The sequence below is a fragment of the Streptomyces kurssanovii genome, from assembly GCF_040677245.1.
Taxonomy (GTDB): Bacteria; Actinomycetota; Actinomycetes; order Streptomycetales; family Streptomycetaceae; genus Streptomyces; species Streptomyces kurssanovii.
Map to the genome: position 1 here is coordinate 1 of NZ_JBFAQK010000004.1, position 55,788 is coordinate 55,788.

The 55,788-nt window shown below is 71.6% G+C and carries 51 protein-coding genes and 1 tRNA gene (1 of these 52 only partly in view); 22 read left to right on the forward strand and 30 right to left on the reverse strand.

All coding sequences use genetic code 11. The features are described from left to right. Positions 1 to 266: 266 nt before the first annotated feature. On the reverse strand, positions 267 to 1,685 hold the full coding sequence (locus tag AB0K36_RS04990; protein WP_364588432.1) for an NsdA family TPR-like regulatory protein: 1,419 nt from the start codon (positions 1,683 to 1,685) through the stop codon (positions 267 to 269). Positions 1,686 to 1,925: 240 nt separating this feature from the next. Here AB0K36_RS04990 and AB0K36_RS04995 point away from each other — a divergent pair, with 240 nt between their 5' ends. Together AB0K36_RS04995 and AB0K36_RS05000 are read left to right on the forward strand one after the other, a co-directional pair. Then, positions 1,926 to 2,375 (forward strand): hypothetical protein, encoded by a 450-nt coding sequence (locus AB0K36_RS04995; RefSeq protein ID WP_364588434.1) that lies wholly within the window; start codon positions 1,926 to 1,928, stop codon positions 2,373 to 2,375. Between the two features lie 67 nt (positions 2,376 to 2,442). Then, positions 2,443 to 3,306 (forward strand): spermidine synthase, encoded by an 864-nt coding sequence (locus AB0K36_RS05000; RefSeq protein WP_189467602.1) that lies wholly within the window; start codon positions 2,443 to 2,445, stop codon positions 3,304 to 3,306. Between the two features lie 22 nt (positions 3,307 to 3,328). On the opposite strand, the gene AB0K36_RS05005 is transcribed toward AB0K36_RS05000, so the two are convergent. Further along, complete coding sequence (locus AB0K36_RS05005; RefSeq protein ID WP_364588438.1) at positions 3,329 to 3,862, reverse strand: hypothetical protein; 534 nt, start codon at positions 3,860 to 3,862, stop codon at positions 3,329 to 3,331. A gap of 69 nt (positions 3,863 to 3,931) precedes the next feature. On the opposite strand from AB0K36_RS05005, the gene AB0K36_RS05010 reads away from it, so the two are divergent. The 3 genes from AB0K36_RS05010 (at position 3,932) to AB0K36_RS05020 (ending at position 7,673) form a co-directional block, all read left to right on the forward strand. After that, positions 3,932 to 4,630, forward strand: coding sequence for a response regulator transcription factor (locus tag AB0K36_RS05010; RefSeq protein ID WP_189467606.1), 699 nt, complete (start codon positions 3,932 to 3,934; stop codon positions 4,628 to 4,630). Next, positions 4,627 to 6,024 carry a sensor histidine kinase gene (locus AB0K36_RS05015; RefSeq protein WP_364588441.1) on the forward strand — a complete coding sequence of 466 codons (1,398 nt, stop codon included), beginning with the start codon at positions 4,627 to 4,629 and terminating at the stop codon, positions 6,022 to 6,024. The genes AB0K36_RS05010 and AB0K36_RS05015 overlap by 4 nt, the downstream gene beginning before the upstream one ends. A gap of 164 nt (positions 6,025 to 6,188) precedes the next feature. Then, positions 6,189 to 7,673, forward strand: coding sequence for a glycoside hydrolase family 18 protein (locus tag AB0K36_RS05020; protein WP_364588444.1), 1,485 nt, complete (start codon positions 6,189 to 6,191; stop codon positions 7,671 to 7,673). A gap of 398 nt (positions 7,674 to 8,071) precedes the next feature. Here the strand turns inward: AB0K36_RS05020 and AB0K36_RS05025 are convergent, their stop codons facing one another. From AB0K36_RS05025 to AB0K36_RS05035, 3 genes are read right to left on the reverse strand one after another with little or no spacing between them, the layout of a single operon-like run. Continuing rightward, complete coding sequence (locus AB0K36_RS05025; RefSeq protein WP_364588447.1) at positions 8,072 to 8,920, reverse strand: carbohydrate ABC transporter permease; 849 nt, start codon at positions 8,918 to 8,920, stop codon at positions 8,072 to 8,074. Between the two features lie 18 nt (positions 8,921 to 8,938). Beyond that, positions 8,939 to 9,970 (reverse strand): carbohydrate ABC transporter permease, encoded by a 1,032-nt coding sequence (locus tag AB0K36_RS05030; protein WP_435877779.1) that lies wholly within the window; start codon positions 9,968 to 9,970, stop codon positions 8,939 to 8,941. After that, positions 9,967 to 11,277, reverse strand: a complete 1,311-nt coding sequence (locus tag AB0K36_RS05035; protein WP_364588450.1) for an ABC transporter substrate-binding protein — start codon at positions 11,275 to 11,277, stop codon at positions 9,967 to 9,969. Before AB0K36_RS05035 ends, AB0K36_RS05030 begins: the two co-directional genes overlap by 4 nt. 261 nt (positions 11,278 to 11,538) lie before the next feature. On the opposite strand from AB0K36_RS05035, the gene AB0K36_RS05040 reads away from it, so the two are divergent. Continuing rightward, the gene (locus AB0K36_RS05040) at positions 11,539 to 12,585 is read left to right on the forward strand and encodes a LacI family DNA-binding transcriptional regulator (RefSeq protein ID WP_364588453.1); all 1,047 of its coding nucleotides are present in this window, start codon (positions 11,539 to 11,541) and stop codon (positions 12,583 to 12,585) included. 160 nt (positions 12,586 to 12,745) lie between these two features. Here AB0K36_RS05040 and AB0K36_RS05045 read toward each other — a convergent pair whose 3' ends face one another. After that, positions 12,746 to 13,729 carry a TioE family transcriptional regulator gene (locus AB0K36_RS05045; protein ID WP_364588456.1) on the reverse strand — a complete coding sequence of 328 codons (984 nt, stop codon included), beginning with the start codon at positions 13,727 to 13,729 and terminating at the stop codon, positions 12,746 to 12,748. Positions 13,730 to 13,787: 58 nt separating this feature from the next. Here AB0K36_RS05045 and AB0K36_RS05050 point away from each other — a divergent pair, with 58 nt between their 5' ends. Both AB0K36_RS05050 and AB0K36_RS05055 read left to right on the forward strand, forming a co-directional pair. Beyond that, entirely contained in the window at positions 13,788 to 15,005 is a 1,218-nt protein-coding gene (locus AB0K36_RS05050; RefSeq protein WP_364588458.1) for an erythromycin esterase family protein, read from the forward strand. Between the two features lie 110 nt (positions 15,006 to 15,115). After that, on the forward strand, positions 15,116 to 16,018 hold the full coding sequence (locus tag AB0K36_RS05055; protein ID WP_364588461.1) for a DUF3626 domain-containing protein: 903 nt from the start codon (positions 15,116 to 15,118) through the stop codon (positions 16,016 to 16,018). Positions 16,019 to 16,080: 62 nt separating this feature from the next. Here AB0K36_RS05055 and AB0K36_RS05060 read toward each other — a convergent pair. From AB0K36_RS05060 to AB0K36_RS05075, 4 genes are all read right to left on the reverse strand, one after another. After that, positions 16,081 to 16,153 (reverse strand) — tRNA-His (locus AB0K36_RS05060). A 117-nt stretch (positions 16,154 to 16,270) separates the two neighbouring features. After that, positions 16,271 to 16,873 carry an oligoribonuclease gene (gene orn, locus AB0K36_RS05065; RefSeq protein ID WP_189467625.1) on the reverse strand — a complete coding sequence of 201 codons (603 nt, stop codon included), beginning with the start codon at positions 16,871 to 16,873 and terminating at the stop codon, positions 16,271 to 16,273. A gap of 172 nt (positions 16,874 to 17,045) precedes the next feature. Next, positions 17,046 to 18,257, reverse strand: coding sequence for a helix-turn-helix domain-containing protein (locus tag AB0K36_RS05070; RefSeq protein ID WP_364588464.1), 1,212 nt, complete (start codon positions 18,255 to 18,257; stop codon positions 17,046 to 17,048). 387 nt (positions 18,258 to 18,644) lie between these two features. After that, positions 18,645 to 19,058, reverse strand: a complete 414-nt coding sequence (locus AB0K36_RS05075) for a hypothetical protein (RefSeq protein ID WP_364588467.1) — start codon at positions 19,056 to 19,058, stop codon at positions 18,645 to 18,647. A gap of 302 nt (positions 19,059 to 19,360) precedes the next feature. Between AB0K36_RS05075 and AB0K36_RS05080 the strand changes: the two genes are divergently transcribed. Continuing rightward, entirely contained in the window at positions 19,361 to 19,882 is a 522-nt protein-coding gene (locus tag AB0K36_RS05080) for a universal stress protein (protein ID WP_005317245.1), read from the forward strand. Positions 19,883 to 20,187: 305 nt separating this feature from the next. Then, complete coding sequence (locus tag AB0K36_RS05085) at positions 20,188 to 20,757, forward strand: acetate uptake transporter (protein ID WP_037774602.1); 570 nt, start codon at positions 20,188 to 20,190, stop codon at positions 20,755 to 20,757. Positions 20,758 to 20,891: 134 nt separating this feature from the next. On the opposite strand, the gene glmS is transcribed toward AB0K36_RS05085, so the two are convergent. Together glmS and AB0K36_RS05095 are read right to left on the reverse strand one after the other, a co-directional pair. Further along, positions 20,892 to 22,709, reverse strand: coding sequence for a glutamine--fructose-6-phosphate transaminase (isomerizing) (gene glmS, locus AB0K36_RS05090; protein WP_364588470.1), 1,818 nt, complete (start codon positions 22,707 to 22,709; stop codon positions 20,892 to 20,894). A gap of 53 nt (positions 22,710 to 22,762) precedes the next feature. Beyond that, complete coding sequence (locus tag AB0K36_RS05095; protein WP_005317253.1) at positions 22,763 to 23,029, reverse strand: hypothetical protein; 267 nt, start codon at positions 23,027 to 23,029, stop codon at positions 22,763 to 22,765. A 334-nt stretch (positions 23,030 to 23,363) separates the two neighbouring features. On the opposite strand from AB0K36_RS05095, the gene AB0K36_RS05100 reads away from it, so the two are divergent. Next, positions 23,364 to 24,980 (forward strand): beta-N-acetylhexosaminidase, encoded by a 1,617-nt coding sequence (locus AB0K36_RS05100; RefSeq protein ID WP_364588472.1) that lies wholly within the window; start codon positions 23,364 to 23,366, stop codon positions 24,978 to 24,980. A 116-nt stretch (positions 24,981 to 25,096) separates the two neighbouring features. On the opposite strand, the gene AB0K36_RS05105 is transcribed toward AB0K36_RS05100, so the two are convergent. The 10 genes from AB0K36_RS05105 to AB0K36_RS05150 form a co-directional block, all read right to left on the reverse strand. Next, positions 25,097 to 26,869, reverse strand: a complete 1,773-nt coding sequence (locus AB0K36_RS05105; protein ID WP_364588474.1) for an IucA/IucC family protein — start codon at positions 26,867 to 26,869, stop codon at positions 25,097 to 25,099. Then, complete coding sequence (locus AB0K36_RS05110; protein ID WP_364588477.1) at positions 26,866 to 27,417, reverse strand: GNAT family N-acetyltransferase; 552 nt, start codon at positions 27,415 to 27,417, stop codon at positions 26,866 to 26,868. The genes AB0K36_RS05105 and AB0K36_RS05110 overlap by 4 nt, the downstream gene beginning before the upstream one ends. Continuing rightward, positions 27,414 to 28,673: a lysine N(6)-hydroxylase/L-ornithine N(5)-oxygenase family protein gene (locus AB0K36_RS05115; protein WP_364588480.1), complete on the reverse strand. Its 1,260-nt coding sequence runs from the start codon at positions 28,671 to 28,673 to the stop codon at positions 27,414 to 27,416. The genes AB0K36_RS05110 and AB0K36_RS05115 overlap by 4 nt, the downstream gene beginning before the upstream one ends. After that, positions 28,657 to 30,132, reverse strand: coding sequence for a pyridoxal phosphate-dependent decarboxylase family protein (locus AB0K36_RS05120; RefSeq protein WP_364588483.1), 1,476 nt, complete (start codon positions 30,130 to 30,132; stop codon positions 28,657 to 28,659). Before AB0K36_RS05120 ends, AB0K36_RS05115 begins: the two co-directional genes overlap by 17 nt. 193 nt (positions 30,133 to 30,325) lie before the next feature. Beyond that, a complete protein-coding gene (locus tag AB0K36_RS05125; RefSeq protein ID WP_364588485.1) occupies positions 30,326 to 31,177 on the reverse strand; it encodes a siderophore-interacting protein in 852 nt (283 codons plus the stop codon). Positions 31,178 to 31,179: 2 nt separating this feature from the next. Continuing rightward, positions 31,180 to 32,211, reverse strand: a complete 1,032-nt coding sequence (locus tag AB0K36_RS05130; protein WP_364588488.1) for an ABC transporter substrate-binding protein — start codon at positions 32,209 to 32,211, stop codon at positions 31,180 to 31,182. Positions 32,212 to 32,390: 179 nt separating this feature from the next. Further along, positions 32,391 to 33,551: an acyl-CoA dehydrogenase family protein gene (locus AB0K36_RS05135; protein ID WP_364588491.1), complete on the reverse strand. Its 1,161-nt coding sequence runs from the start codon at positions 33,549 to 33,551 to the stop codon at positions 32,391 to 32,393. A gap of 7 nt (positions 33,552 to 33,558) precedes the next feature. Continuing rightward, positions 33,559 to 34,503, reverse strand: coding sequence for a hydroxymethylglutaryl-CoA lyase (locus tag AB0K36_RS05140; protein WP_364588494.1), 945 nt, complete (start codon positions 34,501 to 34,503; stop codon positions 33,559 to 33,561). After that, the gene (locus AB0K36_RS05145) at positions 34,500 to 36,485 is read right to left on the reverse strand and encodes an acetyl-CoA carboxylase biotin carboxylase subunit (protein WP_364588862.1); all 1,986 of its coding nucleotides are present in this window, start codon (positions 36,483 to 36,485) and stop codon (positions 34,500 to 34,502) included. The genes AB0K36_RS05140 and AB0K36_RS05145 overlap by 4 nt, the downstream gene beginning before the upstream one ends. Before the next feature lie 19 nt (positions 36,486 to 36,504). After that, complete coding sequence (locus AB0K36_RS05150) at positions 36,505 to 38,121, reverse strand: carboxyl transferase domain-containing protein (protein ID WP_364588497.1); 1,617 nt, start codon at positions 38,119 to 38,121, stop codon at positions 36,505 to 36,507. Between the two features lie 88 nt (positions 38,122 to 38,209). On the opposite strand from AB0K36_RS05150, the gene AB0K36_RS05155 reads away from it, so the two are divergent. Further along, positions 38,210 to 38,803 carry an SACE_7040 family transcriptional regulator gene (locus tag AB0K36_RS05155; protein WP_037774606.1) on the forward strand — a complete coding sequence of 198 codons (594 nt, stop codon included), beginning with the start codon at positions 38,210 to 38,212 and terminating at the stop codon, positions 38,801 to 38,803. A gap of 169 nt (positions 38,804 to 38,972) precedes the next feature. Further along, entirely contained in the window at positions 38,973 to 39,761 is a 789-nt protein-coding gene (locus AB0K36_RS05160) for a phosphatase (protein ID WP_189467656.1), read from the forward strand. 105 nt (positions 39,762 to 39,866) lie between these two features. Here the strand turns inward: AB0K36_RS05160 and AB0K36_RS05165 are convergent, their stop codons facing one another. After that, positions 39,867 to 40,160 (reverse strand): hypothetical protein, encoded by a 294-nt coding sequence (locus AB0K36_RS05165; RefSeq protein WP_364588501.1) that lies wholly within the window; start codon positions 40,158 to 40,160, stop codon positions 39,867 to 39,869. 154 nt (positions 40,161 to 40,314) lie between these two features. On the opposite strand from AB0K36_RS05165, the gene AB0K36_RS05170 reads away from it, so the two are divergent. From AB0K36_RS05170 to AB0K36_RS05185, 4 genes are all read left to right on the forward strand, one after another. Then, a complete protein-coding gene (locus AB0K36_RS05170) occupies positions 40,315 to 40,995 on the forward strand; it encodes a response regulator (protein ID WP_364588504.1) in 681 nt (226 codons plus the stop codon). Next, a complete protein-coding gene (locus AB0K36_RS05175) occupies positions 40,992 to 42,089 on the forward strand; it encodes a sensor histidine kinase (RefSeq protein WP_364588506.1) in 1,098 nt (365 codons plus the stop codon). Before AB0K36_RS05170 ends, AB0K36_RS05175 begins: the two co-directional genes overlap by 4 nt. An 87-nt stretch (positions 42,090 to 42,176) precedes the next feature. Further along, a complete protein-coding gene (locus AB0K36_RS05180; protein WP_364588509.1) occupies positions 42,177 to 42,563 on the forward strand; it encodes a type II toxin-antitoxin system RelE/ParE family toxin in 387 nt (128 codons plus the stop codon). Next, the gene (locus tag AB0K36_RS05185) at positions 42,560 to 42,901 is read left to right on the forward strand and encodes a helix-turn-helix domain-containing protein (protein WP_364588512.1); all 342 of its coding nucleotides are present in this window, start codon (positions 42,560 to 42,562) and stop codon (positions 42,899 to 42,901) included. The genes AB0K36_RS05180 and AB0K36_RS05185 overlap by 4 nt, the downstream gene beginning before the upstream one ends. Before the next feature lie 29 nt (positions 42,902 to 42,930). Here AB0K36_RS05185 and tesB read toward each other — a convergent pair whose 3' ends face one another. The 3 genes from tesB to AB0K36_RS05200 form a co-directional block, all read right to left on the reverse strand. After that, entirely contained in the window at positions 42,931 to 43,803 is an 873-nt protein-coding gene (gene tesB / locus AB0K36_RS05190) for an acyl-CoA thioesterase II (RefSeq protein ID WP_189467664.1), read from the reverse strand. A gap of 10 nt (positions 43,804 to 43,813) precedes the next feature. Then, positions 43,814 to 44,971 (reverse strand): acyl-CoA dehydrogenase family protein, encoded by a 1,158-nt coding sequence (locus tag AB0K36_RS05195; RefSeq protein WP_364588515.1) that lies wholly within the window; start codon positions 44,969 to 44,971, stop codon positions 43,814 to 43,816. Positions 44,972 to 45,146: 175 nt separating this feature from the next. Then, positions 45,147 to 45,578 (reverse strand): hypothetical protein, encoded by a 432-nt coding sequence (locus tag AB0K36_RS05200; RefSeq protein ID WP_364588518.1) that lies wholly within the window; start codon positions 45,576 to 45,578, stop codon positions 45,147 to 45,149. Between the two features lie 195 nt (positions 45,579 to 45,773). Between AB0K36_RS05200 and AB0K36_RS05205 the strand changes: the two genes are divergently transcribed. Then, entirely contained in the window at positions 45,774 to 46,520 is a 747-nt protein-coding gene (locus AB0K36_RS05205; RefSeq protein ID WP_364588520.1) for a MerR family transcriptional regulator, read from the forward strand. Between the two features lie 70 nt (positions 46,521 to 46,590). Here the strand turns inward: AB0K36_RS05205 and AB0K36_RS05210 are convergent, their stop codons facing one another. Together AB0K36_RS05210 and AB0K36_RS05215 are read right to left on the reverse strand one after the other, a co-directional pair. Then, a complete protein-coding gene (locus AB0K36_RS05210) occupies positions 46,591 to 47,073 on the reverse strand; it encodes a hypothetical protein (RefSeq protein ID WP_364588523.1) in 483 nt (160 codons plus the stop codon). A 103-nt stretch (positions 47,074 to 47,176) separates the two neighbouring features. Beyond that, complete coding sequence (locus tag AB0K36_RS05215; RefSeq protein WP_364588526.1) at positions 47,177 to 48,592, reverse strand: PucR family transcriptional regulator ligand-binding domain-containing protein; 1,416 nt, start codon at positions 48,590 to 48,592, stop codon at positions 47,177 to 47,179. 181 nt (positions 48,593 to 48,773) lie between these two features. On the opposite strand from AB0K36_RS05215, the gene AB0K36_RS05220 reads away from it, so the two are divergent. From AB0K36_RS05220 to AB0K36_RS05230, 3 genes are all read left to right on the forward strand, one after another. Beyond that, positions 48,774 to 50,252 (forward strand): sodium:solute symporter family protein, encoded by a 1,479-nt coding sequence (locus tag AB0K36_RS05220; RefSeq protein ID WP_364588529.1) that lies wholly within the window; start codon positions 48,774 to 48,776, stop codon positions 50,250 to 50,252. Positions 50,253 to 50,315: 63 nt separating this feature from the next. Continuing rightward, complete coding sequence (gene speB, locus AB0K36_RS05225; protein WP_356623035.1) at positions 50,316 to 51,287, forward strand: agmatinase; 972 nt, start codon at positions 50,316 to 50,318, stop codon at positions 51,285 to 51,287. Next, on the forward strand, positions 51,284 to 52,966 hold the full coding sequence (locus AB0K36_RS05230; RefSeq protein ID WP_364588532.1) for a thiamine pyrophosphate-binding protein: 1,683 nt from the start codon (positions 51,284 to 51,286) through the stop codon (positions 52,964 to 52,966). Before speB ends, AB0K36_RS05230 begins: the two co-directional genes overlap by 4 nt. Positions 52,967 to 53,175: 209 nt before the next feature. Here AB0K36_RS05230 and AB0K36_RS05235 read toward each other — a convergent pair whose 3' ends face one another. Continuing rightward, entirely contained in the window at positions 53,176 to 53,826 is a 651-nt protein-coding gene (locus AB0K36_RS05235; protein ID WP_364588535.1) for a response regulator transcription factor, read from the reverse strand. Between the two features lie 4 nt (positions 53,827 to 53,830). After that, positions 53,831 to 55,021, reverse strand: a complete 1,191-nt coding sequence (locus AB0K36_RS05240) for a sensor histidine kinase (protein ID WP_364588538.1) — start codon at positions 55,019 to 55,021, stop codon at positions 53,831 to 53,833. Positions 55,022 to 55,129: 108 nt separating this feature from the next. On the opposite strand from AB0K36_RS05240, the gene AB0K36_RS05245 reads away from it, so the two are divergent. Further along, on the forward strand, positions 55,130 to 55,788 hold the 5' portion of the coding sequence (locus AB0K36_RS05245) for an ATP-binding cassette domain-containing protein (RefSeq protein ID WP_364588541.1). The gene runs 277 nt beyond the window's last position; only the first 659 of its 936 coding nucleotides appear in the window; it begins with the start codon at positions 55,130 to 55,132; the stop codon falls past the right edge of the window.

Genomic DNA, 55,788 nt, shown 5'->3' on the forward strand with positions numbered 1-55,788 from the left:
GGGGGGGGGGGCGGCCGCTGCGCGGAGCCGTTCCCCTACCCGCCCCTTCCCGAAACCGGGGGCTCCGCCCCCGGACCCCCGCGCCTCAATCGCCGGCGAGGCTGATTTCGCGGAGCGAAATCCAGCCCGCCCGGCGATTGAGGGCACCGCGCGAAGCGCGGTACGCCGCCCGCAGGGCGGCACGGGGCCCGGGGCCCGCCCCGGTTCGGGAAGGGGCGGGGTGGGGAACAGGCCCCGCGCAGCGGCCACCCGCCCCCGTGGTGGCGTCAGGCGTGGCCCGTCGCCGTCTCGCGGTGGTGGAGGAACGTGGAGACCGACGGCGTGCGGCGGTGCGGCAGGAGGACCTCCGCCGTGTCCGCCAGCATCGCGTGGATGCGGGACGACCGGACCTCGCCCAGCAGCTCGAGCACCTGCTCGCCCGCCGCGGCGGCTTCCTCCGGCTCGCCCGCCCGGGCCAGGTCCGCGGCCAGTTCGGCGCGGTACAGCGCGAGGTTGCGGGTGAAGCGGCGGTCCTGGAGGGCCGCCGCGCGACGGGCGTGGCGGGCCGCGCGTGCCCATTCGCCGAGGGCCGACCAGCACTGGGCCTGCAGCGCCTCCAGTTCGGGTTCCGCGAAGAAGGACATCCACTCGGGGTCGGCGTCCGAGGCGCCCCGCCCGAAGTGCGCGTGCGCCTTTGCCAGCGACTGCTCGCAGCCGGCGCGGTCGCCGAGGCCCGCCCAGCCGCCCGCCTCCCGCAGCGCGAGCAGCGCCAGCAGCCGTGGGGAGGCGACGAGCCGCGCCGCCTGCTGGCCCGCCTGTGCGGTGCGTACGGCCTCGCGGTGCCGGCCCGCGTCCCTGGCGAGGAACGACGTGTTGCAGAACGCGTGCGCCTCGAGCGCCGGGTCGCCCGCCACGCGCGCGGTCGCCAGGGCCTCCGCGTAGTGCGAGCGGGCGTCCTCGAGACGGCCGGAGTCGTGGGCGAGCCAGCCCACCGAGATGGCGAGTTCGCCGGCCCCGGTGTGCAGCCGCTGCGCCGTCGACCTGCGGGCCGGCGTGCCGGCGTCGAGCAGCGCGTACGCGGCCCTCAGCGGCTGCGCGGCACGGCGGTACAGACCGTCGGCGCCGTGCCGGTCGTCGAGCAGCCGGATGCGGCGCACGGCCTCCTCGACGGCGCCGACCTCGGCCTCGCCGACTCTCCGCGGGTCGGGCAAGGATCCGGGGCCGAGCCCCAGGGAGGCGGCCGCCACGGTGGCGGAGCCGCTCGTCATGAATGCGCGACGCAGCACGTCGCTCTCCTCGTCGCTGTCGCTTTCGCTGCTGCCGAGGGGGAGCCGGCAGCAGGGGTGGTGGTGCGGAAGGTCCGGGTCCGCGGCCCGGTCCGGCGGCGGTGACGCGGGCGCGGCCCGGTTTCCCGCGCCGCGCCCGCGCACCTGTTCCCGGGCGGTGAAGCCCAGGTCCGTCAGCGCCAGGCCGGGGAACATGTGCAGGAACACCCGCTCGTACGCGTAGTTCGGGCAGCGGATCTCCCCGGACTCGACCCGGCCGATGTAGCGCGCGTCGCAGGAGACCTGCTCGCCGATCTCGCGGGCCGCCCGTCGTACGGCCGTCGCGAACTCGCCCGGCGAGCGGTGTCCGCGGAGCCTGCGGAAAGCCAGGTTGGGTACGGGGGCAGGAACCGCCCGTGATGCCTTTGACGATGACGCCATGGCCGAGGCCTCTCTTGGTGCGGCCGTGTTCCGGCGGGGCAAGAACGTACCTGCTGTGACAAGGCCTTCACACAGGGTTTGACAACAAAAGGGACATCTCGCCGGTGTTCTGCCATGAACTGCCATCCTTTGCGGCGGCGTGCCGCCGTAGCCCTTGACGCGTACGGGCGTTGAACCGTACGGAGGCGCGTTACGTGTCTCCACTCGAGCGAGGAGGGGATCTTCTTGTTGGAGGTCGGCATGGAGACCAGCGCGACGCCCTCGACCACGGCGGGACACCGGCCCACCCCGGACGGCAGTGCACCGCCCCTCTGCGACGTGGCGGTGCCCGGCGGGCCGGCAGCGCCGTGTGATCTGGTGACCGTTCCCGCCCGGCAGGGCCTCGAGGCGGTGGACATCCTTCGCCGCGCCGCCGCGCCCGCGGTCGGGCCGGTGCTCCACGACGGGGCCTGCGACACCCTCGGCTTCCTCGTCCCGCCGGGCACGGCCGACGCCTGGGACATGCCGGGCAGCGCGTGTACGCAGACCTCGGGCCGGGGCCTGCGTATCCCGGCGGAATCACCGGTCACCGGGTCCGGCTGGCTGCTGCCGCCCGGTGACGACGCGGACACCGTCACGGACCCGGTGGTCCTGCGCGAGGCGCTGGGGGAGGCGGCGCGTCTGATCGAGGCGGCGGACAACTGCCGCTGAGGCCCGCCCGGCTCCCGGCGGCGAAGGCCCGGACGCGGGGCCTCCGCGGCCGGGCGATAATGGACGCGTGGCGAAGAGCAAGCGGCGTGGGGGCGGTGGACCGGAGTCCGTCGTCGCTGCCGTGGACGGCGGACTCGCGGAGCTGATACCCGACCGGGAACGTCCGCGCGGCTGGACGCTGCTCATCGACGGTGCGCCGCAGTCGCACGTGGATCTCGACGACCCGGCGTATCTGTCCTTCGAGTACCAGCGCCGGCTGGGCCACGCGGTGGACCTCGCCGCACCTCCCGGGCGTCCCCTCCAGGTCGTGCACCTCGGCGGCGGCGCGTTCACCCTCGCCCGGTACGTCGCCGCCACGCGTCCCCGGTCCACCCAGCAGATCGTCGAACTGGACGCGGCCCTGGTCCAACTCGTCCGCGCACATCTCCCGTTGGATTCCGGCGCGCGGATACGGGTCAGGTCGACCGACGCACGGGCAGGACTGGCGAAGGTGCCCGACGGCTGGGCGGACGTGGTCATCGCGGACGTGTTCAGCGGGGCGCGCACCCCAGCGCATCTGACCAGCACGGAGTTCCTCGCTGAGGTCCGCAGAGTGACGAGGCCGGGCGGCAGCTACGTCGCCAACATCGCCGACGGGCCGCCGCTCGCGCATCTGCGGGCCCAGATCGCCACCGCCTCGGCCGTCTTCCCCGAGCTCGCGCTCGCCGCGGACCCGACGGTGCTGCGCGGGCGTCGCTTCGGCAACGCCGTGCTGCTCGCCTCCGACAGGGAACTGCCGGTCGCCGAGTTCACCCGCCGGGTCGCGAGCGACCCGTTCGCCGGGCGGGTCGAACACGGGCGGGCACTCGCCGACTTCACCGGCGGGGCGGCGCCCGTGACGGACGCGAGCGCCAAGCCCTCGCCGGTGCCGCCGCCCGCCGTGTTCCGCTGACCTCCTGAGATGACGGGGGTGCTCAGCGCTCGTCGAACTGCACCATCGGAGGATGGCCGTTCCAGGTGCAGAACACCGACACCTCGTGACCGTCCTGCGTGAACGTGACGCGGATCCACGTCGGCTGCGTCCACACCTGCATCTGCCAGCCCGCCGCCGGAGTCGCCGAGACGAGCTCGGCCGCGCTGTCACCGATGTCGAAGACGACCCTGCCGCCCTTGACGTTGTAGCCCTTCACATTTCCGGCATCCGAAGGGGGTGGCGGTGAAGGAGAGTTCGGCGGTGGGTCCTTCTTCGTGGGGGAGGCGGGCGGCGGCGTCGTCGGCGGGCGCCTGCTCGGCGAGGGGGACGGGCTCGGCGGCCGCGCCGTCGACGACGTCTGCGGCTCCGCGGCCTGCGTCGTCGCGTTCTGCGCGGTGATGGGAAGAGCGCGCGGCCGGTCGTACGCGGTTCCGGCCATGACCGTGTGGACGCCCCACCACGACAGCGTCACCGCCGCTCCGGTGGACAGCGACCACGCCATGGCATGTACGAGTCCTCGATGCATCCGGGCCATAGTGCACCACCCGTCCCCGGGTTGTCCCGAACGGGACCGGCGTACTCCGGATGGCGTACGGTGCCGCCCATGGCAAGTGTGCTCGTGGTCGAGGACGACCAGTTCGTGCGCTCCGCCCTCATCAGGCACTTGACCGAGGCCTCCCACACGGTACGGAGCGTCGGCACGGCCCTGGAGGCGCTGCGCGAGGTGGCCCATTTCCGGTTCGACGTCGTCATTCTCGACCTCGGACTGCCCGATCTGGACGGTGCGGAGGCGCTGAAGATGCTCCGCGGCATCACCGACGTACCCGTGATCATCGCGACCGCGCGGGACGACGAGGCCGAGATCGTACGGCTGCTCAACGACGGTGCCGACGACTATCTGACCAAGCCGTTCTCCGTGGAGCACCTGTCGGCCAGGATGGCGGCCGTACTACGCCGTTCCCGGGCCGCGGGCGAGGCGCCGCCCTCGCGGGTGATCCAGGTCGGCGGACTGTCCATCGACCCGCTGCGCCGCCAGGCCGAACTGGACGGCGACCGCCTCGACCTCACCCGCAGGGAGTTCGACCTGCTGGCCTTCCTCGCCGGCCGGCCCGGGGTCGTCGTCCCACGCAAGGAGCTGCTGGCCGAGGTCTGGCAGCAGAGTTACGGCGACGACCAGACCATCGACGTCCATCTGAGCTGGCTGCGCCGCAAACTCGGCGAGACGGCGGCGCGGCCGCGTTATCTGCACACGCTGCGCGGGGTCGGAGTGAAGCTCGAGCCACCGAACGGACACCGGCCATGAGATGGGCGCTCGTCAAGGTCTCCCTGGCCGTCACCGTGATGGTGGTGCTCGCTTTCGCGCTGCCCCTGGGCATCGTCATCAAGGAGATGGCCCGTGACCGTGCCTTCTCCAACGCCGAACGGCAGGCGGCGACGATCGGGCCCACCCTGACCGTCACCACCGAACGCCGCATGCTGGAGCGGGCCGTCGAGTCGACCCCGGCCGGTGCGGTCGGCCGGATGGCCGTGCACATCCCGGCGTCCGGCGAACCGGGCGGCCTGCCGCTGGAGATAGGCAAGCGCCGGGCGGCGAAGAAGGACCTGGCGACCGTCGAACGGATCGGCCGTGCCTCGATCACCGAGGTGTCCGGCGGCTCCGCGCTGCTGCAGCCGACCGCGATAGGGACCGGTCAGATCGCCGTCGTCGAGATCTTCGTGCCCGAGGGCGAGGTCTCCAACGGTGTGGACACCGCCTGGCTCGTCCTCGCCGGCGTCGGCATCGCGCTGATCGTCGGCTCCGTCGCGGTCGCCGACCGGCTGGGCGTACGGATGGTGCAGCCGGCGCAGCGGCTCGCGGGCGCCGCCCACGACCTGGGCGAGGGCCGGCTCGGGGCCAGGGTCCCGGAGGAGGGGCCGCCGGAACTGCGGTCCGCTGCCGTCGCGTTCAACTCCATGGCCGACCAGGTCGTCCAGCTCCTGGCCAACGAGCGTGAGCTGGCCGCCGATCTCTCGCACCGGCTGCGGACCCCGCTGACCGTGCTCCGGCTGAACGCCGCGTCGCTCGGTGAGAGCGCCGCCGCCGAGCAGACCCGGGCGGCCGTCGCGCAGCTGGAACGCGAGGTCGACACCATCATCCGCACCGCCCGCGAGGCCAAACCGCAGACGGCGGCGGCCGGCCCCGGCGCGGGCTGCGACGTCTCTGAAGTGGTCCGCGAACGGATGGGATTCTGGTCGGCACTCGCCGAGGACGAGGGCCGCAAGGTCCGGCTCGCCGGAGTGGACCGGCCCGTGCGCATCCCGGTCGCCCGCCCCGAACTCGCCGCCGCGCTCGACGCGCTGCTCGGCAACGTCTTCCGCCACACCCCGGAGGGCACGGCCTTCTCCGTCGACGTGCACAACAGTGACGACGCGGTCATCGTGCTGGTCTCCGACGCCGGTCCGGGCATCGCCGACCCGGCGGCCGCCATGGCCCGGGGCAACAGCGGTGCCAGGGACGGCTCGACGGGCCTGGGCCTGGACATCGTGCGCAGGGTCGCGGAGTCCACGGGTGGCGACGTACGGATCGGCAGGTCGGTCCTCGGGGGTACAGAGGTACGGATCTGGATCGGCCTCGACCCCCGCGAAGCGGCCCGCGGCCAGCGCCGCAGCCGGCACCGGGGGCGGGTCCAGCGCCGTCGCAAGCCCGCCGTGCGATAGCCCACCGCCGGCTTCCGCACGGCGCATCATTAATCGCTTCCGATGCCTCCCTTAAGCGCGCCCTAAGAAGACCGACCGCCGTCACCGATCGGGCATTTGTCCGGTTCGGGGCCGCTAGCGTGCAGCGCACCACCCCCCACTCCGCACGCAGAGGCAGGCACTCGATGGGCAGCAGTACGCACCGGCGCAGGGCGAGCGTCAGGACCAAGGCGGTCGGCGCGGTCGTCGTGACCGCTGTGATCGGCGGCGCGGCGGTCGTCCTCACCGGCACCGCCCAGGCCGCGGCGGTCGGCGCCGCCTACACCAGGACCAGTGCCTGGGACGGCGGTTACACCGGCCAGTACGTCATCACCAACGAGACCGGCGAGGCCCGGACGGACTGGACCCTCGAGTTCGAGCTCCCCGCCGGGACGAGGATCAGCTCCCTGTGGAACGGCGAGCACACCGTGGACGGGCAGCAGGTCACGGTGAAGCCCGCGAGCTGGAACAAGAGCCTCGCGCCGGGCGCTTCGGTCACCGTCGGCTTCGTCACCTCCGCGAGCGGTAAGGCCGCCGACCCGACGGCCTGCCTCATCGACGAGATCAAGTGCTCGATCGACGACGGGGCCACGCCGCAGCCGAGCGGCCGGCCCACGGAGCAGCCCACGCCCACGCCGACCGCCACCGCGACCCAGAAGCCGACGCCCACCCCCACCGCCACGGCCACCCCGACGCCGACGCCGACGCCCACGTCGACGGGATCCCCGAAGCCGGGCGACGCGGCGCGCTACGCGCCGTACATCGACACCTCGCTGTACCCGGCCTACGACATGCTCGACACGGCGGCGAAGACGGGCGTCAAGGAGTTCAACCTCGCCTTCATCACCTCCGGCGGCAGCTGCGCCCCGCTGTGGGGCGGTGTCACCGACCTGGCCAACGACAAGGTCGCCGCCCAGATCGGCGACCTGCGGGCCAAGGGCGGCGACGTCCGGGTCTCCTTCGGCGGCGCGGCCGGCCACGAGCTGGCGCTGAACTGCTCCTCCGCCGACGACCTGGCGAAGGCCTACGGCAAGGTCATCGACACCTACAAGCTCACCAAGGTCGACTTCGACATCGAGGGCGCGGCGCTGCCCGACACCGCCGCCAACTCGCGGCGCTCGCAGGCCATCGCGCAGCTCCAGAAGTCGCACCCCGGCCTGAACGTCTCCTTCACGCTGCCCGTCATGCCGGAGGGCCTCACCCAGCCCGGCGTGGACCTGGTCGCCGACGCCAAGAAGAACGGCGTGCGCGTCGACGCGGTCAACATCATGGCGATGGACTACGGCCCGGCGTACAGCGGCGACATGGGCGAGTACGCGATCCAGGCGGCCACCGCCACCCAGGCGCAGATCAAGGGCGTGCTCGGGCTCTCGGACGCGGCCGCGTGGCAGGCCGTCGCGGTCACACCGATGATCGGCGTGAACGACGTGGTGACGGAGATCTTCAAGGTCGACGACGCCACGCAGCTGGTGAAGTTCGCCGAGTCGAAGAACCTGGGCTGGTTGTCGATGTGGTCCTCGACCCGCGACAAGCAGTGCGCAGGCGGGGAGAAGCCGGCGGCGGACGCGACGTGCAGCTCGATCCTGCAGGAGCCGTTGGCCTTCACGAAGGCCTTCTCCGCGTACAAGTAGCCACCCTGTCCCCCCACGGCGACGCCCCGGGCGCCCCACCCGCCCGGGGCCCCGCCACGCCTCCCGCCACCGACCGGTTCGCCCTTCCCGACCGGGCTCGGCCCGGACCCGTACCGCGCTCCGCGCGGTGTTTCGGGGGCTCTGCCCCCGGACCCCCGCGCCTCAATCGCCGGCGGGGCTTGAGTTGCCTCCGCTCGGCGGGCTGGATGCCGCGCGGCGGCATTTCCAGCCCGTCCGGCGTTTGAGGACACCGCCGAAGGCGGTACGGGGTCCAGGGCTTGCCCCGGTTCGGGAAGTGGGGTCCCCACCCCACGGCCGCCAGGCCGTAGGGGGAGGGGAACGGCCCCGCGCAGCGACCCCGTCCCGCCCCGCGCGGCGGCCCCGCCGCCAAGGCTTCGTCAGCCCTTGACCGCGCCCTGCATGATGCCCCCCACGATCTGCTTGCCGAAGACGACGAACGCGATCAGCAACGGCAGCGTCCCCAGCAGCGCCCCCGCCATGATCACCGACTGGTCGGGGATGTAGCCCTGGCCGAGGCCCGCCAGGGCCACCTGCACCGTCGGGTTGCCGCTCTGCGTCAGCGCGAGGATCGGCCAGAAGAAGTCGTTCCAGGCCATCACGAACGTCAGCATCCCGAGGACGGCCATCGCCGGCCGCGCCGCGGGGAAGACGATGTGCCACACCAGGCGCAGGCTGCCCGCGCCGTCGACCCTGGCGGCCTCGATCAGTTCGCCGGGCAGTGCCTCCATCAGGTACTGGCGCATGAAGAACACACCGAAGGCGCTGACCAGCGTGGGCAGGATGACGGACTGGAGCTGGTCGGTCCAGGACAGTTCGGCGATCAGCATGTACAGCGGTACGACGCTGAGCTGCGGCGGCACCATCATCGTGCCGATGACGAGCAGCAGCAGCGCGTTCTTCATCCTGAACCGCAGCTTGGCGAAGGCGAATCCGGCGAACGTGGCGAAGACCACGGTGCCCGTCGCGACCGACCCGGCGACGACCGTCGTGTTGAGCAGGGCGGTGCCCATGTTCGCGTCGGTCCAGGCGATCTCAAGATTGCGGAAGAGCCGGCTGCCGAACCAGAACGGCGGAGGAGTCTGGGCGAGCCGGGTGTTGGTGCGGGAGGCGGCGATCGCCGTCCACACCAGTGGGAAGAGGGAGCCGGCGGTGAACACGATCAGCGCGGCGTAGGCGAACTTCCCGCCGTGCAGCTGCCGCCCCGCCCGCCCCTTGCGCCCTGTCATCGTCGTCTCCGCTCCGCTCTACGCGCTCTTGCCCAGGCGGCGCGCGACCAGCCAGTTCACCGCGCCGACGACCAGCAGGATCAGGAACATCGCCCAGGCGATCGCGGAGGCCCGGCCCAGGTGCAGGTTCACCCACCCCTGCTCGTACAGATAGAGACCGAGCGTCTGGAACTGGTGGTCCGCGCCGCCCGTCGCGCCCGCTCCGCCGCTGAACAGCAGGGGTTCGCCGAACAGCTGGGTCGCGCCGATCGTGGAGACCACACAGGTGAACAGGATCGTGTGGCGCAGGGAGGGCACTGTGACATGGATGAACTGCTGCCACGGCGAGGCCCCGTCGAGCGCGGCCGACTCGTACAGGTCCTTCGGGACGGCCTGCATCGCGGCGAGATAGATCAGCGCGTTGTAACCCGTCCAGCGCCAGATCACGATCGTCGAGACCGCCAGTTGCGAGGTCCACTGCCCGTTCTGCCAGTCGATGTCACCGATGCCGACCAGCCCGAGCGCCCAGTTGACCATCCCGTAGTCGCGGCCGAAGAGCAGCACGAAGACGAGCGTCGCGGCGGCGACGGACGTCGCGTACGGGGTGAGGGCGGCGACCCTGAAGAACATCGAGCCACGAAGCCGGTAGTTGAGCAGATGCGCGATGCCGAGCGCCATGAGCAACTGCGGCACGGTCGACATCAGTCCGATGGTGACCGTGTTCCTGAGCGCGTTCCAGAAGAACTCGTCCTCGAGGAGGCGCGAGAAGTTGCGCAGCCCGACCCACTCCATGTCGGTCGGCGCGGTGAGCTCCACCCGGTGCAGTGAGGCCCAGCCGGTGTAGAGCAGCGGGAAGAGCCCGAAGGCGAGGAAGAAGACGAAGAACGGTGCGACGAAGGCGTACGGGCTCCATCTGACGTCGCGCCGGTAGCGGCGTGAGCGTCTGGCCCGGCGCCGCTGCGTGGCGGCGTCCGTGCCGCCCGGGGCCGTGGCGTCGACGGCGGGCCCCGGGCCCCCGGGGTGCTCGATGTGCGCGGCCGGGCTGCCGTGTGCGGGTTCCGGCACGGTCATTCGTCCAGGGCGTTGTCGATCGCCTTGACCGCCGCAGCCCAGCCCTCTTCCGGGCTGCGGCCCTTCTGGTCCACCTGGAGCATGCCGATGTCGGCCAGATTCTGCGCGATGATCAGGTCCTTGGGCCCCACGATCTGCACCGGGACGTCCTGTGCCGCCCTGGAGAAGATCTTCCCGATGGGCGCGTTCCCGAAGTAGGGGTGCGCGGCGTCGGCGACGGCGGGCAGCGAGTAGGCGGCCCGGGCGCTGGGGAAGCTGCCGCGTTCGGTGAACAGCTTCGCCTGCTGCGCGGGAGCGGTCAGCCAGGCGGCGAGCTTCGCCGCCTCGGCGGTGTTGTCGCCCGTTCTCGGCACGACGAGGAACGAGCCGCCCCAGTTGCTCGGCCGTGGCGCGGCGGCGACGTCCCACTTGCCCTTGCCTGCGGCGCCCGCCTTGTCCTGGATGTGGCCGAGCATCCAGGCGGGGCAGGAGACGGTGGCGAAGGCGCCGTTGGACATGGCCTGGTCCCAGGACGGTGTGAACTGCTGGAGCCTGGCGGTCAGTTTCTCCGTGGCGAACTCGGCGGCGAGGTCCCAGGCCTGCTTCACGGCCGGGCTGGTCTTGTAGACGATCTCGCCGTTCTCGTCGTAGAAGCGTTTCTCGTTGCCGCCGGTGACGGCCGCCATCACGCCCGAGGCGGAGTCGACGAAGGAGGTCCCCTCGGGCGCCCGGGCCTTGTACTTCCTGCCCGTCTCCAGGTACTTGTTCCAGTCGCCGGCCCAGAGCCTGCCGACCTCCTCGCGGTCGGACGGCAGCCCGGCCTTCTCGAAGAGGTCCTTGCGGTAGCAGATGCCCTGGGGGCCGATGTCGGTGCCGAGCCCGACCGTCTTCCCGTCCTTGGTGGTGGCCTGCGCCCACTTCCAGTCGAGGAACGAATCCTTGCTGACGCCCTCGGTCCTGCCCAGGTCGACGAGCCGGTCCGCCTGGGTCGCGGTGACCTCCGCGATGTTGTTGACCTCGACGGCCTGGATGTCCGCGAGACCGCTGCCGGTGCTGAGGTGCGTAAGCAGCTGCGGGTAGTAGTTCTCGTTCCGCTGGATCGAGGTCTGCTTGATCCTGATGTCGGGGTGGAGCTTCATGTACTCCTCGTACAGCCCCGCCTCCTTGAGACCGAAGGCACCGAAGACGCCCACGGTGATGGTGGTTCTCCCCTTGCCGCCACCGCCGTCGTAGGCACTGTCGCCCGGCTCTTCGCTGTCCTTGGCGCAGCCTGCGAGGAGCCCGGCGCCCAGCGCGACGACGACCGCGAGGATTGCGGTCCTGCGCATGACGACCTCCTTCGGGGAGTGCCGCCACCCCCGGGTCCTGACGTGCCGCCCGCGGCCGTACTTGTGTGGGACCCGTACTTTTAGCATGCCGACCGCGACCCTGGCACGGGCGGTGGCCTGCGGCTTTGCCGAGTGGGTGCCGATGGAGACATGGGAGCGCTCCCATGTCTCGTCGGCCGGGTTCGTCGTCCGATGGGGGAGGTCTCAAGGCGCCGCGGCACGTTATGTTCTCCGCCAGGGCAGCCTGGGGAGGCGGACACGATGTCTCGGACCATCGGTACGGGGAACGGGGGGCGGGCCACCGGTCTGCCCACCCTCGAGGAGGTCGCGGCGCGGGCGGGGGTCGGACGCGGGACGGTCTCCCGGGTGATCAACGGTTCGCCGCGTGTGAGCGAGGAGACCCGCGCGCTGGTCGAGGCGGCCGTCGCCGAACTCGGCTACGTGCCCAACCGGGCGGCCCGGGCGCTCGCGGGCAACCGTACGGACGCGATCGCGCTCGTCGTCCCGGAGCCGGAGGACCGTTTCTTCGCGGAGCCGTACTTCTCCGAGATGGTGCGCGGCGTGGGAGCCGCCCTCGCCGACACCGAGATGCAGCTGCTGCTGACGCTCGCCGGCAACGACCGCGAGCGCAAGACGCTCGCCCAGTACCTCGCCGCCCACCGGGTCGACGGCGTGCTGCTGGTCTCGATGCACGCGGGCGACCCGCTGCCGGACCTGCTGGAGCAGCTCTCCATCCCGGTGGTCATCAGCGGCCGCCGCGCGGCGGACGAGACGCTCGCGGCGGTCGACTCCGACAACTTCGAGGGCGCCCGGGCGGCCGTCGCCCACCTGACCGCCCGGGGACGGCGCACCGTCGCGACGATCACCGGCCCCCTGGACGTGTACGGCGCCCAACGCCGCCTGGACGGCTACCGCTCCGGCGTCGCCGGCGCGGGCCTGGACGCCGATCCCCGGCTGACGGCCGTGGCCGACTTCACCGAACAGGGCGGCCGCCTCGCGATGCGCAAGCTGCTCGAGGACCGCCCCGACCTCGACGCGGTCTTCGCCGCCTCCGACGTGATGGCTTCGGGCGCCCGGCACGTGCTGCGCGAGTCGGGCCGCCGCATCCCGGACGACGTGGCCCTCGTCGGCTTCGACGACTCGGCGGTGGCCCGGCACATGGATCCGGCCCTCACCAGCGTGCGCCAGCCGACGGAGGAGATGGGCCGCACGATGGCCCGGGTCCTGCTCGAGGAGATCGCCGGCCCGTCACCCGAGCGACCCCAGATCGTGCTGCCCACGGAACTGGTGGTGCGGGACTCGTCGTGACGGCGGACCCGGTCACCGCTGGGTGTGTCGTCTTCGGCCGCCGACCGCTTCGTCTTGCGACTTCTGCGTGCGGCGGCTTTGCGTCCGGCGGTTATCCGTCCGGCGGCTCTGCGTCCGGCGGTTCTCCGTCCGACGACCTCTTCGACCCGCGACCGAGGTCTCATCCCCGCCGGCGGAGGTACGCCTCCAACTCCGCGGCCCCGGCCAGCATCGCCCGCCCACGGGCGGCCAGCCGGCCGTGCCAGTCGCGCAGCGCGGCCTCCAGCGGCTCCAGCCCGCCGGCCGCCCGCACCTGGGCGATCAGCGGGGCGATCTGCTCCAGCAGGTAGCCGCCCCGCCTGAGCTGGTGGGCCAGCCGGGCGTCACGCACGTCGGCCTCGTCGTACACGCGGTACCCGGTCAGCGGGTCGCGGCGGGGGCGCACCAGCCCGGCACGCTCCCATTTGCGCAGCGTCGCGGGCCGGATGCCGAGCATTGCCGCCAGCGGCCCGATGAAGGTGCCACCGGCCCCGGACGCCGCGGCCGGCCCGAACGCCGCACCAGGCCTGGACACCCCGTCAGGCTCAGCCATCCCGCCGGTCCCGAACCCAGGGCGCGGCCCGGATGCCGCACCAGTTCCGGAGGCCGCACCGGGCTCGGACGCCGCACCAGGCCCCGGCACCCCACCCGTTCCGGAGGCCGCACCGGTTCCGGTCGTCCCACCCGTTCCGGGCACCCCACCGGTTCCGGACGCCGACGCGGGCTCGGCTGTCGCACCGCGTACGCGCCCCGCACCCCGTGCGGATGCCGGGGCGGGCCCCAGGTCGCGGAGCGCGCTCTCCACCGCCTGGAGGGTCCGCCGGTCGTCGAGGAGTTGGGCGTGGCTCTCGTCGATGAGGCGGAACGCCTCCTCGGCCGAGTCCTCGTTCACCGCCCGCATGATCGCCGTCGCCGTCCGGTGGCCGTGGCCCGGCGCCAGGGCGAGGAACGCGCGCAGGGCTCCCGCGTGCAGCGACGTGTAGGTCCGGTAGCCGTGGGGTGTGCGACCGGAGGCCGGGAGGATGCCGGCCTCCTCGTAGTTCCTGATCGCCTGTGTCGACAGACCGTGCCCGCGCGCCAGGTCGACCGGCCTGAGCCGCTCACCGCTTTGAAGGTTTCGCCCCATGGTCCTGCTGCCTTCGCGCAAAAGTCTCAATCGAAGGTTCAACGATAGCGTTGAAGGCATGGCTACTGACCTCCAGGACACCGTCCATGCCGTCGAGGCCGCCGCCGTCATGAGGCTGCTCCCGGTCCGGCCCCGGCTGCTCGCCCTGGGCGAGCCCACCCACGGCGAGGACGCTCTGCTCGACCTGCGCAACGCGCTCTTCCGGCAGCTCGTCGAGCAGGAGGGCTACCGGACGATCGCGATCGAGAGCGACTGCGTGGCGGGTCTGATCGTGGACGACTACGTCACCTCGGGCACCGGCAGCCTCGACGACGCCATGGAGCACGGATTCAGCCACGGCTGGGGCGCCTTCGCGGCCAACCGCGAGCTCGTCCGCTGGATGCGCGCCTACAACGTCCGCCTCGACGACGACGGCCGTCCCGCGTCCGAGCGGCTCCGCTTCGCCGGCTTCGACGGCCCGCTGGAGATCACCCACGCCGCGAGCCCCCGGCAGGCCCTCACCGCACTTCACGGATACCTCGGCGCCCACGTGGACGTGGACCTGCTGCCCTGCACCGCGGAAACGCTCGACCGCCTGCTCGGCTCGGACGGCCGGTGGACCGATCCCGCGGCGATGAGGGACCCGTCCCGGTCCGCGGGGCGGTCGGCCGAGGCCGGGGAGCTGCGGCTGATCGCCGACGATCTGGTGGCGCTGCTCGACGCGCAGAGCCCGCACCTGATCACGGCGACCTCACGGGAGGACCGGTACCGGGCGCACCTGCACGGGCGCACCGCGACCGGCCTGCTGCGCTACCACCACTGGATGGCCGACACCTCACCGGGCCGCCTGACCCGGCTGGTGGGTGTGCGGGACCAGATGATGGCCCACAATCTCCTCGCCGTCGCGTCTCGGGGTCCGGCATTCGTCCACGCGCACAACTCCCATCTCCAGCGGGAGAAGAGCACGATGCGGATGGGCGGGAGGCCGCTGGAGTGGTGGGGCGCCGGCGCGCTGGTGAGCGCCCGGCTCGGCGAGGCGTACGCCTTCGTGGCCACGGCCCTGGGCACCATCCGGCACCAGGGAGTGGACACTCCGCCGCCGGACACCGTCGAAGGACTCCTGTACGCGCTCCCGGAGGACCGCTGCGTCATCGACACCCCGACGCTGGCCACCGCCCTCGCCGACACGCGGCCCGCGCCCCGCGTGTCCCCCTGGTTCGGGTACGCCCCGCTCGACCCGGCCCACCTGTCGGGAAGCGACGGCATCGTGTTCGTCAAGGACGTCCCGCAGAGTTAGTGCCTCCGGTGGGCTGCCCTCGCCTGCCCCTCGCCTGCGACGCTCACGGCCGTGCGCATCGGGCTGTAAACCGGGTGCGCCGGCTGATCGGCTCCCGGCACACTGCCCGGATGAGATCGGACGCTCCGAAGACAGCGCGGGAACGGGCCCTCCGGCATGTGGCGGAACTCTCGTCGGGCCGGCTCCTGGACCCGACGCTGCGGGTGACTCTGAACTTCCACCCGGACCGTACGGCGCAGGGGGAACCCGTCCTGGAAGCGTTGTCGAAGTCCGGCGTGTATCTCTCCCAGTTCGTCACCGGGACGAGCAATGGGGGCCTGACCGCCTTTCCCGGCGGTGACCGGTGGCGGTGGGAGAGCCGGATCTTCGGTGGCGCGTACGACGAGGCGGCCGCTCGGGACCGGCCCGTGTACGGGGCGCTGAACTTCCGCCGTAAGCCGGTGGGCGCGGCGCCGCGGTTCGGCTCCGCCCACTTCCGCCTCGCGGCGCACACACCGGCGCGGACCACGTTCTGCTACCCGGACAGCTTCCTGGAACCGTCGGACTTCGGCGTCGCGGACCGCATGGGGCTCATCGAGCTCGCCCTCGCCGACCGCCAGGACGCTCTGGACGACTACATCGAGGCGCAGGTGCACGGGACGGTCCGGCTGGACCGCGATGTGGAGGCGCTGGTCCTCGACCCCTGCTACCGGGGGACGGACGTCGAGGAGGCCGCCCGGCGCCTGCCGTGCCCGGTGGAGTGGCATCCCGGCTTCCGTCTGTCGGTCGGAGAGCTGCGCCGCCATCCGTCCTACCGGGGCCAGGAGTACGTCGACCTGGGCGCGCGGATCGCGGTGGACGGCCGGCTCGATCCGCGGGTCGTCGGAGACGCCGTACGCACGGGCCGTCACGACCCGCAGGCGATCAAGAAGGTGTGGCACTGCCTCGCCCGCTTCGGGGCGCCCCCGCAGGCCGCCGGTGCGTCCGCGCTTCCGTCGCAGAGCGAGGAAGGCGTGCTCGACGGCCTGCGCTGAGCGGGTCGGCCCCGGGTACGACAAGGGCCCCGGTCCGAAGACCGGGGCCCTTGATCGATCAGGGTGAGTAACGGGACTCGAACCCGCGACATCCTGGACCACAACCAGGTGCTCTACCAGCTGAGCTATACCCACCACGACCGGTCTTTCTCCCGACCGGCCGAGAAAAAGTGTACAGGGTCCGAGCGGGTGCTCGCGCCAGGGTTTCGCGCCGGTCGGGGCGCCCCTCGTTCCGGTGGCGACCGCCCGTCGTTACTGCGCGGGCAGCACGTACTTGGCCGCGATGGTCTTCGCGGTCTCCGAGTCCGGGCCGGGCTGCGGGACGAAGACCGCCTCGCGGTAGTAGCGGAGCTCGGCGATGGACTCGCGGATGTCGGCCAGTGCCCGGTGGTTGCCGCTCTTCTCCGGGCTGTTGAAGTACGCCCGCGGGTACCAGCGGCGGGCCAGCTCCTTGATCGAGGAGACGTCGACGATCCGGTAGTGGAGAAAGGCCTCCAGCGTCGGCATGTCGCGCAGCAGGAAGCCGCGGTCGGTGCCGACCGAGTTGCCGCACAGCGGGGCCTTGCCGGGCTCCTTGACGTGCCGGCGGATGTAGGAGAGGACCTGCTCCTCCGCGTCCGCGAGGGTCTTTCCGTCCGCCAGGACGTCGAGGAGGCCCGAGGCGGTGTGCATCTGGCGCACCACTTCCGGCATCGTCTCGAGCGCCGCGTCCGGCGGGCGGATCACGATGTCCACCCCTTCACCGAGTACGTTCAGTTCCGAGTCGGTGACCAGTGCGGCCACCTCGATGAGTGCGTCGTCCGTCAGCGAGAGCCCGGTCATCTCGCAGTCGATCCACACCATGCGATCGTTCATGCGCCCTACCTTACGGGGGCGGATGCGCTGCGTTACCGGCCTCGGGGAAGCCGGCCGCCCGGCGCGGACCGCCGTCCGGACGGTGCCCGGACGGCGTCCGGCCCGGTCGGGACGGCACCCTGTGGGGCGCCGTCCCGACCGGGCCGGGGTCGCTCTGTCCGCGGACGCCGCTCTATGGCACGCTCCGCTGGCCCGGCAGGCTCGGCCGGCCGTGACCCGCCGCGTACGCCTCCGGAACCGGTTTGCCCAGCTCGGCAGCGGCGGACGCCATGGCGGAGGGCCCGCCGGGTCCCCCCTGGGGGCGTCTGGCTCCCGGCCCCGCCTGGGCGGGGACGACGGCCTCCAGGATCGACGTCCGGTCAGGGTCGCTCTGCGGACGACGGGCCCGGTACGCGGCCCGGTAGGCGGCCGGGGAGGACCCCAGCTGCCGCCGGAAGTGGCCGCGCAGCGCAACCGGGGACCGGAAGCCGCAGCGGCCGGCGACCTCGTCGACCGAGTAGTCGGAGGTCTCGAGCAGCCGCTGGGCCTGCAGCACCCGCTGGGTGATCAGCCACTGGAGCGGGGCGGACCCCGTCAGCGACCGGAACCGGCGGTCGAACGTGCGCCTGCTCATGTAGGCACGCGCGGCCAGCGTCTCCACGTCGAACTGCTCGTGGAGGTGCTCCAGCGCCCAGGACACGACCTCGGCCAGCGGGTCGGAGCCGATTTCCTCCGGTAAAGACCTGTCGAGATAGCGCTCCTGACCGCCACTGCGACGGGGTGGGACGACGAGCCTGCGGGCGAGCGCTCCGGCCGCCTCCGTGCCATGGTCGGTGCGCACTATGTGGAGGCAGAGGTCGATTCCGGCCGCCGTTCCCGCGGACGTGAGCACATCGCCGTCGTCGACGAACAGCTCACGCGGATCCACGTGCACGGACGGGTAGCGCTTCGCCAGGGTCGGCGCGTACATCCAGTGGGTGGTGGCGGGGCGCCCGTCGAGCAGGCCGGCCGCGGCCAGGACGAACGCCCCGGTGCACAGGCCGACGATGCGGGCACCCTCCTCGTGTGCCCGGCGCAGCGCGTCGAGCGCCTCGGGCGGTGGCGGCGAGGTGATCGAGCGCCAGGCCGGCACCACGACGGTGCCCGCTCTGCTGATCGCCTCGAGGCCGTACGGCGTGGTCAGTTCCAGGCCGCCGGTGGTCCTCAGCGGTCCGTCCTCGCCACCGCACACGAGCAGGCGGTAGCGGGGAACTCCGGCGTCCTGACGGTCAATTCCGAACACCGAGAGCGGGATGGAACTTTCGAAAATAGGGCCGCCGCTGAACAGCAGCACGGCGACGACTTCCCGGCGCCGGCGCCCGGACAGCTTCCGTGCCGTCTCCGGCGCGGCGGAGTCCTGACTCATGACGCTAAACCCCCCTCGAAGTACGCGTCTCCCCGTTCGTTTCGGGCCTTTCGCTCCTGCACGTTTCCCCTCGGTTCTGCACGAGTCCCCCGGCCTTCGATACTCATGATCGAATCTACTGCGTCCCGTGGCGCCGGCGTGACAAGTTCGGGATGCCCCGCTATGTCGACATGGCAACTTGGCGCGATGCATTCGATCACGAAGCGTTCCACTCGGGGGGCCCGCAGGGAAGTGCGCATCGCAGGCATGGCCCGTCCCCGTAGGGTGCCAGAAGGGCCTTCAGTCCTTTCTTCCCTGGTGACAAGGGGGTTGGCAGACCATTTCGACAAGGATCGGCCTGCGTAGTGAAGTTGGCTGAAAACATACGGGTGTGGGCGTGCAAAACCGTCAGCCCCCCGGTGCGCCTCTCGATCCGTGCCGCGCGCCGCGCCGCGCCCCAGGGACGGTACCGGAGTGCCGGCCTCCGGCCGGCGCGTCCTCGGTGGCCCGGCCCCGTGCGGCCGTCCGCTCCGAGTGGCGCAGCAGCACCCGGCACGCCGCCGTCACCGCGGCGAGCCCGAGCGCCGCGGCGGCCGCGCCGCCGACGGAGGTGCCGTACACGACGAGCACGACGGGGACCAGCAGGCAACTGAACGCGCCCCAGCGGACGACGTCACCGGCGGAGCTCGCGGAGCTCCCCGGGTCGTCCGGCCGGGAGGGGGTGGCCGGGGCGCTCGGGGCCGGTCCGGACGGAGGACCGGCGGGGCGGCGGCGGGACGGGGGGCCGGGGGAGCGGTGGGGGCCGGGCGGTCGTGCTGGCACAGAGGCTCCTGGGGGCGGCGGGGTGACCCACTGGCCAACGAGGACCGTGGTCGTCCGGTCACCCGGTGGCGCGCAGACGGCTGTAGTGGCCAAGCGGCATTGCGATCCTGGGCGCGCTCGGGCATGCTCCCTGGAACGTCGCGCATGGGGGCAGCAGGCCCTGGGCAGGAGAGGAGTGCCGCCGTACCCTTGGGGGTATGGGGTGGGGAAGATGATTCCCGGACACAGCTCCACCGCCCCTCCAGCCGACGCGCTTTCCTCAATCGATCACTCCGAAGAGGACCTCCTTCGCCGAGACACCGATGGCCGGTCACGAAATCCCCGAACCCGCGGACCGCAAGCAGGTAGCCGATCCTCTGTCGGACCTGCGGGCGGCTGAAGAAGCACGCCATTCATGCGATCCCGCCTTCCGGCACGGAGTCGTCGTCGGTTTCGACGGATCGACATCCAGTGAGCGAGCGCTCGCCTACGCCATCGGCATGGCGAGGCGGACCGGATCCGGTCTGATCATCGTCCATGTCGCCAACCGGCTGCCGACGACGGTCTGGGCCGGCTGCGAGCCGCCCGTCTTCGTCGACGTGCCCGATCACCGCACCGAGGTGCTGGGCCTCGAGCTGGCCTGCGCGGACTACCTCGCCGAGGTCCCGTGGATCCTGGTCGAGCGCGGCGGCGACATCTGTCACGAGCTGGAAGAGGTCGGCCGCGAGTATTCGGCGGACGCGATCGTGGTCGGCTCCACGCACGGCATCGTCGGCCGGCTCTTCGGGTCGGTCGCGGGGCGGCTCGCGAAGCGCGCGCAGCGCCCGGTCGTCGTGATCCCCTGAACCGGATCTCCTGAACCGGCCCTCCTGAACCGGATCCCCTGACCGAACCTGAACCGGATCTCCTGCGCGTCTCCCCGGATCGCCGGCCCGGGACCCGACGTCCCGGCCGTCCCGGTGGTCCGCTTGTTCCCCCTTGTCACCGCCTGTCGGGTGAGGCTCCGTCAACTCCCCGACACACCAGGCATGTACGGAAATCTATCCATGCGTAACAGGTGGATTGTGCACTTGTGAAGGGTAGATATCCGGTCGCTGGGATTGCAGCACATGGCGCAGAACAACTGCACAGGACAGGAAGGGAGCCCGCCGTGGACAACGGAGTCTCTGCGGGAACTGGTTCTACTTCGACTCTCGGCAACCTCGCCCTCGGGCTGACGCTGCTGGCCTTCGGTGTGGGCAACACCGGGGTGATCGACAACGTCTCCGCCGCCGATGCCGCCGCGCTCGCGACATGGGTCGGCGGAGTGGCGCTCTTCGTCGTCGGCCTGCTCGAGTTCCGCGCGGGCAACGGCGGTTCGGGAACCGCCTTCGCCGGTCTCGGCGCCTTCTGGTTCACCTGGGGGACCGCCGTGGGAGGCGAGACCTCGGCCGAGGCGGCGGGCCTGTTCATGCTGCTGTGGGCGCTGCTCGCCCTGACGCTGACCGCCGCCGCCTCCGGCAGCGGCGTTCTCGGCCAAGGGGTGTACGGGCTGCTGACCCTCGCGCTGCTGCTGGGCGGCATAGCCGCCTTCGCGGGCAACGAGGGCCTGGCCAAGGCCGGCGGCTGGGTCGGCGCGGTCGCGGGCCTGGTGGCCTGGTACGGCGCGACGGCGGCGCTCGCCAAGTGGCCGACGTTCACGGGGCGCGCTGCCGGCCGGCGGGTGACGGCCACCGGCTGAGGTCCATGGGCCTCACGGCAGCTCCACGGGCGGCGCTTCGGGTGGCGCCCGCCCGATGAAAAGGGAACGCCCCCTGTGTGCACGGTTGGCACACACAGGGGGCGTTCCTCATGAACCGGTCCTGCGGCCGTCGCCTACTCGACGGTGACGGACTTGGCGAGGTTACGCGGCTTGTCGATGTCCCGGCCCAGCGCCAGCGCGGTGTGGTAGGCGAGGAGCTGGAGCGGGATACCCATCAGGATCGGGTCCAGCTCGTCCTCGTTCTTCGGCACCACGATGGTGTGGTCGGCCTTCTCCTGCTCGCGGTGGGCGACGGCGAGGATGCGGCCGCTGCGCGCCTTGATCTCCTCGAGCGCGGCCCGGTTCTTCTCCAGCAGCTCGTCGTCCGGCACGATCGCCACGGTGGGCAGCGCGGGCTCGATGAGCGCGAGGGGGCCGTGCTTGAGCTCGGAGGCCGGGTAGGCCTCGGCGTGGATGTAGGAGATCTCCTTGAGCTTCAGGGAGGCCTCGAGCGCCACCGGGTAGCCGCGCACCCGGCCGATGAACATCATCGACTTGGCGTCCGCGTACTGCTCGGCCAGCTTCTTGATCTCGTCCTCGGACTCGAGGATCTCGCTGATCTGCGCGGGCAGCTTGCGCAGGCCCTCGATGATCCGCTTGCCCTCGGCGACGGACAGGTCGCGGATGCGGCCCAGGTGCAGGGCGAGCAGGGCGAAGGCGACGACCGTGTTGGTGAAGCACTTCGTGGAGACGACGCACACCTCGGGGCCGGCGTGGACGTACGTGCCGCCGTCGGCCTCACGGGCGATCGCGGAACCGACGACGTTGACCACGCCGAGGACGCGGGCCCCCTTGCGCTTGAGCTCCTGGACGGCCGCGAGCACGTCGTAGGTCTCGCCGGACTGGGAGACGGCGATGTACAGGGTGTCGGGGTCCACGACCGGGTTGCGGTAGCGGAATTCGGAGGCCGGCTCGGCGTCGGCGGGGATACGGGCGAGGGACTCGATGAGTCCGGCGCCGATCAGGCCCGCGTGGTAGGACGTGCCGCAACCGAGGATCTTCACGCGGCGGATGCCGCGGGCCTCACGGGCGTCCAGGTTCAGGCCGCCCAGGTGCACGGTGTTGAACCGGTCGTCGATCCGGCCGCGCAGCACACGGTCGACCGCGTCGGGCTGCTCGGAGATCTCCTTGTGCATGTACGTGTCGTGGCCGCCCATGTCGTAGGAGGCGGCCTCCCACTCGACGGTCTCCGGGGTGGCGGTGGTGGACGCGCCCGAGGTCGTGTACGTACGGAAGTCGTCGGCCTTGAGGGTGGCCATCTCGCCGTCGTCGAGGGTGACGATCTGGCGGGTGTGGGCGACCAGGGCGGCGACGTCGGAGGCGACGAACATCTCCTTCTCGCCGATGCCGAGGACGACGGGGGAGCCGTTGCGGGCGACCACGATGCGCTCGGCGAAGTCGGCGTGCATCACGGCGATGCCGTACGTGCCCTCGATCACCTTGAGGGCCTCGCGGACCTTCTCCTCCAGGGTGGTGGCCTGGGAGCGGGCGATCAGGTGGGTGATGACCTCGGTGTCGGTCTCGGAGGCGAAGACGACACCGTCCGCCTCCAGCTTGAGGCGGAGCTCGGCGGCGTTGTCCACGATGCCGTTGTGGACGACGGCGACGTTGTTCTCCGGGTCCAGGTGCGGGTGGGAGTTGATGTCGCTGGGGGCGCCGTGGGTGGCCCAGCGGGTGTGGGCGATGCCGGTGGTGCCGGCGAAGCGCTTGGGGACGCGGGCCTCGAGCTCGCGGACGCGGCCCTTGGCCTTGACCATCTTCAGCGCGGGGGACTTCGGGCTGCTGATGACCACGCCCGCGGAGTCGTAGCCGCGGTACTCGAGCCGCTGCAGGCCCTCCAGCAGCAGCGGAGCAACGTCACGCTTGCCGATGTATCCGACAATTCCACACATATGGTTTCTGCCCCTCCATAGATCAGAAGTGTGCCCGGCCCCGGTGGGGCTGCTCAGCCGTAGACCATGCGGCGCAGCTGGCGGAGCGAGAGCTCCGGCGGCGCCACGGCGCGGTGCGGCAGTTCGGCCGCGATCCGCTCGAAGATCTCGGTGTTCACCGCGCCGCCGGACTTGAGTTCGCGATGGCGGCGGCGGACGAACTCCTCGGTCGTCTCGTCGAAGTACGCCAGTACATCGAGCACCACCCGGGCGGCTTCACCGCGCTGGAGCGCGGTGCTGCGCACCAGGTGGTCGATGAGGTCGTCGTGCGACAGGCGCACAGACGGGCGAGGTTCGAGCACCCGTAGATATTGGAGGGCGGGCGCTGCTCTTCGCAAGAATCCTGCCCGATTCCGGGCAGGAGATAGCTCACATCTGTCCGGAGGCGGTCTGCTCGGACGTGCCGCCCCCGTCCTCGGTCGGTGGATCCGCGTCCCGCGCCACCGTCATCGGTGCGGGCGGCCCGTCCGGATGATCTCCGCCGACGGGGGATTTTCCCGTCCGTGGAACGACAAGTGGTCTACACCTTGACCGCAGTTGAGGCTCACGGTACGCATGGTGATCGAGCGGTTGCTCTGCGCACAGACGAGAACCCCGTCGAAGGGACCCCAGCCTGTGAGTCAGCCCAGACCGATTCCCCGCCTCCTCGGTTCGCTCCTGCTTGTCACGGCGGCCGCCCTCTCCGGCGCCGTCGCCTCGGACCCGGCCGCGGCCTCCGGCGCCGACAGCGCCGCCACCGTCCGGCCGCTCGGCCAGATCGTCCCCGCACCCGCCTCCGCCGAGCCGGGCGGCGCCCCCTACACCCTGACCGCGGCCACCACGATCCGTACCGATGCCTCACCCGGGGCCCGCGCGGTCGCCGAGCGCCTCGCCGAGGTGCTGCGCCCCTCGACCGGTTACGCCCTCCCGATCACCACCCGGCCCGCGGCCAGGTCGATCAGCCTGCGGCTCAGCGCCGGGGAGAGCGCCCTGGGCGACGAGGGCTACCGCCTGAAGTCCGCTCCGGGCGGGCTCACGATCACCGCGCACCGGCCCGCCGGGCTCTTCCACGGTGTGCAGACGCTGCGTCAGCTGCTGCCCGCCGCGATCGAGGCGGACTCTCCCCGCGGCGGCCCGTGGCAGGTCGCGGGCGGCACGATCACCGACGTCCCGCGCTACGCGCACCGGGGCGCGATGCTCGACGTCTCGCGGCACTTCCTCACGGTCGAGCAGGTCAAGCGCTACATCGACCACCTCGCCCTCTACAAGATCAACACCCTCCATCTCCATCTCTCCGACGACCAGGGCTGGCGCATCGCCGTCGACTCGTGGCCGCGGCTGGCCGCGTACGGCGGCTCCACGCAGGTCGGCGGAGGCCCCGGCGGTCACTACACCAAGGCCCAGTACAAGGAGATCGTCCGGTACGCCTCCTCCCGCTATCTGGAGGTCGTGCCGGAGATCGACATGCCGGGGCACACCAACGCCGCCCTGGCCTCGTACGCCGAGCTCAACTGCGACGGCGTGGCCCCGCCGCTCTACACGGGCACGGCCGTCGGCTTCAGTTCGCTGTGCGTGCGCAAGGAGCTGACGTACGACTTCGTGGACGACGTGATCCGGGAGGTGGCCGCGCTCACGCCCGGCAGGTACATCCACATCGGCGGCGACGAGGCGCACTCCACCAGCCACGAGGACTACGTGGCGTTCATGAACAGGGTGCAGCCGATCGTCGCCAAGTACGGCAAGACCGTCATCGGCTGGCACCAGTTGACCGGCGCGAGCCCGCAGAAGGGCGCCCTGGCGCAGTACTGGGGCCTCGACGGCACGAGTCAGGCCGAGAAGGCGCGGGTCGCTGAGGCCGCGCAGAACGGCACGGGCCTGATCCTCTCGCCGGCCGACCGGGTCTACCTCGACATGAAGTACGACGAGAACACCGAACTGGGCCTCGCCTGGGCCGGATACGTCGAGGTGCGGAGGTCCTACGACTGGGACCCCGGCACCTACCTGCCGGGCGCGCCGGCGAGTGCGGTCCGGGGCGTCGAGGCGCCCCTGTGGACGGAGACCATCTCCAGCGACGCGCACATCGACCGGATGGCGTTCCCGCGTCTGCCCGGGGTCGCGGAGCTGGGCTGGTCACCGGCGTCCACGCACGACTGGGACACCTACAAGGTGCGGCTCGCGGCCCAGGGGCCGCGGCTGTCGGCGCTCGGTATCGACTTCTACCGCTCGCCGCAGGTGCCGTGGCCCGCGCAGTGAGCGTCGGGTGAGGAACCGGCGCCCGGCGGGAGGGACCGTATCCCGCCGGGCGCCGGCCGTTCTCGGGCGCCGGCCCGCCGCCGGGCGTTCCGAGGAACGCCCGGTGCCGTGGGGCGCTAGGAGGAGAACCGTGCGATCGGGTTCGTCAGCGTGCCGACGAACTGGAGCGCGGCCGACGGGTCGGCCAGGTCCACCATCTGCCGGTTGTTGCGCAGCTGGAGCCGGTTCAGGCAGGACAGCGCGAACTCGTCCGCGAACATGTCGTACTGCGCGAACTTGTCCGCCAGCTCCGGCACCGACCGCTGGTACGCGCGGACGCACTCGGCGACCGTGCGCCAGAAGTCGTCCTCGCGGAGCACCTCCTCCTCGGCGAGCGTCGCGCCGAGGAAGCGGAAGAAGCAGTCGAAGACGTCCGTGAAGATCGAGAGGATCTTCGTCTCCTCGGGCACCTCCACCCGGATCCGGTCGACGGACGGAGGCAGTACCGCGTCCGGGTCCATCACCGCGATCTCTTCCGCGATGTCCTTGAAGATCGCCCGCCGGACCGTGCCGTTCTCGCCGAGCGCCAGGATGACGTTCTCGCCGTGCGGCATGAAGACCAGGTCGTAGGCGTAGAAGCTGTGCAGCACCGGCAGCAGGTAGGCGTCCAGGTAGCCGCGCAGCCACTCGGTGGGGGCCAGTCCGGAGCCGGTGATCAGCGCGCCCGCGAACGACCGGCCCTCGTGGTCGACGTGCAGCAGGGACGCCATGGTGGCGAGCCGCTCGCCGTCCTCCAGGGACGCCACCGGGCTCTCGCGCCACAGGGCGGCCAGCATCTTGCGGTAGGGGGAGTACCGGTCGGTCGCGGCCTCGTACTCGAGGTGGCGGTAACCCACGGCCGCACGCTCGCGGATGATCGAGAAGCGGGCGGCCTTCAGCACGTCGTCGCCGTCGATCAGCCCGGCCAGCCAGTCGTTGATGGCCGGCGTCGCTTCCATGTACGCGGCCGAGAGACCGCGCATGAACCCCATGTTGAGGACGGACAGGGCCGTCTTCACGTAGTGCTTCGCCGGGGCGTCGGTGTTGAAGAACGTCCTGATGGACTGCTGCGCCAGGTAGCGGTCGTCGCCCTCGCCCAGGTACACCAGCCGCTGCTGGGCGATCTCGGCGGCGAAGGTCACGGACAGCTTGTTCCACCACTGCCAGGGGTGGGCCGGGATCAGCAGGTAGTCGGCGAGATCGAGGCCCTGGTCCGCGAGGCTCTTGGCGAAGCGGTCCACGGCGTCGTCGCCGAGCTCGGCCCGGATGAAGGTCTCGTAGTCGATGCCCGCGCCGGCGGTGAACGCGGCGCGGTCGCGGCGGGCCGCCAGCCACACCAGCCGGAGGGGGTTCGCGGCCTCCGGGGCGTAGGCGTGGTACTCGTCGATGCCGAAGCCGAGCCGGCCGTTGTTCGCGACGAAGCAGGGGTGGCCCTCCGTCATGCCGGTCTCGACGGCCTGGAAGTCCGCCTCGGCCAGCTCGGCGGCCGTGACCGGCGGTTTCGCCGACTTGTACGCCGTGCCGGAGAGGGTGGAGGAGATCTCCTCCAGATACACGGGCAGGATCTCGTCGCTCAGCCCGAGTGAGCCCCGCATCTCGATGACGAACTCCAGCGCGTCCAGCGGCAGCCGCGCGCCGTCGCGGTGACGGCTGATCGACCCGGCGGCCACCTGCCAGTGGTCGAGGGCGAAGCGGCGGGCGGTGAAGCGGTACTCGGTCGCGCCGTCGTCCGCGACGAGGCGGTAGGCGTCGTCGCCGAGGTGCTCGGGGGTCAGCAGCCGCTCGTGGGCGAACTCGGCGAGGGCCTTGCGGACGAGGAGCCGGTTGGCGTGCGCCCAGCGGTCGGGCGTGAGGTGGGACACGGGATTCATCGGGTCACCGCCGTGGCCGCCTCGAACTGCTCGCGGGTGCAGAAGCTCAGCAGAGCCTCTTTCTCGGGCTTCACTATCTTCTCGGCTGCGACGAAGCCGACGGCCTCGTTGAGCCGGTGCACGGCCGAGTTGCCGACGTCCGGCTCGACCACGACCCGCTTCGTCGCCGGATCGGCGAACAGCTCCCGCATCACGGCGGTGATCACGGCGAGGGTGAAGCCGTGCACGGGCCGGTCGGTCGGCGCGACGAGGAAGTGCATGCCGACGTCGCCGGGCTCCGGTTCGTACAGCCCGACGAGCTCCACGTACCGCGGGTCGTAGCTCTCCATCAGGAAGGCGGGTTCGCCGTCGTGGAGGCCCATGAACGCGTGGTGGTGCTCGTGCGCCGCTATGCGCATGTACTCGCGCTCGACGTCCTGGAGTTTCGCGTCCTGCATCATCCAGAACGCGGCCTTCGGGTGGGTGACCCAGCTGTGCAGCAGCTCGGCGTCCGCCAACGGGTCGAGGGGCCGGACGGTGAGGGGACCGACGGCGGTGGTGGTGCTCATACAGCGAACTCCTGGAACGCGATGGACTTCTCTACGGCGTAGTACTCGCTGCCCAGCAGCTCGCCGATGATGTAGGCGTTTCGGTAGGCGCCCATGCCCAGGTCGGGCGAGGTGATCGAGTGGGTGTGCACGCCCGCGTTCTGCAGGAAGATCTCCCGGCCGGCCGTGTCGATGGAGTAGTTGCGGGCGACGTCGAAGCGGCCGTGGCCGTCGAGCCGGATCCGGTCGGCGACGGGCTCCAGGAAGGCGGGGGTGACGTACCGGTAGCCGGTGGCCAGGATCAGGCCCTCGGTGTGCAGCTCGTAGTCCTTGCCCTGCTCCTCCTGGCGCAGTCCCAGGGTGTAGGTGCCGTCCTCGTACGAGGCGGTCCGCAGCGCCGAGTTCGTCAGCAGCCGGGTGGGGACCGGGCCCTTCAGGTTCTTCTGGTAGAGCAGGTCGAAGATCGCGTCGATCAGCTCCGAGTCGATGCCCTTGAACAGGCCCTTCTGCTGGGACTCGAGTCTGTAGCGGGTCTCCTCCGGCAGCGCGTGGAAGTAGTCGATGTACTCCGGGGAGGTCATCTCCAGCGTCAGCTTGGTGTACTCCAGCGGGAAGAAGCGCGGGGAGCGGGTCACCCAGTTGAGCCGGTAGCCGTGCACGTCGATCTCGGAGAGCAGGTCGTAGTAGATCTCCGCCGCGCTCTGGCCGCTGCCGACGAGGGTGATCGACTCCTTCTTCTGCAGCGCCTCCTTGTGGTCCAGGTAGCGCGAGTTGTGCAGCAGGTCCCCGCCGAGGCCCTGGCAGGCCTCGGGGATGTACGGCGGGGTGCCGGTGCCCAGGACGAGACGGCGGGCCGTGAATGCGTCGTCGGCGGTGCGCACCACGTACACCTCGCCCTCTTCGTCGTACGACACCGAGGTGACGGTGGTGTTGAAGCGGATGCTGCTCAGCCGGGCCGCGGCCCACCGGCAGTAGTCGTTGTACTCGGTCCGCAGCGGGTAGAAGTTCTCCCGGATGTAGAAGGAGTAGAGCCTGCCCTTGTCCTTGAGGTAGTTCAGGAACGAGTAGGGCGAGGTCGGGTCGGCGAGGGTGACCAGGTCCGACATGAACGGCGTCTGGAGATGGGCGCCTTCCAGGAACATCCCGGAGTGCCATTCGAAGTCCGGCTTGGACTCCAGGAACAGGCCGTTCAGCTCGTCGATCGGCTCGGTCAGGCAGGCGAGACCGAGGTTGAACGGACCCAGGCCGATACCGATGAAATCAAGAGGCGTGGACAAGGTTCTCTCCAAGGAACTGCTCGGCGTGGCCGGCGATCAGGTCGAGGACGGCGGCGATGTCTTCGGTCGTCGTCTCGGGATTGAGCAGGGTGAACTTCAGGTACTGACGCCCGCCGACCTTGGTGCCGGCGACCACGGCCTCGCCCGACGCGAACAGCGCCTTGCGGGCGTGCAGGTTGGCCCGGTCGATCAGGGCGGGGTCCGTGACGGACCGCGGGATGTAGCGGTAGACCAGGGTGGACAGCTGCGGCCGCACGACCACGTCGTAGCGCGGGTCGGCGGCGAGCAGCTCCCAGCCGGCGGCTGCGAGGTCGCACACCTCGTCGAAGAGCTGCCCCACCCCGTCGGCGCCCATCACCCGCAGCGTCATCCACAGCTTGAGCGCGTCGAAGCGACGGGTGGTCTGCAGGGACTTGTCGACCTGATTCGGTATCCTCCCCCGCAGTCCTCCGGACGCGGGAGGTGCCCCCACATCCACAGTGGGCCGCGGGTTGAGGTAGTCGGCGTGGTAGGTGGCGTGGCGGAGCGTGGCCGCGTCCCGCACCAGCACCGCCGAGGAACTCACCGGCTGGAAGAAGGACTTGTGGTAGTCGACGGTGACCGAGTCGGCGTGCTCGATGCCGTCGAGGAGGTGGCGGCGGGTGGGCGAGGCCAGCAGCCCGCAGCCGTAGGCGGCGTCGACGTGCATCCAGGTCTCGTACAGCCCCGCGAGCTCGGCGATCTCCGGCAGCGGGTCGATGGAGCCGAAGTCCGTGGTGCCCGCGGTCGCGACGACGGCCATGGGGACGAGGCCCTCGGCGCGGCAGCGCTCCAGCTCCGCGGCGAGCGCCACGGTCTGCATCCGCTTGTCGCGGTCCACGGGGATCGAGACGACGGCCTCGGGGCCGAGCCCGAGGAGGGTGGCGGACTTCTGGACGCTGAAGTGGCTGCACTCGGAGCTGAAGATGCGCAGTTTCGCCAGGTCGGTGGTCTTGGCCTCCTGGCGGGCCAGCAGCAGGGCCTGGAGGTTGGACTGGGTGCCGCCGCTGGTGAACACGCCGTCGGCGGCGGGGCCGAGGCCGATCCGCTGCGCGGTCCAGTCGATCAGGCGGCGCTCGATGAGGGTGCCGCCGGCGCTCTGGTCCCAGGTGTCCAGGGAGGAGTTGACCGCGGAGAGGACCGCCTCGCCGAGCACGGCCGGGATGACGACCGGGCAGTTGAGGTGGGCGAGGTAGCGGGGGGAGTGGAAGTAGACGGCGTCCCGGAGGTACACGTCCTCCAGCTCGTCCAGGGCGGCGGACGCGTCTCCGAGCGGCCGGTCGAGGTCGATCGCGGAGACGACCGGGGCGAGCTGGTCAGGGGTGACTCCGGTGAACGGCCGTCGGGTCGTGGCGAGTCGGTTCGCCACCCGCTCGACTCCTTCGGTCACGGAGCGCCGGTAGTGCTCCGCCGTCATGTCATTGAGCAGGTGCGAGCGCATGCAATGTCCTCCCGTGGCGGGGACCTGGTCGCGCCTCAGGGGACAGGAAGAAGGGGGCGAGGGCGACGCCTTAAGTAAGGTAAGCCTAACCTAACTCAAGCCTCGAAAGTCCCTCGCCCCCCTCGGGGCACAACCGTTATGTCGTTGATCACACAATGACCGTGCGTGGACGGTCAGTTGAGGCCGCGACGGGTCACTCGGCCTCTTCCGCCGGCTCCTCGCGGAGCCCGTCCTCGCTGACGCCGCGCTTCCAGTAGCCGACGAAGGTGACCTTCCGGCGGTCGAACTCACGGTCGTTCACCAGAAGACGCCGCAGCGCCTTGATGCTGCCGGACTCGCCCGCGATCCAGGCGTAGCCGACGCCCTCGGGCAACTCGGCGGCGGCGACGGCCTCCACGGCCGACGGCGCGCCCTCGTCCCTGACGAGCCAGGTGATGTCGGCGTCCGCGTCCGTCTTGAGCGGCAGCCGGTCACCGCCGTGCGGCACCTCCAGCCAGACCTTGGCCTTCCGGCCGGCCGGCAGCCACTCCAGGATCGCCGAGGCGGCGGGCAGCGCCGTCTCGTCCGCCCAGATCAGCACCCAGTCGGTGTCCTCGGGCGGCCGGCAGCGCACACCGGTGTTGTCGGCGACCGCGGGGCCGAGCACCATCACCTTGTGCCCGGGCTCGGCCGCCAGCGCCCAGCGGCAGGCCGGGCCGCCGTCCTCGTGCACGGCGAAGTCGATGTCCACCTCGCCGTCCTCGACGCGCTGCTCCCGCACCGTGTACGAACGCATCACGGCCCGCACGTCGTCGGGCAGCGCACGCCACGCGGCGAAGATGGCGCCGCCGTCACCCGCGTCCACGGGGACGACCGGGGCCGGCTGGCCGGGGTGCGGAAGGAACAGCGACAGGGACTGGTCGCGGCCGCCGGCCACGAAGTCCCGCAGGCCGTCCTCCGCCTGGCCGGTGAAGGTGACGCGGACGAGCGACGGGCCGAGCCGCCTTGTCCGCGCAACCTGAAGGTCGAAGAAACGGAACGGGGCGATCTCGGCCTCGGTCGTCATCGTCAGGAGACCTTCTTCGCGTTCTCGATGGCCTTCGCCAGATCCTCGAGGATCGGCGCGCACTTGGCGTAGGAGTAGATCGGCTCGGTGACACGCGGGACGACCTGACCGGCCTTCACCGCGGGGAGCCCGGCCCAGGTGGGCTTGGCCTTGAGGGTGTCGGGCTGCAGGGTGCCGGTGCGGTTGTCCAGCATGATGATGTCGGCGCCGTACTTGCCGGCGTTCTCCCAGCTCAGCTCCTCGAAGAAGCCCTGGGCGTTCGGCTTGGGCTCGACGAACTTCACGCCGAGTTCCTGGAAGTAGAGCGTGTCCGCCGACATCTTCGGGACGGAGACGTAGAAGAGTTCCTGGCTGCCGGAGCCGATCAGGACCTTCAGGTTCGGCTTGGCCTTGGCGGCCTGGCGCAGCCGCTCGGCGGCCTTCTCGAAGCGTGCCTTGGCGTCGGTGACCTTCGCGGCCTTCATGTCGGCGCCCAGGGACTCCGCGAGGTCCGCGCGGCGCTGGAGGGCGCCCGGCATGTTGATCTGCGCGGCCCACAGGGCGACGCTCGGGGCCAGCTTGAGGATCTTGTCCTTGGACTGGTCCGGCACGTACCAGAGGGCGTCCTTCTCCCACATGTCCGTCACCAGCAGCTCCGGCGCGAGCGCCGCGTACTTCTCCACGTTGAACTCGCCCCAGACGTTGCCCAGGATCTCGAGCTTGCTGATGTCCATGTCGCCGGCCTGGACGTCGGCCTTGCCGTCGGCGGTCTTGGTCGGGCCGAACACCCCGGTGACCTCGACCCCGTAGTCGAACAGGGCGGCGGCGGTGCCGGTGAAGGCGACGATCTTCTTCGGGACGGCCTTCGACTCGGACTTCTTGCCGCGGTCGTCGGTGAAGGACCAAGGGCCGGACTTGGCGGCGGCCTTGTCGGAGTCGCCCTTCTCGCCCTTCGAATCCTGGCCGCACGCGGCGAGCGCCACGCCGAGCCCGAGGGCGCCGCCGGCGGAGAGCAGGCCGCGTCGAGTGAGATGGGAAGCTCGGGCGTTGGGCATGGTGGTGTCCGCTTTCGTACGTGCCGAATAGGCCACTGGCAGGTTTTGAAGGTAGGTTAGCCTAACCTCAGAAGTTGTCCAGGGCCGGTCGGGCGCCGGGAGCGCGAGCGCGGAGTGACCTTGAACACGCGGCGGCGCGCGGCCCCGTGAGGGTGCCGCGCGCCGCCGTGAGCCCCGGGTCAGCCGGTGAGGCCCAACTCCCTTGCGATCAGCATCCGCTGGACCTCGCTGGTGCCTTCACCGATCTCGAGGATCTTCGAGTCGCGCCACATGCGGGCCACCGGGTACTCGTTCATGAAGCCGTAGCCGCCGTGGATCTGGGTCGCCTCACGGGCGTTGTCCACCGCGACCGTCGACGAGTACAGCTTGGCGACGGCCGCCTCCTTCTTGAACGGCTCGCCGTGCACCAGCCGCGACGCCGCGTCCCGCCAGCCGACGCGCGCCATATGGGCCTTCATCTCCATGTCCGCGATCTTGAACTGGATGGCCTGGTTCGAGCCGATCGGCCTGCCGAACGCGTGCCGCTCCCGCGCGTACTTCACGGACTCGTCCACACAGCCCTGCGCGAGGCCGGTCGCCAGCGCCGAGATGGCGACACGGCCCTCGTCGAGGATGCGCAGGAACTGCGCGTAGCCGCGGCCTTCTTCGCCGAGCAGGTTGGCGACCGGGACGCGGACGTCCGCGAAGGACAGCTCGCGGGTGTCGGAGGCGTTCCACCCGACCTTGGAGTAGGGGGCGGCCACCGTGAATCCGGGCGTCCCGGAGGGGACGATGATCGCGGAGATCTCCGGACGGCCGTCCTCCTTACGGCCCGTCACCGCGGTGACGGTGACCAGACCGGTGATGTCGGTGCCCGAGTTGGTGATGAAGCACTTGGAGCCGTTGATGACCCACTCGTCGCCGTCCCGTACGGCGGTGGTCCTGGTGCCGCCGGCGTCGGAGCCGCCGTCCGGTTCCGTCAGGCCGAAGGCGCCCAGCAGCTCACCGGAGCACAGCCGCGGCAGCCACTGCCGCTTCTGCTCCTCGGTACCGAAGAGATGGATCGGCATCGCGCCCAGCGAGACGCCCGCCTCCAGGGTGATGGCCACGGAGGAGTCGACGCGGGCCAGCTCCTCCAGGGCGATCCCGAGGGCCAGATAGTCGCCGCCCATGCCCCCGTACTCCTCGGGGAAGGGCAGCCCGAACAGGCCCATACGGCCCATCTCACGGACGATCTCGTACGGGAACTCGTGCCGCTCGTAGAAGTCGCCGATCTTCGGGGCTATCACGTCGTGGGCGAACTGCTCGACCGTACGGCGGAGTTCCTCGTGCTCGGCGGACAGCCGGTGGTCCAGGGACATCAGGGGGTCACTCCTTGTGGGAGAGGGCGCGGACGGTACGGGAAGGGCTGGGGCGGCCCAGTTGTTCGGCCATCCACACGCTCGTGGCGGTGAGCCGGCCGAGATCGACCCCGGTTTCGATGCCGAGGCCGTGAAGCATCCACACGAGGTCCTCGGTGGCGAGGTTTCCGGTCGCGCTCTTCGCGTAAGGGCAGCCGCCGAGGCCGCCCGCGGACGAGTCGACGACGCTGACACCGTGCTGGAGCGCGGCGAGGGTGTTGGCGAGAGCCTGGCCGTACGTGTCGTGGAAGTGCACGGCGAGCCGGTCGGCCGGGACCCCGGCGCCGGCCAGCTCGGTGAGCAGGGCCGCCACATGGCCGGGTGTGGCGACACCGATCGTGTCGCCGAGGCTCAGCTCGTCGCAGCCCATGTCGGCCAGCCTGCGGCAGACGCGGACGACCTGCGCGAGGGGCACGGGACCCTCCCACGGGTCGCCGAAGCACATGCTCAGATAGCCGCGCACCCGCAGACCGTGCTCCACGGCCCTGGTCACGACCGGCTCGAACATGGCGAGCGCCTCGTCGACCGTGCGGTTGAGATTGGCCTTGGCGAACGACTCCGTGGCGCTGGCGAACACGGCCACCTCGCGGGCGCCGAGGCCGAGCGCCCGGTCCAGGCCCCGGTCGTTGGGGACCAGGACGGGCAGCCGCACGCCGGCGAGCGAGTTCACGAGCGGGAAGAGCTTCTCCGCGTCGGCCAGTTGGGGCACCCACTTGGGGTGGACGAAGCTCGTCGCCTCGACGGTGGTCAGTCCCGATCCGGCGAGTCGGCGGATGAACTCCGCCTTGACCTCCGTCGGCACCACCGACTTCTCGTTCTGCAGGCCGTCGCGGGGACCGACCTCATGGATGCGCACACGGTCGGGAAGCCCCTGGCCGTGGACGGTCATCGGCAGTCCTTCGGTACCGGTCATGCGGTGACCTCCCCACCGGTCGTGCCGGTCTCTCCGGTCTCTCCGGTCTCTTCAGGGGTGACCACGGCGAGCACCTGGTCCATGGCGACGGTCGATCCCGCGGTGACGTCGAGCTCCGTGACGGTCCCCGCGTGCGGGGCGGAGATCACGTGCTCCATCTTCATCGCCTCGACCACGAGCAGGCTCTGCCCGGCGGCCACCACGTCACCCACGGCGACCTTGACGACGGTGACCGTGCCCGGCATCGGGGCCGCGAGGGTGTCCACCCCGGAACGGGCGGCGCCGCTCAGCGACGCCTCGACGGGGTCGTGATCCATCACGTGCCAGGAGTCGCCGTCCCGGCCGAGCCAGTCGCCCGCCCGGTGGAAGGTGTGCGTGACCCCGTGCATCTCCACGGAGACCGTGTGCTTCTCCACCCGGGGCGTCGCCTGCCGACGGACGGCGTGGTCCACCGGGTCCGAGCCGGGCACGCGCAACGGGAAGGCGAGCGGGGCCGGTTCGCCGCCCATCCGCCAGCCGTTCGGCACGGAGAACGGGTCGGTCCAGCCGGTGCCGTCCGGGCGGGGCGCCAGCGCGGCGGCGCGGACCGCCGCCGCGGCCTCGTACACCTCGTCCGGCACGCCGGCCGGGACCAGGCCCTCGGCCTCGCGCTCCACCAGGCCGGTGTCCATCTCGCCGGAGACGACCGCCGGGTGGGCCAGCAGCCGGCGCAGGAAGCCGGCGTTCGTCGGGACGCCGAGCGTCACCGTGTCGGCCAGGGCGGCGCGCAGCTTGCGCAGCGCGGTGGGGCGGTCGGGGCCGTACGCGATGACCTTGGAGAGCATCGGGTCGTACAGGCTGCCGACCTCCGAGCCCTCGCTGAGGCCGGAGTCGGTGCGCACCCCCTCGCCCTGCGGCTCGAGGAGCCTCAGGACCGTGCCGCCGGAGGGAAGGAAGCCCCGGGAGGGATCCTCGGCGCAGATCCGGGCCTCGATCGCGTGGCCCGTGAGGGTGATGTCGTCCTGCGTGAACGTCAGCCGCTCGCCGGCCGCGACCCGCAGCTGCCACTCCACCAGGTCCAGTCCCGTGACCAGCTCGGTGACCGGGTGCTCGACCTGGAGGCGTGTGTTCATCTCCATGAAGTAGTACTGGGAGGGGTCCGTGCCCGGCACGATGAACTCCACCGTGCCCGCGCCGCGGTAGCCGCAGGAGCGGGCGGCCTGCACGGCCGCCTCGCCCATCGCGGCGCGCGTCGCTTCGTCCAGCAGGACGGACGGCGCCTCCTCGATGATCTTCTGATGGCGGCGCTGGAGCGAGCACTCGCGCTCTCCGAGGTGGACCACATTGCCGTGGCCGTCGGCCAGCACCTGGATCTCGATGTGGCGCGGGCGGTCGATCCAGCGCTCGACCAGCAGCGTGTCGTCGCCGAAGGAGGCACGTGCCTCACGCCGGGCCGCCGCGATCTCGTCCATCAGTGCGGACTCCACGCGGGTGAGGCGCATGCCCTTGCCACCGCCGCCCGCGGAGGGCTTGAGAAGCACCGGCATGCCGATCTCGCGTGCGGCGGCGGCCAGTTCCTCGTCGCTCAGCCCGCTGCCGGACGATCCGGGCACGACCGGGACACCGGCCGCCCGCACCGTCTCCTTGGCGCGGATCTTGTCCCCCATGAGGGAGATCGCGGACGGCGACGGTCCGATGAAGACCAGCCCCGCCTCCGCGCAGGCCTGGGCGAAGCCCGCGTTCTCCGCGAGGAAGCCGTAGCCGGGGTGCACGGCCTGTGCGCCGGTACGGGTCGCGGCGTCGAGCAGCCTCTCGATGGAGAGATAGCTCTCGGCGGCCGGCGCCGGGCCGATCCGGACGGCCGTGTCGGCCTCGCGCACATGGCGGGCCCCGGCGTCGGCGTCGCTGAAGACGGCCACGGAGCGCACGCCGAGGGACCGCAGGGTGCGGATGACCCGTACGGCGATCTCGCCCCTGTTGGCCACCAGAACGGTGTCGAACATCGTCATCGTGGAAGGTCCCTCACATCCGGAAGACGCCGAAGCCGGCGTCCCCCAACGGGGCGTTGGCACAGGCGGTCAGAGCGAGCCCCAGCACCTGCCGGGTCTCCATCGGGTCGATCACGCCGTCGTCCCAGAGGCGGGCCGTCGCGTAGTAGGCGTTGCCCTGCTGTTCGTACTGGGCGCGGATCGGGTCCTTGAAGGTCTCTTCCTCCTCGGCGGACCACTGCTCGCCGCGGCCCTCGAGCTGGTCCCGCTTGACGGTGGCCAGCACGGACGCGGCCTGCTCGCCGCCCATGACCGAGATCTTGGCGTTGGGCCACATCCACAGGAAGCGGGGGCTGTACGCGCGGCCGCACATCGAGTAGTTGCCAGCGCCGTACGAACCGCCGACGACCACGGTCAGCTTCGGCACCCTGGTGCAGGCCACCGCGGTGACCATCTTGGCGCCGTGCTTGGCGATGCCGCCCGCCTCGTAGTCCTTGCCGACCATGAAGCCGGAGATGTTCTGCAGGAAGAGGAGCGGGATGCCGCGCTGGTCGCAGAGCTCGATGAAGTGCGCGCCCTTCTGGGCGGACTCGGCGAACAGGATGCCGTTGTTGGCGACGATGCCGACCGGATGGCCATGGATGCGGGCGAAGCCGGTCACCAGCGTCTGGCCGAACTCGGCCTTGAACTCCTGGAAGCGGGACGCGTCCACGACGCGAGCGATGATCTCGCGGGCGTCGTAGGGAGTGCGGGAGTCGACCGGCACCGCCCCGTACAGCCCCGCCGGGTCGACCTTCGGCTCCTCCGCGGGCTCGACCTGCCAGGGCAGCGGGCCGCGCGCGGGCAGCGTCGCCACGATGTTCCTGACGATCCGCAGCGCGTGCGCGTCGTCCTCCGCGAGGTGGTCGGTGACGCCGGAGACGCGGGAGTGGACCTCGCCGCCGCCGAGCTCCTCCGCGGTGACGACCTCGCCGGTCGCGGCCTTCACCAGCGGGGGACCGCCCAGGAAGATCGTGCCCTGGTTGCGGACGATCACGGCCTCGTCGCTCATCGCCGGGACGTACGCGCCGCCCGCCGTGCACGAGCCCAGCACCGCCGCGATCTGCGGGATCCCCGCGCCGGACATCCGGGCCTGGTTGTAGAAGATCCGCCCGAAGTGGTCGCGGTCGGGGAACACCTCGTCCTGCATCGGCAGGAACGCGCCGCCCGAGTCCACCAGATAGACACAGGGGAGGCGGTTCTCCAGCGCCACCTCCTGCGCCCGCAGGTGCTTCTTGACCGTCATCGGGTAGTACGTTCCGCCCTTGACGGTGGCGTCGTTGGCGACGACCACGACCTCACGGCCGCTGACCCTGCCGATCCCGGCGATCACGCCGGCGGCCGGGGCCTGCCCCCCGTACATCCCCTCGGCCGCGAGGGGGGCCAGCTCGAGGAACGGCGACCCCGGGTCGAGCAGGGTGTCGACCCGCTCCCGGGGCAGCAGCTTGCCGCGCGCCGTGTGGCGGGCGCGCGCCTTCTCGCCGCCGCCGAGGCGGGCCGCCGCGAGACGGGACCGCAGACCGTCGGCGAGCTCCTGGTGTGCCGCCTCATTGGCCTGCCAGGCCTCGGAGGCCGGGTCCGCGGCGCTCGCCAGCACTGGTGCCTGCTGCATTGATCGAGCTCCCTTGCTCGGTTAATGAGCGTTAACGTGTTGCGTCAAGGTTAACGAGCGCTAACCGCCCTGTCTAGAATGAATGTTCATGAGCACCAGGACCGCGGCCCCGACCCGCCGCGAGCAGATCCTCAAGGAGGCCGCCCGCCTCTTCGCAGAGCGCGGCTTCCACGGCGTGGGCGTCGACGAGATAGGGGCCGCGGTCGGCATCAGCGGTCCCGGTCTGTACCGCCACTTCGCGGGCAAGGACGCCATGCTGGCGGAGCTGCTGGTCGGCATCAGTGAGCGCCTCCTGGACGGGGGGCGGCTGCGGGTCGAGGAGGCGGGCACCGGGCCGGAGTCGGTGCTCGCGTCCCTCATCGACGGTCACATCGACTTCGCCCTCGACGACCGCCCCCTGATCACCCTGCACGACCGGGAGCTGGACCGCCTCCGGGACAGTGACCGCAAGCTGGTGCGCCAGCTCCAGCGCCAGTATGTGGAGCTGTGGGTGACCGTGGTCCGCGAGCTCCATCCCGAGGTCGCGGAGTCCGAGGCGCGGGCGGCCGTGCACGCGGTCTTCGGCCTGCTGAACTCCACCCCGCACCTCGGGGCGAACGGCGGCGGCCCCCTGGGCCGCGCGGCGACGGAGGACCTGCTGCGCCGTCTGGCACACGGGGCGCTGGCCTCGCTCGCGGGCTGACGGGCGCGCCCGCGCGCGACAGCCCCGCGGGGTGCGGGACGCCCCCGCACGCACGGACGGGCCGACGGGCGCGCGGGCGCACCGGCGCACGGCACGCCCGGGCTGCGGGGCACGTCCCAGCGGGCAATACGGTCGACACGCTCCGCTCACCCCACGGCACAATGGGTCCATGCCGATACCCAGCCGTGCCGCTCTCGTCGACCACCTCGTCCGCTCACGTATCGCCGGAGACGTCGCCACTCCGCGCGACAACAACCTCTCCCACTACCGGAAGCTCGCCAACGGTGACCGGCACTACTGGCTCGGCCTCGAACTCGGGGACCGCTGGAGCGACGAGCAGGACGTGCTCGCCGTCATGGCGGAGCGGTGCGGGGTCAGCGACGACCCCGGACACCGGCAGGGACAGGACACCATCGACCCCGAGCTGACCGTCGACGCGCTCGAACGCATGGCCGCGCGGCTGCGCAAGGCGGCCGACGCGAAGGAGCGGGTGCTGTTCGCCACCGGCCACCCCGGCGGGCTGCTGGACGTGCACCGCGCCACGGCCGCCGCGCTGCGGGCGGCCGGCTGCGAGATCGTGCGGATCCCGGGCGGTCTGATCGCCGACGAGGGCATGGTCTTCCAGTTCGCCGACGTCGCCATGCTCGAGCGCGGCGCGACCCTCTGGCACACCCACTCGCCGGCCCCGATGGCCGCGATCCTGGACGCCATGGCGCACGAAGGCAGGCCGCTTCCGGACCTCGTGGTGGCCGACCACGGCTGGGCGGGCTGCGCGGGCCAGCGAGGGCTGGACTCCATCGGATACGCGGACTGCAACGACCCGGCGCTGTTCATCGGCGAGGCGGAGGGCACGCTCCAGGTGACCGTTCCCCTCGACGACCACGTCACCGACCCGCGTTTCTACGACCCGATGACGGCATATCTGCTCGACGCGGCGGGCCTCACCCACGAGCTGTGACACCGGCGGCGGCCCCCTGCGGCCCCCGCCGGCATCACGTTCACGGACCTCGCCGCGGCCCCCACCGCGGCCCCACCGTGACCCGTGCCGCGACCCCCGCCGGGATCAGCGGCGCCAGAGACCCCGCACCACGCAGTACGTCCCACCGAGCAGCAGCAGCGAGAGCGAGCCCCGCAGGCCCAGCGCCAGGACGTACCGCCATCCCGTCCCGAGGTCGATCAGCCGCTCGCGCAGGATCAGGAACAGCACCACCGAGCCGACGATCAGTACCGCCCCGCCGGCGGTCCACACCGCCCGGGCGCCGGGCGACGCCTCCGCCCAGGCCGCGGTGCCGGCCGCGTCGTGCGCCGGCTCATCGGCGTACGACGGTTCCTCCTCGGCCTGCGGCACCGCGCTCACTGATCCCTTCGTGCACCGGCCCGGCGGCCCGGGCGGCGTGGTCCCGGGGGTTGGTCCAGCCCCCGGGGATCCGGACGGGCGCTTGTGGCGTCCTAGGATCTGCATCCAGGCTCGCAGCAGCAGGCACGCCATCGCTCAGACCACAGGACGACCTTTGCACTACGACTTGAGGCCGCCGGTGCGTGTGCTCGTCGTCGACGACGAGGAACTGGTACGCACCGCGCTGCAACGCCTCCTCGACTCGGCCGACGCCGTCACCGTCGCCGCCACCTGCGACGGCCCCGACGCCCTCGAAACGGCCCGGCGGCTCGCCCCCGACGTGGTCCTGCTGGACATCGACATGCCCGGAGCCTCCGGCCTCGACGTGCTGCGCGCCGTCCGGGCACTGCCCGCTCCGCCCGTGGTGGCCATGCTCACCGCCCTCGACCGCGCCGACCACGTCGAACGTGCCCTGCGGGACGGCGCGTCCGGGTTCCTGCTGAAGACCACGGAACCGCGCCTGTTCGTCGACGCGGTGCGCCTCCTCGCCGCAGGCGGGGTGATCTGCACACCGCCGGGCAGCGCCGCCGTACTGGCCCGGTACACGGCCGGTGTCCCCGCTCGCACGCCGCCCCGGGCGACCGACGACCTCGCGGGCCTCACCACGCGTGAGCACGAGGTCCTCACCCTGATCGCGGCAGGACTGTCCAACACCGACATCGCCACCCACCTCGGTATGGGGGTGACCACGGTCAAGACGCACATCGGCGCGCTGAAGCGGAAGCTCGCCGTCACCAGCCGGGTCGGCCTCGCCGCGATCGTCCACCGCGCCACGGGCGGACAGGGACCGGGATGAGCGCCCGGTACTGGGCCGGTCAAGCCCTCGTCGTCGCCGCCGCGGTCGCGGAGGCACTGGCCACCCGGGTCTGGCTGGAGGACTGGATGGCCGTCGGCGCGCTCGCCGCGGCGGGCCTGCTCGTCCTTCGCGGGCGTTTCCCCCGCACCGTCTTCGCCCTCACGCTGCCGACGCTCGCCACCGGCGTGCTGTGGCTGCCCGCCATGTGCGCGCTGCACGCCCTCGCCGCCTCACCGCGCCGTCGCGGGGAAGTGGTCGCCGCCTCGGCCGCCGTGGCCGTCGTGGCGTTCGTGCCCTGGCGGGACCTGGACGGATATGCCTGGTCGCTGCCGGAGACCACCCTCGGCGTCCTGCTCGCCGGGCTGCTCGCCGTCGCCCCCGCCGCCCTCGGCCTGCTCGGCCGCGCCCGCGCCGAACTCGCCGCCCGCCTCGCCGAACTGGCGCTCTCCCGCGAACGTGAGCGCCGGTACGCCGCCGAACAGGCCGCGCTGCGGGAACGCGAACGGCTGGCCCGGGACGTCCACGACACGGCGGCCCACCACCTGAGTCTGATCAGCCTGCGCTGCAGCGGGCTCGCCGCGGCCGCCGATTCAGCGCCGTACCGGGAGGAGGCCGCCGCCCTGGGTGAGCTCAGCCGCCGCGCCGCGGCCGATCTGCGCCGGGCCATCCGCCACGACGGCCCGGGCCTCGCGCAGCTCCCGGAGCTGCTGGAGGCCGCGCGCGACCTCGTCGAGGCGGTGCACCTGGAACCCGGCGCATGTCCTCCGGCGGTCGAGCACGCCGCCTACCGCATCGTCCAGGAGGGCCTGACCAACATCCGCCGCCACGCCCCGGGCGCCGCCGCCCGCGTGAGCGTGCGCCGTAGCGGGCACTCCCTGCTCGTCGCCGTCCACAACGACCCCCCGCCGGGCCCCTGCCCGCCCCCCGACCCCGGCGGCCACGGCCTCTCCGGCCTGCGCACCCGCACGGCGGCCCTCGGCGGCACCCTCACGGCCGGCCCGACCCCGGCCGGCGGCTTCGCCCTGGCCGCGACGCTGCCGGTGCCGACGGCGCCCGACCCGGGGGCGGAGCTTCCGGTGCGTGGAGAGACGTAGTCAACCGGGGATCGCCGCTTCACTCGTGCGGCGCATTTCCTGGGGGATCGGGCTGTTATACAGTGCGGTATCTATATGTTCGGCTGTATGGGAGATCCTTTCGACATCGAGATCGAGCCGGAAGTCCGGCTGTGGCTGATGAATCTTTCCGACGCCGACTTCGAACGAGCTGAACACGCGGCCGGGCGTCTTTCTGACGACGCGGCAACACTTGGCGAGCCACACTCGCGTTATCTCGGCGACGGGGTGAGGGAGTTGCGCTTCGACCTGGGGCACGACCGTGAGGCTGTGAGGCTCTCCTACTGGCTCGCGTCGAGGCAAAGGGCCGTACTGCTCACGGTCTTCCGCAAGACGAAGCAGCGTGAGGAGGCCGAAGTGGCGCGGGCGAAAAGGGCCAAGGTGATCTGCGAAGCGGAGCACGGCCCGGCGCACGAGGAGTTCACGCGCACCATCAAGGAAAGGGAGATCCGTTGACCAGTCACGCACGATGGAAGCTGGCCCGCGACAAGGCGATCGCCAAGGGCATCAGCGAGAGCCCGGAGACCGCCCGGCGACGGGAGGAGATCCGGCTGTCCTGGGATCTCGGTCAGGCCGTCTACGACCGGCGGACCGAGCTCGGGATCTCCCAGACCGAGCTCGCCAAGCGCGCCGAGATGACCCAGCCGCAGGTCTCCAAGCTGGAGCTCGGCGGCACCATGCCCACCCTGCCGCTGCTCGCCCGACTCGCCCGCGCGCTCGACGCGACGCTCAGTCTGGAGCTCGACGGTGACACGTCGAAGGTGGTGTTCGCGGCGCACTCCCCGGCCGCCTGACCGCCGGCCGGGGAGTGCGCCGTGCGCGGTCAGCGCGGGACGCGGACCACGCCCTCCTGGATGACCGAGATCGCCAGCTGCCCGTCCTGGGTGTAGATACGGGCCTGGCCCAGGCCCCGGCCGCCGGAGGCGGACGGTGACTGCTGGTCGTACAGGAGCCATTCGTCCGCGCGGAAGGGCCGATGGAACCACATCGCGTGGTCCAGCGACGCTCCGACGACGTCCCCGACCGCCCAGCCGCCCCGTCCGTGGGCGAGCAGGACAGAGTCGAGCAGCGTCATGTCCGAGACGTACGTCGCGAGGCAGACGTGCAGCAGGGAGTCGTCGGCGAGCTTCCCGTTCGCACGGAACCAGACCTGCGAGCGCGGCTCACGCGACCGGCCCGCCGTGGCGTACGGCGGCTCGTCCACGTAACGGAGGTCGACCGCCGCCCGTGCCTCGAGGAGCCGGTCCACCACGCCGGGATCGACGAAGCGGTCCGCGTAGCGGGGCAGCATCTCGGCGGCGGTCGGCAGCGATTCCGGGTCCGGCGCGTCGGGCATCTCCGCCTGGTGCTCCAGGCCCTCCTCCGGCGTCTGGAACGACGCGGAGAGGTGGAAGATCGGCTGGCCGTGCTGGACCGCGACCACCCGTCGGGTCGTGAACGACCGTCCGTCGCGGATGCGGTCGACCGTGTAGACGATCGGGGCGCCGGGGTCGCCCATGCGCAGGAAGTACGAGTGGAGCGAGTGCGCCGTGCGGTCCGCCGGGGCGGTCCGGCCCGCGGCGACCAGCGCCTGTGCGGCGACCTGACCGCCGAAGACGCGTGGGACCACCGCCGAGCGGGAACTTCCCCGGAAGATGTTCTGCTCGATCTGCTCCAGGTCGAGCAGATCGAGCAGTTCGTCGAGCGCTTGGTTCACGTCAGGGAACCTACAGGCCCATCGACTTGGCGATGATGGACTTCATGACCTCGCTGGTGCCGCCGTAGATGCGGTTGACGCGGTTGTCGGCGTACAGGCGGGCGATCGGGTACTCGTTCATGTAGCCGTAGCCGCCGTGCAGCTGGAGGCAGCGGTCGATGACGCGGTGGGCCACCTCGGTGCAGAACAGCTTCGCGGAAGCGGCCTCTGCGGCGGTCAGCTCGCCGGCGTCCAGCGCTTCCAGCGCGCGGTCGGCGACTGCCTCCGCCGCGTCCACCTCGGCCTGGCAGGCGGCCAGCTCGAACTTGGTGTTCTGGAACGAGGAGACCGTCTTGCCGAAGACCGTACGGTCGGTCACGTACTGCTGGGCGAACCGGACGGCGGCCTTGGCCTGGGCGTACGCGCCGAACGCGATGCCCCAGCGCTCGGACGGCAGGTTCTGGCCGAGGTAGTAGAAGCCCTTGTTCTCCTCGCCGAGCAGGTCCTCGACGGGGACCTTGACGTCGACGAAGGCCAGCTCGGCGGTGTCGGAGGTGCGCAGGCCCAGCTTGTCCAGCTTGCGGCCGACGGAGTAGCCCTCGGACTTGGTGTCCACGGCGAACAGGGAGATGCCGAAGCGGCGGTCGTCCTCGCGCGGGGCGGACGTGCGGGCGCAGACGATCACACGGTCGGCGTGCACGCCGCCGGTGATGAAGGTCTTGGCGCCGTTGAGGACGTAGTGCGTGCCGTCCTCGGAGAGCTTGGCGGTGGTCTTCATGCCCGCGACGTCGGAGCCGGTGCCCGGCTCGGTCATCGCCAGCGCCCACATCTCCTCGCCGGTGACGAACTTCGTCAGGTAGCGCTTCTTCTGCTCGTCGGTGGCGAGCAGCTTGATGTAGGGGAGGGCGAGCAGCACGTGTACACCGGAGCCGCCGAACTGGACGCCCGCGCGGGAGGTCTCCTCGTAGAGGACGGCCTCGAACTTGTGCGTGTCCAGGCCCGCGCCGCCGAACTCCTCGGGCACGTTGATGCCGAAGATGCCCAGCTCACCGAGCTTGTAGTAGAAGTCGCGCGGCGCCTGGCCGGCAGCGAACCACTCGTCGTAGACGGGGACGACCTCGGCCTCGATGAAGGCGCGGATGGTGTCCCGGAACGCCTCGTGGTCCTCGTTGAATACGGTCCGGCGCACGGACGCCTCCTCGGTGACTGTGACTCTGTGGGCACGCTGCATGGCTAAGCGCTTGCTCAGCCTAAGTTACCGGGGGGTTGTTGAAAGTGTCCATAGTGATGCTGAGCACGTACCGGCGTGACGACGCCCCCGTCACATGGACGGGGGCGTCGCCGATGTTGCGCTGCGGGTGTCCTCAGCAGGCGATTCCCTGCGAGCGCAACCACTCGCACTGCGTCTCGCCGGACGTCTTGCCGCCGTCGTAGGCGCGAGGGTCCTTGTATCCCGGACCGACCGGCTCGTTCTGCTCGAACACGCCGTCGCCGTCGAGGTCCCCGCCGTCCGGATCGATCGTCTTTTCGGGGTTACGGCAGTTCTGGCGGTCGGCGGGGTCTGTGGTGCACGCCTTGTCTGCCGCGGCTTCCGCCGCCGCGTTCTGGGCCGTGGCCTGGGTCGCGAGGGCCTTCCCCAGCGGAGCGGTCCCGAGCTGCAAGGAGACGTGGGGAAGGTCGGCCGGCGGCCGAGGTGCGGAGGTCCCGGACCCGCAGGCGGAAAGTGCCGGGAGCAGGCAGGCTGCCAGAAGGGCGGTGCCGGCGAGTGTGCCGGTCCTGCGGCGGGTTATGTGCATGGGCCCACGCTCCGACCGATGAGTGATTTGTCCGTTTGTGCGACGAACGCTACGGCGGTTCCCCCGACCGGTCAACGTCTCGGGGCCAGCCGCTCCCGCCCACCCGGAGCGCTTCGGATCCATGACAAACGCGGGCCGGGCCCCGCGCCGGAATCGTGTTGACCTTTACGTAACGTCAAGTTCTACCTTTCACGCATGGAGTGGTCGATCCAGGACATCGCGCGGCGGGCCGGTACGACGAGCCGGACGCTGCGGCACTACGGCGACCTCGGGCTGCTTGCGCCGAGCCGGGTCGGAAGCAACGGCTACCGCTACTACGGCCAGGACGAGCTCGTGCGCCTGCAGCGGATCCTGCTGCTGCGCCAGCTCGGGCTCTCGCTGCCGGCGATCGCCGAGGTGCTCGCGGGGCAGCAGGAGACCGCCGCCGCCCTGCAAACGCACCTCGAGCTGCTGGAGCAGGAGCGCGAGCGCATCGGCCGGCAGATCGCCGCCGTGCGGACCACTCTCGACAAGACGACGAGAGGAGAGCAACTCATGCCCGAGGAAGTGCTGGACGGCTTCGACCACACCCGGTACGAGCAGGAGGTCACCGAGCGCTGGGGCCGGGAAGCATATGTGAACGGCGACCGCTGGTGGCGGTCCCTCACCGACGAGGAGAAGCGGGACTTCAAGGAGCGCCAGGCGGCGATCTCGAGGGACTTCGTCGCCGCCTTCGCATCCGGAAAGGCCGCGGACCACGACGAGGTCCAGGACATCGCCCGGCGCCATTGCGCGTGGCTGTCCGGACCCGTGCCCGTCACTCGCTCGTACGTCATCGGCCTGGGCGAGCTCTATGTCGCCGATCCCCGCTTCACCGCGCTGTACGACCAACATGCCGAAGGAGCCGCCGTGTTCGTCCGCGACGCTCTCAAGGTTTACGCGGAGCGGCATCTGACCGACTGACGCGTCGGTGCCCGACGGCCGGCAGTGGCAGCACCTGGCAGGCGATCCCGAGCCGCGGACGGAGGTGGGATCAGCCCGGCAGTGCCGGTGGCGGGCCCGGCTGGGGGTCGTCCGCGTCGTAGGCCGACAGCGCCGCCTGGCGATGGTCGAGGAGTTCGGCGAGATCCTCCGGGGACAGGTGCTCGCGTGCCAGTTTCACCGTGGCGCGGCCTTCCAGGGCCGCCCAGGCATGACGGGCGCGCTTGTTGGCGCGGCAGCGGGCGTCGCTGCGGAGGAAGCCCGCCCCGGCCGCGAAGCCCGCGGAGGCGAGGGCGAGCAGCGCCGCGGGGATGCGGGCGTCCGCCGTGGCGAGGCCGGCGGCTCCGGCGGTGCCGGCGAGGAGGGCGGCCGGGAAGCCGAGGGCGATATGGGCCTTGGTCCAGAACTCGGCCCGGCGGTGGGCGAGCCCCTTCTGGCGTTCCGCCTCGTCCCGTAACCGCTCGATCTCGGCGCGCAGGCGGCGCGCCGGCCCGTCCGGGTCCGCGACCCTGGTTCCGTCAGCAGGAGTGACCATGCGGGAATTCCAACACACTTGACGGGCAAGGGGATTGGTGTGTGGTGACAGCTTTCGGCCGCGTCGGTCGTGGGCTTGTCACGGAACCGTGGACTCGGACCACCTACCCCTGCCGTAGCGCGAACCACAGCTCCATCCGGACGTCCACGTCGTCCAGGTCGGCGTCCAGCAGGTTCGCGCAGCGGCCGATGCGCTGGCGGACGGTGTTGCGGTGGATGCCCATGGCGGCGGCGGTCCGGTCCCAGCTGCCGTGCAGGGAGAGCCAGGTCCGCAGCGTCTCGACGAGCGCGGGGGAGCCGGCGAGCGGGGCCAGCCGCGCACGGGCGTCGTCGGGGGTGAGCGGGCCGTACTCGCGGTGGCGCACCAGGGGCTTGCCCGTCGTGAGCGCCAGGCGGACGGCGCGTGCCGCGTGCGTGTCGGCGAGGGTCAGGTCCCGCGCCTCCGCGGGGGCACTGACTCCGAGCGACCATCCCGGCTGGGCCGCGACCGCCGTGCCTGCGGGCAGCAGCAGCCGCACCGTGCTGCCGTCGGACGTCTCGACCAGCGAGGTGCCCAGCGCCGCCGCCAGCGCCGCAGCCGCGAACGGGGTTCCGTCGCCGCCCTGGGCGTGGACCACCGTCCAGGGGCCCGGGTCCAGGGAGCGCGCCGCCTCGGCCGGGGCCTCGCCCAGGAGCAGGCGGACCAGGGCCGCGTCACGCACCGCGGAATCCGCGCCGCGTCGCGGGGCCGTGAGCAGCGAGAGCAGGACGACGGCCACCCCGGCGATGGTGTGGTTCCCCGGCTCGTGGTGCTCGGACGCGACGCCGAGCGTGAGGCCGTCGGCGCCGCCGAGCGCGTACGCGGCGAGCCGCAGCCCCCCGCCGTCCCCGCTGGCCGTCGCCGGTCCGCCCGGGCGCGGTCCCACCACTCCCGCCAGTTCCGCGAGCGCACGGCTCGCCGCGTCGGGGATCGGGCGGCCCGCCGCCGCCGACTCCGTACCGTCCGGAGCGAAGAGCACCGCGCGTCCGCCGAGCCGCGAGGCCAGCGCGCCGAGCACCGCCGGGACAGGTGCCGGCCGGGCAGCCGCCGTCGCCAGCGACTGCTGGGCCTCGGTCACCCGCCGCAACTCCTGGAGGCGGGCCTGGGCCATGAGCCGCCACAGCGCCCGGGCGACCGCCGTGAACGGCGTCCGGGGCGGCACCTCGACCAGCGGCAGGCCGTGGCGGGTGCACGCCTCGACGAGCTCCGCGGGGACGGTGTCGTACACCGGCGCCACGCCGAAGCCGAGTGCCGCCGCGCCCGCCTCGACCACGCGTTCCACGTACCGCGACGGGTCACTGAGCTGCACACCCGCCGTCATCAGCAGTTCGCCGCCGAGGAGGTACGGATAGGGGTCCGCCATCTCGGACGTGTGCACCCAGTGGAGGGTGGCGTCCTCGGGGCCCGCGAGCAGTCGCAGCCCGAGATCCCGGCGGGCGAGCAGGGCGGCGAGCGGGACGGCCGGCGCCGGTGGTGTGGATACGGGCTCCTGGGCGGACATCGCGGTGGACCCTTCGTACATCCAGCAGAGAAACAGTGGATGAAACGTACACTTCAGCGTCGCTTTCCGGCCACCTACTGTCATGCCATCCAGCGGCAGCGGGTACGGGCGGATGTCCCCGCGATCGGCCCTGGCACTTTCCCCGCACGACACGCCACTGAGGTGAACAGAGGAGGGCCCCATGGCCGTCGACTACGCAGTCATCGTCCTGTACCTGGCCAGCATGCTGGCGATGGGCTGGTGGGGCATGCGCCGCGCCAAGTCGAAGAGCGACTTCCTGGTCGCCGGCCGTCGCCTCGGCCCCTGGATGTACTCGGGAACCATGGCCGCGATCGTGCTCGGCGGCGCGTCCACCATCGGCGGCGTCGGACTCGGTTACAAGTACGGCCTCTCGGGCGCCTGGATGGTCTTCACCATCGGCCTCGGTCTGCTCGCCCTGTCCGTCTTCTTCTCCGCGCGGATCGCCCGGCTCAAGGTCTACACCGTCTCCGAGATGCTCGACCTGCGCTACGGCGGCAGGGCCGGGGTCATCTCGGGCGTCGTCATGTGGGCGTACACCCTGATGCTGGCCGTCACCTCGACCATCGCCTACGCCACGATCTTCGACGTCCTCTTCGACCTGCCGCGGACCGCCGCGATCGTCCTCGGCGGCACGATCGTCGTCGCCTACTCGACCCTCGGCGGCATGTGGTCCATCACGATCACCGACATGGTGCAGTTCGTCGTGAAGACCATCGGCGTGCTGCTTCTGCTCCTGCCCATCGCCGTCGTCAAGGCGGGTGGCTTCGCCGAGATGAAGGCGGCGCTGCCGACCGCGTACTTCGAGCCGCTCGGCATCGGCGGCGAGACGATCTTCACGTACGTCCTGATCTACACGTTCGGCATGCTCATCGGCCAGGACATCTGGCAGCGGATCTTCACGGCACGCACCGACAAGGTCGCCAAGTGGGGCGGCACCGTCGCCGGTACGTACTGCCTCGCCTACGCGCTCGCCGGCGCCGTCATCGGCACGGCCGCCAAGGTGATCTACCCGAAGCTGCCCAGCGCCGACGACGCTTTCGCCACCATCGTCAAGGACGAGCTGCCGATGGGCGTGCGAGGCCTGGTGCTGGCCGCCGCTCTCGCCGCGGTCATGTCCACCTCCTCCGGCGCGCTCATCGCCTGCGCCACCGTCGCCAACAACGACATCTGGTCCCGGCTGCGCGGTCTCACCGCCAGGGCGGAGGGCGAGCACGACGAGGTCAAGGGCAACCGCGCCTTCATCCTGATCATGGGCCTCGGCGTCATCCTCATCGCCATCGCCCTCAACGACGTCGTCCAGGCCCTCACCGTCGCCTACAACCTGCTCGTCGGCGGCCTGCTCGTGCCCATCCTCGGCGGCCTGCTGTGGAAGCGCGGCACCGTGCAGGGCGCGCTCGCCGCGGTGACCGTCGGCGGGCTCTCGGTCATCGGCCTCATGGCGGCGTACGGCATCCTGGCCAACCAGCCCGTCTACTACGGCCTGCTCGCCTCCCTCGCCGCGTACGTGGCCGTCAGTCTGGCCACCCGGCCCACCGACCCGGCCGTGCTCGCCAACTGGCGCGAGCGGCTGGCCGGCCGCGGTGGCGACGAGGCCGAACCGGAGGCCCCGGCCGCCGAGGCCGCCCCGGTCCACAGTTAAAGTCGTACAAACGCCCTTGAAACGGCTGAATGCGCAACGAGGCGCAGAAGGAAGGCATGTCACATGAGCAGCAACGAGCAGCCGCGCGGCCCCGTCGACTCCTCCCGCATCCCGCGGTACGCCGGACCCGCCACGTTCGCCCGGCTGCCCCGGCTCGACGAGGTCGGCCGTGCCGACGTCGCCGTGGTCGGCGTCCCCTTCGACTCCGGGGTCTCCTACCGTCCCGGTGCGCGCTTCGGCGGCAACGCCATCCGTGAGGCGTCGAGGCTCCTGCGCCCGTACAACCCGGCCCAGGACGCCTCGCCCTTCGCGCTCGCCCAGGTCGCGGACGCCGGCGACATCGCGGCCAACCCGTTCAACATCAACGAGGCCGTCGACACCATCGAGGCCGCCGCCGACGACCTGCTCGGAACCGGCGCCCGGATGATGACGCTCGGCGGCGACCACACCATCGCGCTGCCGCTGCTGCGCTCCGTCGCCAAGAAGCACGGGCCGGTCGCCCTGCTGCACTTCGACGCGCACCTCGACACCTGGGACACCTACTTCGGCGCCGAGTACACCCACGGCACCCCGTTCCGCCGTGCCGTCGAGGAGGGCATCCTCGACACCTCCGCCCTGTCCCACGTCGGCACCCGCGGCCCGCTGTACGGCAAGCAGGACCTCACCGACGACGAGAAGATGGGCTTCGGCATCGTCACCTCCGCCGACGTCTACCGCCGGGGCGCCGACGAGGTCGCCGACCAGCTGCGACAGCGCATCGGGGACCGCCCGCTGTACATCTCCATCGACATCGACTGCCTCGACCCGGCGCACGCCCCCGGCACCGGCACCCCCGAGGCAGGCGGCATGACCTCCCGCGAGCTCCTCGAGATCCTGCGCGGCCTCGCGTCCTGCAACCTCGTCTCCGCCGACGTCGTCGAGGTGGCCCCGGCCTACGACCACGCCGAGATCACCTCCGTCGCCGCGTCGCACACCGCGTACGAGCTGACCACGATCATGTCCCGGCAGATCGCCGACGCGAGGAAGACGCAGTGACCCACGACCACGACCTGGTGCTGCGCCCCACCGCGGCCCAGACCGAGGCGGCCCTGAACCCGCCGGCCGGCCGTAACGGCGGCGACCTCGTCGTCGAGACCCTCTCCGGACTCGGCGCGACGACCGTGTTCGGCCTGCCCGGCCAGCACGCGCTCGGCATGTTCGACGCGCTGCGCCGCTCGTCCCTGCGGTACGTCGGCCTGCGCGTGGAGAACAACGCGGGCTTCGCCGCCGACGCGTACGGCCGGGTCACCGGCGAAGCGGCACCGCTGCTGCTGTCGACCGGGCCCGGCGCGCTGATGTCCCTGGCCGCGCTCCAGGAGGCGGCCGCGGCGTCGGCGCCCGTGCTGGCGATCGGCAGCCAGGTGCCCTCCGCCGGGCTCGGCGGCGGCCGCCACGGCTATCTGCACGAACTGCGCGACCAGCAGGCGTCGTTCCGCGACATCGTCAAGTCCGTGCACGTGGTGCGCACGGCCTCCCAGATCCCGTCCGCGATCGCGGCCGCATGGGAGTCGGCGCTGACCGCCCCGCACGGACCCGTCTGGGTCGAGATCCCGCAGGACGTCCTCCTCGCCGGGACCACCCTCCCGGTCGTCACCGCCATGGACGCCACACCCGACGACGTCGTGCCACGGCCCGAACTGACCGCCGTCGCCGCCGACCTGCTGTCGAACGCCGCCCGGCCGGCGATCATCGCAGGCGGCGGAGTCGTACGCTCCGACGCCTCGGGCAAGCTGCTCGCGCTCGCCGAGAAGCTCGACGCGCCGGTCGTCACCACCTTCGGCGGCAAGGGCGCCTTCCCCTGGGAGCACCCGCTCTCCCTCCAGTCCTGGCTGGAGGACCGCCACACCACCGACTTCCTGGAGTCGGCGGACGTGCTGCTCGTCGTCGGCTCCGGCCTCGGCGAACTGTCCTCGAACTACCACACGTTCGCCCCGCGCGGCCGGGTGATCCAGATCGAGGCCGACCTCGGCAAACTGGAGTCCAACCACCCGGCGCTCGGCATCCACGCGGACGCGCGCCTCGCGCTGTCCGCCCTGCTGGAGACGGTGTCGGACCGCGAGGACCCCTCGGCCGCCACGTCCGTGCGGGACGTACTCACGGCGGTCCGGGCCCGGATCGACTCCCAGGAACTCACCCTGGAGCAGCGGATCCTCGCCTCCGTCCGTGACGCGCTGCCCGACGACTCGCCCAGCTTCTGGGACATGACGATCCTGGCCTACTGGGCCTGGTCGGCCTTCGACGCCCGCAAGCCCAACACCATGCACTCCGCCCAGGGCGCCGGCGGCCTCGGCTACGGCTTCCCCGCCGCCCTCGGCGCGGCCGCCGCCGACCCGTCCCGGCCCGTCCTCGCCGTCTCCGGCGACGGCGGCGCGATGTACTCCATCGCCGAACTGGCCACCGCACGCCAGTACGGCCTGCCGGTCACCTGGCTGATTGTCGACGACGGCGGTTACGGCATCCTGCGCGAATACATGACGGACACTTTCGGCGAGGCCACCGCGACCGAGCTGGCCCGCCCGGACTTCGTGGCGCTGGCGGAGTCCTTCGGCGTCCCCGCCGTCCGCACGAGCCCGGAGTCCCTGTCGGAGGACCTGGCGAAGGCCTTCGCCAGGTCGGGCCCGTCGGTGGTCGTCCTCCCGGCGCTGCTGCGCATGTTCGCCCCGACGCATCTGTGACGGCCCCCTTCCGGTGACGGTCCGGCCCCGACGCCTGCCCCTTCCCGGGCGGCGGGGCCGCGGCCACGGCTGAGGGCACCCGGAGGCAGGTTCCGTGCGACAGTCCGTGCGCCCGGGCCACCGTGCCCAGCCCGCACCTGGTCCCGTGCGATGCCCTGCCGGTAACCGTCCTGGTCCACCGCCGGCTCTCCCCGGGCGGCGGGACCGGGTCAGGCCGGTGCGACGAAGCCCGACTCGTAGGCGGCGATGACCGCCTGCGTCCTGTCCCTCGCGCCCAGTTTGGCCAGCACCGCGCTGACATGGGTCTTGACGGTCTCCGTGCCCACGAACAGCTGCGCCGCGATCTCCGAGTTGGACAGCCCGCGGGCCATCAGCCGCAGGACGGCGGCCTCCCGCTCGGTCAGCGCGGCCCGCTCCATCGCCGTGCGCGCCGCCGAGTTGCCGTACTCCGCGGCCAGTGAGCGTACGGCCGCGGGGAACAGCAGCGACTCTCCCTCGGCGACCAGCCGCACCGCGTGCACGATCTCCGCCGGGCGTGCCCGCTTGAGCAGAAAGCCGTCGGCGCCCGCCCGCAGCGCCTCGTACACGTACTCGTCGTTCTCGAAGGTCGTGACCACCAGGATCTTCGGTGGGTCGTCGACCGTGCGCAGCACGGCACGGGTCGCCTCGATGCCGTCCATCAGCGGCATCCGCACGTCCATCGCCACCACGTCCGGCCGCAGCTGCCGCACCAGCGGGATCACCGCGGCCCCGTCGGCGGCCTCGCCGACCACCTCGATGTCCGGCTGGGCCTCCAGCACGGCACGCAGCCCCGCCCGTACAAGAGGTTCGTCGTCGACAAGCAGCACGGTGATCGGCACCCGTTCAGCGTAGGCCGTCGAGCGGCAGCCCCACCTTGACCCTCCAACTGTCCTCGTGCGGACCGGTCGTGGCCTTCCCGCCGAGCAGCGCGGCACGCTCCCGTATACCGCGCAGCCCACTGCCGCGGGCGGTAGGAGTGACCGGGCCGGTCAGGGAGTTGACGACCTCCAGGTCGAGCCGGCCGTCGGCGACGGCGATCCGCACCCGGGTGGGCACCGGGCCGGCGTGCCGCAGCACGTTCGTCAGCGCTTCCTGCACGATGCGGTACCCCTCCCGGGACACCGGACCCGGTACGAGCGTCAGCGGACCCGTCACCTCTGCCTGCACCTCCGCACCGGACGCCCGCGCCGACTCAAGCAGCCGGTCGGCGTCGGCGAGCGTGGGGCGGCTGCCGACCGGCTGCCCCGATTCGCGGAGCACGTCCAGCACGCGCTCCAGGTCGTCCAGCGCCGCGCGGCCCGTCTCCTCGATCGCGGCCAGCGCCCGCTCGGTGAACTCGCTGTCCCCCGCGGCCCGCGCCGCTCCCGCCTGCACCACCGCCACGGTCAGCGCGTGCCCGATCGAGTCGTGCAACTCCCGGGCGATGCGGTTCCGCTCCAGCAGCTGCTCGGTGCGCTCCTCCAGGGCGGTGAGCCGCTCGGCCGCGGACGTGCCCAGCAGGCGCCGGGCGATGGCGGTGATCAGCTCCCCGACGCCCACGACAGCGGCGAGAAGAACCGCGAGCGGCAGTGGCGCGAGCAGCCCGTACCACCAGTGGCCGTCGCCGGCGGGCAGCGGGACGATCGAGTCCGAATCGGGCTGCTCGCCCCACGCGAGGCGGGCCAGGTCCACCGATGCGCCGAGCAGGTGCACCGTCAGCATCCCGGTGAACAGGCCCAGGCCGAGGCGTATCTCCAGCCACAGGGCCGTACGCCACCGGTCCGCCCAGGTGACCGAGGACGAAACGGCGATACCGGACGTGTCGTCCTTGTACCCGTACGGCGACAGCAGGAGCCGGGCCTGCAACCCTTCGACGAGCCGCATCGCCGGGACGAACCCGAGCAGACCGAGCAGGATCACCGGCATGTACAGATGCGTCGTGTCGATGAACAGCCACACGCCCAGGACGATGGTGCCGATGAACAGGTGCAGCCAGCGGGTGTAGGTGACACGGCGGGTGATCCGACGGGTCAGCGGACGCAGAAAGCGGAACATTCCGTCATCGTGCCAGCGGCACCGGCCGTGACGGCTCCCCCTCACGGGGGAGACGGTCTCCTCCGGCGGGGGAGGCAGCCGGCCCGGTCCGGCGGCGAGGCTGATGCCATGACCAGCATCGACGTCACAGAGCTCACGAAGGAGTACGGCGGCAGGCGCGCCGTGGACGGGCTCACGTTCACTGTCCGCCCCGGCAAGGTCACCGGCTTCCTCGGCCCCAACGGGGCAGGGAAGTCGACGACCATGCGCCTCGTCCTCGGCCTGGACCGGCCCACTTCGGGCACGGCCACCATCGGCGGCCGCCCGTACGCGGAGATCGACGAGCCGTTGCGCCACGTCGGCGCTCTGCTCGACGCGCAGGCGGCCGTGGGTTCCCGCACCGGCCGGGACCATCTGCGCGTCCTCGCCGCGGCAGCGCGGATACCGGCGCGGCGCGTGGACGACGTGCTGGAACAAGCAGGGATCGTGAGCGCGGCGGACCGGCGGATCAAGACGTACTCGCTCGGGATGCGTCAGCGGCTCGGAATTGCGGCGGCGCTGCTCGGCGACCCCGAGGTCGTGCTGCTCGACGAGCCGTCGAACGGCCTGGACCCCGAAGGGATCATCTGGATCCGAGGGCTCGTCCGGCAGCTGGCCGCCGAGGGAAGGGCCGTCCTCGTCTCCAGCCATCTGATGAGCGAGACGGCCTCGTTCGCCGACCACCTGGTGGTCCTGGGCAAGGGCCGGCTGCTCGCCGACACCGGCATGAGGGAGTTCATCGAGGAGTG

Bases quoted from the DNA above. Each gene is read 5' to 3' on its own strand.
- AB0K36_RS05015 (WP_364588441.1), top strand. From the start codon at position 4,627: ATGAGATGGGCGCTCGTCAAGGTCTCCCTGGCCGTCACCGTGATGGTG.
- AB0K36_RS04995 (WP_364588434.1), top strand. From the start codon at position 1,926: ATGGAGACCAGCGCGACGCCCTCGACCACGGCGGGACACCGGCCCACC.
- AB0K36_RS05145 (WP_364588862.1), bottom strand. From the start codon at position 36,485: ATGTTCGACACCGTTCTGGTGGCCAACAGGGGCGAGATCGCCGTACGG.
- AB0K36_RS05160 (WP_189467656.1), top strand. From the start codon at position 38,973: ATGCCGATACCCAGCCGTGCCGCTCTCGTCGACCACCTCGTCCGCTCA.
- AB0K36_RS05010 (WP_189467606.1), top strand. From the start codon at position 3,932: ATGGCAAGTGTGCTCGTGGTCGAGGACGACCAGTTCGTGCGCTCCGCC.
- AB0K36_RS05080 (WP_005317245.1), top strand. From the start codon at position 19,361: ATGGCCGGTCACGAAATCCCCGAACCCGCGGACCGCAAGCAGGTAGCC.
- orn (WP_189467625.1), bottom strand. From the start codon at position 16,873: ATGAACGATCGCATGGTGTGGATCGACTGCGAGATGACCGGGCTCTCG.
- AB0K36_RS05045 (WP_364588456.1), bottom strand. From the start codon at position 13,729: ATGGGGCGAAACCTTCAAAGCGGTGAGCGGCTCAGGCCGGTCGACCTG.
- AB0K36_RS05040 (WP_364588453.1), top strand. From the start codon at position 11,539: ATGTCTCGGACCATCGGTACGGGGAACGGGGGGCGGGCCACCGGTCTG.
- AB0K36_RS05110 (WP_364588477.1), bottom strand. From the start codon at position 27,417: ATGAGCACCACCACCGCCGTCGGTCCCCTCACCGTCCGGCCCCTCGAC.
- speB (WP_356623035.1), top strand. From the start codon at position 50,316: ATGAGCAGCAACGAGCAGCCGCGCGGCCCCGTCGACTCCTCCCGCATC.
- AB0K36_RS05215 (WP_364588526.1), bottom strand. From the start codon at position 48,592: ATGTCCGCCCAGGAGCCCGTATCCACACCACCGGCGCCGGCCGTCCCG.
- AB0K36_RS05025 (WP_364588447.1), bottom strand. From the start codon at position 8,920: ATGACAGGGCGCAAGGGGCGGGCGGGGCGGCAGCTGCACGGCGGGAAG.
- AB0K36_RS05210 (WP_364588523.1), bottom strand. From the start codon at position 47,073: ATGGTCACTCCTGCTGACGGAACCAGGGTCGCGGACCCGGACGGGCCG.
- AB0K36_RS05005 (WP_364588438.1), bottom strand. From the start codon at position 3,862: ATGGCCCGGATGCATCGAGGACTCGTACATGCCATGGCGTGGTCGCTG.
- AB0K36_RS05175 (WP_364588506.1), top strand. From the start codon at position 40,992: ATGAGCGCCCGGTACTGGGCCGGTCAAGCCCTCGTCGTCGCCGCCGCG.
- AB0K36_RS05125 (WP_364588485.1), bottom strand. From the start codon at position 31,177: ATGACGACCGAGGCCGAGATCGCCCCGTTCCGTTTCTTCGACCTTCAG.
- AB0K36_RS05205 (WP_364588520.1), top strand. From the start codon at position 45,774: ATGGAGTGGTCGATCCAGGACATCGCGCGGCGGGCCGGTACGACGAGC.
- AB0K36_RS05020 (WP_364588444.1), top strand. From the start codon at position 6,189: ATGGGCAGCAGTACGCACCGGCGCAGGGCGAGCGTCAGGACCAAGGCG.
- AB0K36_RS05130 (WP_364588488.1), bottom strand. From the start codon at position 32,211: ATGCCCAACGCCCGAGCTTCCCATCTCACTCGACGCGGCCTGCTCTCC.
- AB0K36_RS05030 (WP_435877779.1), bottom strand. From the start codon at position 9,970: ATGACCGTGCCGGAACCCGCACACGGCAGCCCGGCCGCGCACATCGAG.
- AB0K36_RS04990 (WP_364588432.1), bottom strand. From the start codon at position 1,685: ATGGCGTCATCGTCAAAGGCATCACGGGCGGTTCCTGCCCCCGTACCC.
- glmS (WP_364588470.1), bottom strand. From the start codon at position 22,709: ATGTGTGGAATTGTCGGATACATCGGCAAGCGTGACGTTGCTCCGCTG.
- AB0K36_RS05220 (WP_364588529.1), top strand. From the start codon at position 48,774: ATGGCCGTCGACTACGCAGTCATCGTCCTGTACCTGGCCAGCATGCTG.
- AB0K36_RS05070 (WP_364588464.1), bottom strand. From the start codon at position 18,257: ATGAGTCAGGACTCCGCCGCGCCGGAGACGGCACGGAAGCTGTCCGGG.
- AB0K36_RS05050 (WP_364588458.1), top strand. From the start codon at position 13,788: ATGGCTACTGACCTCCAGGACACCGTCCATGCCGTCGAGGCCGCCGCC.
- AB0K36_RS05200 (WP_364588518.1), bottom strand. From the start codon at position 45,578: ATGCACATAACCCGCCGCAGGACCGGCACACTCGCCGGCACCGCCCTT.
- AB0K36_RS05105 (WP_364588474.1), bottom strand. From the start codon at position 26,869: ATGAATCCCGTGTCCCACCTCACGCCCGACCGCTGGGCGCACGCCAAC.
- AB0K36_RS05120 (WP_364588483.1), bottom strand. From the start codon at position 30,132: ATGCGCTCGCACCTGCTCAATGACATGACGGCGGAGCACTACCGGCGC.
- AB0K36_RS05180 (WP_364588509.1), top strand. From the start codon at position 42,177: ATGGGAGATCCTTTCGACATCGAGATCGAGCCGGAAGTCCGGCTGTGG.
- AB0K36_RS05135 (WP_364588491.1), bottom strand. From the start codon at position 33,551: ATGTCCCTGGACCACCGGCTGTCCGCCGAGCACGAGGAACTCCGCCGT.
- AB0K36_RS05155 (WP_037774606.1), top strand. From the start codon at position 38,210: ATGAGCACCAGGACCGCGGCCCCGACCCGCCGCGAGCAGATCCTCAAG.
- AB0K36_RS05140 (WP_364588494.1), bottom strand. From the start codon at position 34,503: ATGACCGGTACCGAAGGACTGCCGATGACCGTCCACGGCCAGGGGCTT.
- AB0K36_RS05240 (WP_364588538.1), bottom strand. From the start codon at position 55,021: ATGTTCCGCTTTCTGCGTCCGCTGACCCGTCGGATCACCCGCCGTGTC.
- AB0K36_RS05055 (WP_364588461.1), top strand. From the start codon at position 15,116: ATGAGATCGGACGCTCCGAAGACAGCGCGGGAACGGGCCCTCCGGCAT.
- AB0K36_RS05150 (WP_364588497.1), bottom strand. From the start codon at position 38,121: ATGCAGCAGGCACCAGTGCTGGCGAGCGCCGCGGACCCGGCCTCCGAG.
- AB0K36_RS05035 (WP_364588450.1), bottom strand. From the start codon at position 11,277: ATGCGCAGGACCGCAATCCTCGCGGTCGTCGTCGCGCTGGGCGCCGGG.